General features: G+C 70.4%; 47 protein-coding genes and 2 pseudogenes (1 of these 49 cut by a window edge). 23 read left to right on the top strand and 26 right to left on the bottom strand.

Annotated elements, in window-relative coordinates; translation table 11 throughout:
* On the bottom strand, positions 1-2199 hold a 2199-nt coding region (locus tag DN069_RS06210), incomplete at its 3' end, for a GH92 family glycosyl hydrolase (RefSeq protein ID WP_207892063.1).
* Between the two features lie 236 nt (positions 2200-2435).
* Here DN069_RS06210 and DN069_RS06215 point away from each other — a divergent pair.
* Genes DN069_RS06215 through DN069_RS06225 form a run of 3 tightly spaced genes read left to right on the top strand, consistent with a single transcriptional unit; the run spans position 2436 to position 3449 of the window.
* The gene (locus DN069_RS06215) at positions 2436-2837 is read left to right on the top strand and encodes an ArsR/SmtB family transcription factor (protein WP_111499823.1); all 402 of its coding nucleotides are present in this window, start codon (positions 2436-2438) and stop codon (positions 2835-2837) included.
* Between the two features lie 26 nt (positions 2838-2863).
* Positions 2864-3040 carry a DUF6126 family protein gene (locus DN069_RS39855; RefSeq protein ID WP_165845382.1) on the top strand — a complete coding sequence of 59 codons (177 nt, stop codon included), beginning with the start codon at positions 2864-2866 and terminating at the stop codon, positions 3038-3040.
* A gap of 34 nt (positions 3041-3074) precedes the next feature.
* Positions 3075-3449 carry an anti-sigma factor antagonist gene (locus DN069_RS06225; RefSeq protein WP_111499825.1) on the top strand — a complete coding sequence of 125 codons (375 nt, stop codon included), beginning with the start codon at positions 3075-3077 and terminating at the stop codon, positions 3447-3449.
* Positions 3450-3464: 15 nt separating this feature from the next.
* Here DN069_RS06225 and DN069_RS06230 read toward each other — a convergent pair whose 3' ends face one another.
* Positions 3465-4211 (bottom strand): G1 family glutamic endopeptidase, encoded by a 747-nt coding sequence (locus tag DN069_RS06230; protein WP_243638952.1) that lies wholly within the window; start codon positions 4209-4211, stop codon positions 3465-3467.
* A 197-nt stretch (positions 4212-4408) separates the two neighbouring features.
* Here DN069_RS06230 and DN069_RS41355 point away from each other — a divergent pair, with 197 nt between their 5' ends.
* A complete protein-coding gene (locus DN069_RS41355) occupies positions 4409-5647 on the top strand; it encodes a helix-turn-helix domain-containing protein (RefSeq protein ID WP_243638953.1) in 1239 nt (412 codons plus the stop codon).
* 318 nt (positions 5648-5965) lie between these two features.
* Positions 5966-7132 carry a hypothetical protein gene (locus DN069_RS06240; protein WP_207892064.1) on the top strand — a complete coding sequence of 389 codons (1167 nt, stop codon included), beginning with the start codon at positions 5966-5968 and terminating at the stop codon, positions 7130-7132.
* Here the strand turns inward: DN069_RS06240 and DN069_RS06245 are convergent.
* On the bottom strand, positions 7063-7527 hold the full coding sequence (locus DN069_RS06245) for a nuclear transport factor 2 family protein (RefSeq protein ID WP_111499826.1): 465 nt from the start codon (positions 7525-7527) through the stop codon (positions 7063-7065). The genes DN069_RS06240 and DN069_RS06245 overlap by 70 nt on opposite strands.
* Positions 7528-7626: 99 nt before the next feature.
* Between DN069_RS06245 and DN069_RS06250 the strand changes: the two genes are divergently transcribed.
* Positions 7627-9009: a uracil-xanthine permease family protein gene (locus DN069_RS06250; RefSeq protein WP_111499827.1), complete on the top strand. Its 1383-nt coding sequence runs from the start codon at positions 7627-7629 to the stop codon at positions 9007-9009.
* Between the two features lie 75 nt (positions 9010-9084).
* On the opposite strand, the gene DN069_RS06255 is transcribed toward DN069_RS06250, so the two are convergent.
* Positions 9085-9705: a histone deacetylase gene (locus DN069_RS06255; protein ID WP_111499828.1), complete on the bottom strand. Its 621-nt coding sequence runs from the start codon at positions 9703-9705 to the stop codon at positions 9085-9087.
* 330 nt (positions 9706-10035) lie between these two features.
* Between DN069_RS06255 and DN069_RS06260 the strand changes: the two genes are divergently transcribed.
* Positions 10036-10806: a methyltransferase domain-containing protein gene (locus DN069_RS06260; protein WP_111499829.1), complete on the top strand. Its 771-nt coding sequence runs from the start codon at positions 10036-10038 to the stop codon at positions 10804-10806.
* A gap of 77 nt (positions 10807-10883) precedes the next feature.
* Here the strand turns inward: DN069_RS06260 and DN069_RS06265 are convergent, their stop codons facing one another.
* Together DN069_RS06265 and DN069_RS06270 are read right to left on the bottom strand one after the other, a co-directional pair.
* Positions 10884-12836, bottom strand: a complete 1953-nt coding sequence (locus DN069_RS06265) for a potassium transporter Kup (RefSeq protein WP_243638954.1) — start codon at positions 12834-12836, stop codon at positions 10884-10886.
* A gap of 126 nt (positions 12837-12962) precedes the next feature.
* On the bottom strand, positions 12963-13541 hold the full coding sequence (locus DN069_RS06270) for a TetR/AcrR family transcriptional regulator (RefSeq protein ID WP_111499911.1): 579 nt from the start codon (positions 13539-13541) through the stop codon (positions 12963-12965).
* A gap of 98 nt (positions 13542-13639) precedes the next feature.
* Here DN069_RS06270 and DN069_RS06275 point away from each other — a divergent pair, with 98 nt between their 5' ends.
* Positions 13640-14110, top strand: a complete 471-nt coding sequence (locus DN069_RS06275) for a nuclear transport factor 2 family protein (RefSeq protein WP_111499830.1) — start codon at positions 13640-13642, stop codon at positions 14108-14110.
* A gap of 256 nt (positions 14111-14366) precedes the next feature.
* Positions 14367-16181, top strand: a complete 1815-nt coding sequence (locus DN069_RS06280) for a trypsin-like serine peptidase (protein ID WP_111499831.1) — start codon at positions 14367-14369, stop codon at positions 16179-16181.
* A gap of 176 nt (positions 16182-16357) precedes the next feature.
* On the opposite strand, the gene DN069_RS06285 is transcribed toward DN069_RS06280, so the two are convergent.
* The gene (locus DN069_RS06285; RefSeq protein ID WP_111499832.1) at positions 16358-16696 is read right to left on the bottom strand and encodes an RNA polymerase-binding protein RbpA; all 339 of its coding nucleotides are present in this window, start codon (positions 16694-16696) and stop codon (positions 16358-16360) included.
* A 245-nt stretch (positions 16697-16941) separates the two neighbouring features.
* On the opposite strand from DN069_RS06285, the gene DN069_RS06290 reads away from it, so the two are divergent.
* The 3 genes from DN069_RS06290 to DN069_RS06300 all read left to right on the top strand — a co-directional run bounded on the left by DN069_RS06290 (position 16942) and on the right by DN069_RS06300 (position 21167).
* On the top strand, positions 16942-19218 hold the full coding sequence (locus DN069_RS06290) for an MMPL family transporter (protein ID WP_111499833.1): 2277 nt from the start codon (positions 16942-16944) through the stop codon (positions 19216-19218).
* Positions 19219-19299: 81 nt separating this feature from the next.
* Positions 19300-20490, top strand: coding sequence for a sensor histidine kinase (locus DN069_RS06295; protein WP_111499834.1), 1191 nt, complete (start codon positions 19300-19302; stop codon positions 20488-20490).
* The gene (locus DN069_RS06300) at positions 20487-21167 is read left to right on the top strand and encodes a response regulator (protein ID WP_111499835.1); all 681 of its coding nucleotides are present in this window, start codon (positions 20487-20489) and stop codon (positions 21165-21167) included. Before DN069_RS06295 ends, DN069_RS06300 begins: the two co-directional genes overlap by 4 nt.
* Before the next feature lie 39 nt (positions 21168-21206).
* On the opposite strand, the gene DN069_RS06305 is transcribed toward DN069_RS06300, so the two are convergent.
* A complete protein-coding gene (locus DN069_RS06305) occupies positions 21207-22025 on the bottom strand; it encodes a methyltransferase domain-containing protein (protein WP_111499836.1) in 819 nt (272 codons plus the stop codon).
* A gap of 322 nt (positions 22026-22347) precedes the next feature.
* Here DN069_RS06305 and DN069_RS06310 point away from each other — a divergent pair, with 322 nt between their 5' ends.
* Positions 22348-23097: a G1 family glutamic endopeptidase gene (locus DN069_RS06310; protein WP_111499837.1), complete on the top strand. Its 750-nt coding sequence runs from the start codon at positions 22348-22350 to the stop codon at positions 23095-23097.
* Between the two features lie 152 nt (positions 23098-23249).
* Here the strand turns inward: DN069_RS06310 and DN069_RS06315 are convergent, their stop codons facing one another.
* From DN069_RS06315 to DN069_RS06340, 6 genes are all read right to left on the bottom strand, one after another.
* A complete protein-coding gene (locus tag DN069_RS06315; protein WP_133259834.1) occupies positions 23250-23678 on the bottom strand; it encodes a hypothetical protein in 429 nt (142 codons plus the stop codon).
* A gap of 103 nt (positions 23679-23781) precedes the next feature.
* Complete coding sequence (locus tag DN069_RS06320; RefSeq protein ID WP_207892066.1) at positions 23782-24936, bottom strand: hypothetical protein; 1155 nt, start codon at positions 24934-24936, stop codon at positions 23782-23784.
* Positions 24937-25283: 347 nt separating this feature from the next.
* A complete protein-coding gene (locus tag DN069_RS06325) occupies positions 25284-25829 on the bottom strand; it encodes a DinB family protein (RefSeq protein WP_111499839.1) in 546 nt (181 codons plus the stop codon).
* Between the two features lie 80 nt (positions 25830-25909).
* Entirely contained in the window at positions 25910-26437 is a 528-nt protein-coding gene (locus DN069_RS06330) for a class F sortase (protein ID WP_111499840.1), read from the bottom strand.
* Between the two features lie 181 nt (positions 26438-26618).
* Positions 26619-26891, bottom strand: coding sequence for a hypothetical protein (locus DN069_RS06335; protein WP_111499841.1), 273 nt, complete (start codon positions 26889-26891; stop codon positions 26619-26621).
* Between the two features lie 208 nt (positions 26892-27099).
* Positions 27100-27402 (bottom strand): hypothetical protein, encoded by a 303-nt coding sequence (locus DN069_RS06340; protein WP_111499842.1) that lies wholly within the window; start codon positions 27400-27402, stop codon positions 27100-27102.
* 332 nt (positions 27403-27734) lie between these two features.
* Between DN069_RS06340 and DN069_RS06345 the strand changes: the two genes are divergently transcribed.
* The gene (locus DN069_RS06345) at positions 27735-28595 is read left to right on the top strand and encodes a hypothetical protein (RefSeq protein WP_111499843.1); all 861 of its coding nucleotides are present in this window, start codon (positions 27735-27737) and stop codon (positions 28593-28595) included.
* Between the two features lie 36 nt (positions 28596-28631).
* Here DN069_RS06345 and DN069_RS06350 read toward each other — a convergent pair whose 3' ends face one another.
* The 3 genes from DN069_RS06350 to DN069_RS06360 are packed head-to-tail and all read right to left on the bottom strand — an operon-like array spanning position 28632 to position 31169.
* Positions 28632-29327 carry a 2-phosphosulfolactate phosphatase gene (locus tag DN069_RS06350; RefSeq protein ID WP_111499844.1) on the bottom strand — a complete coding sequence of 232 codons (696 nt, stop codon included), beginning with the start codon at positions 29325-29327 and terminating at the stop codon, positions 28632-28634.
* Positions 29328-29340: 13 nt separating this feature from the next.
* Entirely contained in the window at positions 29341-30855 is a 1515-nt protein-coding gene (locus DN069_RS06355) for a serine hydrolase domain-containing protein (protein WP_111499845.1), read from the bottom strand.
* Positions 30856-30914: 59 nt separating this feature from the next.
* On the bottom strand, positions 30915-31169 hold the full coding sequence (locus DN069_RS06360; protein WP_111499846.1) for a hypothetical protein: 255 nt from the start codon (positions 31167-31169) through the stop codon (positions 30915-30917).
* Between the two features lie 236 nt (positions 31170-31405).
* Between DN069_RS06360 and DN069_RS06365 the strand changes: the two genes are divergently transcribed.
* Entirely contained in the window at positions 31406-32593 is a 1188-nt protein-coding gene (locus DN069_RS06365) for a serine hydrolase domain-containing protein (RefSeq protein ID WP_165845385.1), read from the top strand.
* Between the two features lie 80 nt (positions 32594-32673).
* Here DN069_RS06365 and DN069_RS06370 read toward each other — a convergent pair whose 3' ends face one another.
* From DN069_RS06370 to DN069_RS06395, 6 genes are read right to left on the bottom strand one after another with little or no spacing between them, the layout of a single operon-like run.
* Positions 32674-33951: a COG4705 family protein gene (locus tag DN069_RS06370; RefSeq protein ID WP_111499848.1), complete on the bottom strand. Its 1278-nt coding sequence runs from the start codon at positions 33949-33951 to the stop codon at positions 32674-32676.
* A 38-nt stretch (positions 33952-33989) separates the two neighbouring features.
* Positions 33990-35258 carry a sensor histidine kinase gene (locus DN069_RS06375; RefSeq protein WP_111499849.1) on the bottom strand — a complete coding sequence of 423 codons (1269 nt, stop codon included), beginning with the start codon at positions 35256-35258 and terminating at the stop codon, positions 33990-33992.
* Positions 35249-35902 (bottom strand): response regulator transcription factor, encoded by a 654-nt coding sequence (locus tag DN069_RS06380; protein WP_111499850.1) that lies wholly within the window; start codon positions 35900-35902, stop codon positions 35249-35251. The genes DN069_RS06375 and DN069_RS06380 overlap by 10 nt, the downstream gene beginning before the upstream one ends.
* Positions 35903-35948: 46 nt before the next feature.
* A complete protein-coding gene (locus DN069_RS06385) occupies positions 35949-37049 on the bottom strand; it encodes an ABC transporter ATP-binding protein (RefSeq protein WP_111499851.1) in 1101 nt (366 codons plus the stop codon).
* Positions 37046-38662 carry an ABC transporter permease gene (locus DN069_RS06390; protein ID WP_111499852.1) on the bottom strand — a complete coding sequence of 539 codons (1617 nt, stop codon included), beginning with the start codon at positions 38660-38662 and terminating at the stop codon, positions 37046-37048. Before DN069_RS06390 ends, DN069_RS06385 begins: the two co-directional genes overlap by 4 nt.
* Entirely contained in the window at positions 38659-39627 is a 969-nt protein-coding gene (locus tag DN069_RS06395; RefSeq protein ID WP_207892067.1) for an iron ABC transporter substrate-binding protein, read from the bottom strand. Before DN069_RS06395 ends, DN069_RS06390 begins: the two co-directional genes overlap by 4 nt.
* Positions 39628-40447: 820 nt before the next feature.
* On the opposite strand from DN069_RS06395, the gene DN069_RS06400 reads away from it, so the two are divergent.
* From DN069_RS06400 to DN069_RS06415, 3 genes are all read left to right on the top strand, one after another.
* Positions 40448-41683 carry a serine/threonine protein kinase gene (locus DN069_RS06400; RefSeq protein ID WP_111499853.1) on the top strand — a complete coding sequence of 412 codons (1236 nt, stop codon included), beginning with the start codon at positions 40448-40450 and terminating at the stop codon, positions 41681-41683.
* Between the two features lie 788 nt (positions 41684-42471).
* Positions 42472-43995: an alpha/beta fold hydrolase gene (locus DN069_RS06410; RefSeq protein ID WP_111499855.1), complete on the top strand. Its 1524-nt coding sequence runs from the start codon at positions 42472-42474 to the stop codon at positions 43993-43995.
* Between the two features lie 11 nt (positions 43996-44006).
* Positions 44007-45566 carry a serine hydrolase domain-containing protein gene (locus tag DN069_RS06415; RefSeq protein WP_111499856.1) on the top strand — a complete coding sequence of 520 codons (1560 nt, stop codon included), beginning with the start codon at positions 44007-44009 and terminating at the stop codon, positions 45564-45566.
* Between the two features lie 66 nt (positions 45567-45632).
* Here DN069_RS06415 and DN069_RS06420 read toward each other — a convergent pair.
* Together DN069_RS06420 and DN069_RS06425 are read right to left on the bottom strand one after the other, a co-directional pair.
* Positions 45633-45866 (bottom strand): annotated as a pseudogene (locus DN069_RS06420) (transposase); the annotation flags it as partial.
* Between the two features lie 213 nt (positions 45867-46079).
* Complete coding sequence (locus DN069_RS06425; protein ID WP_243638955.1) at positions 46080-48077, bottom strand: spermine/spermidine synthase domain-containing protein; 1998 nt, start codon at positions 48075-48077, stop codon at positions 46080-46082.
* Positions 48078-48663: 586 nt separating this feature from the next.
* Here DN069_RS06425 and DN069_RS06435 point away from each other — a divergent pair.
* The 4 genes and pseudogenes from DN069_RS06435 to DN069_RS06450 all read left to right on the top strand — a co-directional run bounded on the left by DN069_RS06435 (position 48664) and on the right by DN069_RS06450 (position 55302).
* Positions 48664-50613 carry a phosphatase PAP2 family protein gene (locus tag DN069_RS06435; protein ID WP_111499858.1) on the top strand — a complete coding sequence of 650 codons (1950 nt, stop codon included), beginning with the start codon at positions 48664-48666 and terminating at the stop codon, positions 50611-50613.
* 26 nt (positions 50614-50639) lie between these two features.
* On the top strand, positions 50640-51992 hold the full coding sequence (locus tag DN069_RS06440) for a jacalin-like lectin (protein WP_207892068.1): 1353 nt from the start codon (positions 50640-50642) through the stop codon (positions 51990-51992).
* Positions 51993-52410: 418 nt separating this feature from the next.
* A pseudogene (locus DN069_RS06445) lies at positions 52411-53628 on the top strand (glycoside hydrolase family 10-like protein); the annotation flags it as partial.
* 978 nt (positions 53629-54606) lie between these two features.
* Complete coding sequence (locus DN069_RS06450; RefSeq protein WP_111499859.1) at positions 54607-55302, top strand: hypothetical protein; 696 nt, start codon at positions 54607-54609, stop codon at positions 55300-55302.
* A 325-nt stretch (positions 55303-55627) separates the two neighbouring features.
* On the opposite strand, the gene DN069_RS06455 is transcribed toward DN069_RS06450, so the two are convergent.
* Complete coding sequence (locus DN069_RS06455; RefSeq protein WP_111499860.1) at positions 55628-56509, bottom strand: lytic transglycosylase domain-containing protein; 882 nt, start codon at positions 56507-56509, stop codon at positions 55628-55630.
* Positions 56510-56877: 368 nt separating this feature from the next.
* Here DN069_RS06455 and DN069_RS06460 point away from each other — a divergent pair, with 368 nt between their 5' ends.
* Positions 56878-57136, top strand: partial view of a YbaK/EbsC family protein gene (locus DN069_RS06460; RefSeq protein WP_111499861.1) — the start only. Its footprint extends 305 nt past the window's final position; the window shows 259 of its 564 coding nt (coding positions 1-259); its start codon is at positions 56878-56880; its stop codon lies beyond the right edge, outside the window.

The following is a 57136-nucleotide window of genomic DNA, read 5'->3' on the forward strand; positions in this document are numbered from 1 at the left end:
CCGCTCTTCCCCCACGCCGTCGCCCTGTGTGGTGACGGTGAGGTCCGGGCGGCCCGGGCGGTGGACGACGGCGTGGGGGAAGAGCGGGGTGGACAGCGCGAGCGTCGTGGTGCCGGGCGTCTCGGGGTAGAGGCCGAGGGCGGCCCAGACGTACCAGGAGCTCATCGCGCCGAGGTCGTCGTTGCCGGGTTCGCCGCCTGGGGTGTCGCCGTAGAGCTGGTCGGTGATCGCCCGCACCACGCTCTGGGTGCGGTCGGGCCGGCCGGTGCTGTCGTAGAGCCAGGGGGTGCCGAACCCGGGCTCGTTGCCCTGCCAGTCGTAGGGCCGTCCCGGGCCGGCGTTGAGCTGGGTGAAGAACGTGTCGAGCCGGTCGGTGACCGCGCTCGGGCCGCCGAGGGTGTCGACGAGGGCGGGGATGTCCTGCGGCACCATCCACAGGTACTGCGCGGCGTTGCCCTCCTGGAAGCCGTCCTGGGCGCGGCCGTCCTGCAGGTCGAGCGGCGGCCCCGGCGGGAACGCCCCGGCCGCGTCGCGCGGGCGCAGGTAGCCGGTGGCAGGGTCGTAGAGGTGGTGCCAGTTGCGGGAGCGGACGCGGAACCGGGCGGCGGTGTCGTCGTCGCCGAGGGCGGCGGCCAGCCGGGAGACGGCGAAGTCCGCGACGGCGTACTCCAGGGTGCTGGAGGCTCCGTTGTGCACGTGGGAGGTGGAGTCCTGTGAGTCGTTGGGCACGTAGCCGAGTTGCAGGTAGCGGTCCTCCCCGGGGCGTTCCACGTACCAGCCCTGGCCGGGCGGGCCGTCGAGGTCCTCGGCGCCGTGGACCATCAGCCGCAGCGCGTGGGCGGCGTCGAAGCCCTGGTCGCCGAAGGCGTGGATCCCGGCGAGGATCGCGTCGGCCGCGTCGCCGTTCATGACGCCGGTGTAGCCGTCGGCGTAGGGCCACTTGGGCAGCCAGCCGCCCTGGTCGGCGTCGGCGAGCAGGGAGTCGGCGAGGTCGTCGGCCCGCCCGGGGAAGAGCAGCGCGAGCAGCGGGACCTGACAGCGGTAGATGTCCCATCCGGAGATGTCCGCGTACTGCACGTGGCCCGGGGCGACGCTGTGGACCTGGCCGTCGAAGCCGCGGTAGCGGCCGTCGGCGTCGCTGAAGGTGTCCGGGTGCAGCAGGGAGTGGTAGAGCGCGGTGTAGAAGACGGTGCGCCGGGCGCGGGTCCCACCCGAGACCCGGATCGCTCCCAGCGCGTCGCGCCAGGACTCCCGCGCCTGCTCGGCGACCTCGTGGACGTCCCAGTTGCCGCCCTCGGCGTCCAGGTTGGCGCGGGCCCCGTCCGTGCCGACGTAGGAGACGCCGGCCTGCAGGTGGACGAACGGGTCGAGGCTCGTGTCGAAGGCCAGGGTCGCGCCGGGCGCGGGGCCGCGCGCGGAGGCGGGCCAGATGGTGGCCTGGAAGGGCCGGTCGAAGCGGAGGTCGAAGGAGAGCCGGGTGGCGTGCGGGGCGCCGCAGAAGTGACCGGAGGTCACCTGCCCGACCAGCTCGCGGTCGCCGACCACCCGCACCGTCGCGCCGGAGGTGCGCGTCGCCCCGCCCCCGGCGTTGACCAGCAGCACGGCGGAGCCGGTGCGCGGGTAGGTGAACCGGGCCGCGCCGGTCCGCGTGGTGACGCTGAGCTCGGTGCGGACGCCGCCGGCGGTCACCGCGTAGTAGCCGGGGCGGGCCGTCTCCTGGCCGTGGTCCAGCGGCACGGTGGCCGTCTGCGGCTGCGCCGGGGCGGGTCCGGCCAGCGGCAGCACCGGCAGGTCCCCCTGGGCGGGGCAGCCGGGCCCGGACAGGTGCGTCAGGCTGAAGCCCGTGATGGCGTTGTCGCCGTAGGCGTATCCGCCGCCGTCGGGGCGGGACGGGGTGTCCGGGCTCCACTGCACCATCCCGAACGGCACCGAGGCCCCGGGGAAGGTGTCGATCCGCCCCACCCAGCGCCCGCCCACGCCGGTGCCGACGAACGGGTCGACGGCCGTTGTCGGATCCTCGTCCGCCGTCGGATCACCGTCCCTCGTCGGACCACCATCCTCCGTCGGACCACCATCCGCCGTCGGACTCTTCGCAGCGGATCCCGAGGGCCGCGCCGCGCCCTGCGCCGGGGCGGCGGCCGAGGCGAGGGCGAGTGCGACCGCCACGATCCCGGACACGGCGATGCGACCGATCCGCACGCGGATCCCTCCCTCTCCCCTGCACACGCGAGGTCACGGCCTGGAGGATGCAGGCTAGACCGGGCGCCCGCCCGCACCCCGGGCGACACCGCCGCGTCGGCTCCGCCTCCCTCGAACGTGTCGGCCCGTTGGCCTGACCGGGCGCAGTGCCGAATTGAAGATTTCTTCAATTGCTGCGATGCTGCGCTCTGTGCCGACGTCCGTCGGACACGTCCGTGCGGGAGGAGACGAGACCGGTGCCGGTCCCGCTGTACCAGGCCAAGGCGGAGTTCTTCCGCATGCTGGGCCACCCCGTACGGATCCGGGTGCTGGAGCTGCTGCAGGACGGGCCGATGCCGGTGCGCGACCTGCTGACCAACATCGAGGTCGAGCGGTCGAACCTGTCGCAGCAGCTGGCCGTGCTGCGGCGCTCCGGGATCGTGACCTCGGTCCGCGAGGCGGACACCGTCGTGTACTCGCTGGCCGGTCCGGACGTGGCGGAGCTGCTGGGCGCCGCCCGGCGGATCCTGACCGAGCTGATCACCGGGCAGCAGGACCTGCTCGACGAGCTGCGCGCGGCCCAGCCGGCCGACACCCTGTCCCGCGCTGATCTCTCCCGAGCCGGCCTCTCCCGAGCCGGCCTGTCCGGCACCCGATGACCGCCCTGCCCGAGGAGAGCACCCCGATGTCCGCCGACTCCCAGCCCGCCGGCGCCCCCGATCCCGAGGAGCTCGACACCGAGGGCAGCGGGCGCCGCGCGAACAAGGGCGTCTGGATCCGCGCGTTCATCTACGTCATCGGCTTCCACGTTTTCGCGGGGTTTGTGATGCTCCTGTTCTACTTCGGTTCGCACCGCCACTGAGCCGCACCGCACCACCCCGAGAGAAGGAGCCGAGATGACCATCCAGTGGCACCTCACCACCCGACAGGAAGCCGACGTGCTGCAGATCACCGGCTACCTCGGCGACGACGCGGTGCACCGGTTCAGCGGCGCGGTGGGCTGGGCCCTGGCCCGCGGCCAGGGCCCCCTGCTGCTCGACCTCTCCCGCCTCAAGGGCTGGTCGGCGGGCGGCCGCGACGCCGTCGCGGACGCGGCGGCCCAGCTCGCCGAGCAGGGCCGGCGCCTGGAGCTGGTCGCCGGCCCCGGCGATCCGGACCTGCCGCCGCCCGCGGACCTCACCGTCCACGCGGACCTCGCCTCGGCGCTGACCGCCCACGCCGGCCCGACTGTCGACGGTTCCGTCTGGCACAGCAGCCACTGGCGCGACTGAAGGACTGACGGTTCGTCAGTAGTGGATGGCGCTAGGCCGCGTGCCCTTGGCGTGCGTGGCCGCCGCGCCGCCGCCACCGGAGGCCGGGACGATGGCGAAGGAGCCGCCGTTCAGCGCCGTCTCGGTGTACTGGCCGCTGTCGATCGCCTGCGGCGAGAACGAGTCGAAGCTCTGACCGTTGACGGTGACGCCGCTGAAGTCGAGCTCGTTGAAGGACGGGTAGCTGCCGCTGGGCGACTCGATGACCGCCTCCGCGCTCACGTCCTGGGCGTCGAGCTGCTGTTGGGTGTTCTCGGTCCAGCCGGCGGTGTTGTCGGTCAGCGTGAGCGTGTACGTGCCCGAGCCGTCGGTGGTCACCGAGCCCGTCATGGAGTCCCCCGCCGAGACGGCGTCGTTCCAGTAGACGGGCGCGGCCGGGTACATCTCGTACCAGGGGGAGAGCACCGGCGAACCGCTGGAGCAGTCGACCTGGACGCCGGTCTGCTCCACCGTCTGCGAGCCGTAGCCGTCGATGCCGACCCAGGGCGCGAACAGGTCGTTGCTGCTGTTGCAGGTGACCTGCGGCATGGTCCAGGAGCCGGAGATGCTCTGGAAGCCGCTGCCCTGGGCGACATAGCCGCCCCAGACGCCACCGGCGAAGGAGGTGCTGTGGTGGTGGCGGCTGACCTGGGCGGCGTCGGCCGTGGCGGGGAGGGCCAGCACCACGGCTCCGGTGGACGCGCAGATCACGGCGGCGAGACGGGGAAGGCGCGATCGGTTCACAGAAGTCTCCTCATTGGATCGCTTGCTGACGACCCGACAGGTGGCGGGACGACACCCCCCACCAGTGGGGGTGGCGTGGGGCCAAGGGTGTGGTGAGGTGAGTGCGTGAGGTAAGGCGCAGGACGGTTCCGGAACCCGAAATGGCGGGAACATGCCAAGCAGGCCGAGTTCGGGCACGGAGGACGGAGGGTTCGGCGATGGGGACGGCGGCGCTGCTCGACTGCGTGGGACTGACCAGGCCGGAGGAGGCGCTCTACCTACGGCTGTTGGCCGAGCCGGGCACCACCGCGACGGAACTCGGCGAGGGCCTGGGCGTGCCGACCTCGCTGGTCCGCGCACGGCTGGCGGCCCTGGCCGCCCTCGGCCTCGCCACGCAGGTGCGGGAGCACGCGCGCGAGCAGGACCGCGAACTCGCCCGCGGCCGGCACCCGCACCACCGCGAGCGTGACGCCCGGGACGTCCACCTCGGAGGGGACCCGGGCGGCGTCGACGGTGCGCGCGGCACCCACGACGTGCCCGACCTGCACGAGACGCACGACCCCGAGGGCGCGATCTGGCGGGCGACCGCGCCCGACATCGCGCTGGAGGCGCTGGTGCGCGGCCGCGAGGCGGAGCTGATCCGGCTGCGCGGCCGCGTCGAGGAGCTGATGCGCGGCTACCGGCACGGCCAAAGGGCCTCTCGGCCAGAGGAGTTGATCGAGGTCGTCAGCGGCAGGGAAGCCATCGCCGCGTGCTGGCGGTCCCTGCAGTCGGGCGCGCGAGACTCGCTGCGGATCCTGGACAAGGCCCCGCACATCCAGGTGGCGACCCCGAAGGACGAGGCGGCGATGCTGCGACGCGGCGTGCGCGTCGAGGTCATCTACGAGCACGAGGCGGTACACGACCCGCAGGCGCTGGCCGCGATCCGGGAGTGCATGGCGATCGGCGAGCAGGCCCGGATGCTGCCCACGCTGCCGTTCAAACTCGCCCTGGTGGACGACCGTTGGGCGCTGCTTCCGGTCAGCACCGGCTCGGCGTTGGACAGCGCGCTGGTGGTGCGGCGGTGTTCGCTGCTGGACGCGCTGTCGCGGTTGTTCACGCTGTGCTGGTCACAGGCGATGCGGATTCCGCGCAGTCTGCCGGACGGCGCGGAGCCGCCACGGGGTGCCGGCACGGACGCCCTCACCGGTCCTCCCGGCGGCCTTCCCTCCGGTCCCGCCGCCCATCCCGGCGCCCGCGCCACGGTCGGCGCCGCGCCCGACCTCACCGACCCCCTGCACCGGCGGCGGGAGCTGCTCACGCTCCTCGCCGCCGGGCTGACCGACGACAGCATCGCCCGCAAACTGGGCGTCTCCACCCGAACCGTGCAGCGGCTGGTCCGCGAGTTCATGGACAGCTGCGGTGCCCGGACCCGTTTTCAGGCCGGCGTCCAGGCCGCACGCGAGGAGCTGATCTGAGCTGCGGCCAAACGCCGGACTCCGGGCCGTCCGGTCCTGACCCGGCGGATTCTCGACGTGTTTCCGGGCGGTTCCGAGGCCGTTAAGAACACCTCGATTTCGCACCAAGCATTGACCACGCACGAACAACTCTGCTTCAGTACACCACGGCCAGTGGTGCAACTACTCGGCCGATCCGCCAGCAGTCCCTCAAGCACGTTTCAACACCGGCGGGTTGGCCATTCTGGTCCGTGGAACCCCAGGGACCGGAGCCATCCCGCAGGCAGTGCGCCGCCTCCGACCGGAGGCGGCGTGGAGCGCAGAGAGGATCTTCCTTCCATGGGTCACCCCCACTCGCGTGGCGCGAGCCACAAGGTTCTGACCGGACTCGCCTCGCTGACCCTGGTCACCGGCGCCGCCCTCGTCGCGGCCCAGGCTCCGACGGCCGTGGCGGCCAGCCCGGCCCACACCGCCTCCCAGGCCGACCCGTACAGCCCGCAGTACCAGCACGCCTACCGCCACGGCGCGATACCGACGCGCGGGCAGAACGCGAAGATGAAGGCCTGGGCGTCCTCCCACGCCGCGGCGGCGACCGGCCCGGAGACGCTGTCCTACGGCGGCGGCATCGACGGCATCGGTGTGCAGAGCGGCCACAGCAAGGTCTACCTGGTCTTCTACGGCACCCAGTGGGGAACCAAGACCACCGACTCGCACGGCAACGCGGCCTTCAGCAAGGACCCCGACCACGCGGCCTCGGCGGCACAGCAGATGTTCAAGGGCATCGGCACCAACAGCGAGAAGTGGTCCGCCGACCTGACCCAGTGGTGCGACGGCCCCAACGTCTCGGCCGGCGCCACCAGCTGCCCGAGCAACGCCAACTTCATCCCTTACCAGACCGGCGGCGTGCTGTCCGGCGTCTGGTACGACAACTCCAAGGCCTCGCCGGCCAAGGCCTCGGGCCACCAGCTGGGCGTGGAGGCCCTCGCCGCCGCCAAGCACTTCGGCAACACCACGGCCGCGGCCAACCGTGACGCCTACTACGTCATCCTCTCGCCCCACGGCGTGAACCCGGACGACTACCAGAACCCGACCACGGGCTACTGCGCCTGGCACGACTGGAACGGCGACACCACGCTCACCGGCGGCGCGGTCTCCTCGACCGTCGGCGACATCGCCTTCTCCAACCAGCCCTACAACATGGACCTGGGCGCCAGCTGCGGCGTCGGCTTCGTCAACTCCCCCGGCACGCTCGACGGTTACACCATGACGCTGGGCCACGAGTGGCACGAGATGATGTCGGACCAGAACCCGGCGGGCGGCTGGACCAACAACACCGGCAGCTCCTACAACGGCCAGGAGAACTCCGACGAGTGCGCCTGGCTCTCCCCCGGCACCGCCGGCGGCGCCGCGAACATCTCCTTCGGCAGCTTCGGCACCTACGCCGAGCAGGCCAGCTGGTCCAACGACACCAACAGCTGCGCCATCTCGCACGCGATCCTGCACTGATCCACTGCTGACGCCGGCGTCACATGCGCGGCGACGACCCGCCACCCGCCCTCCACGGTGTGCACCCAGGTGCGGGTGTAGCGCACACGTGCGGTGAACTCCTGCCCGCCGAGCGTCCCGGCGACGGTTCCGAGGAACCACGTGACGCCGGTCGTGCCGACCACCAGCAGGGCCAACTCCTCCTCGTCGACCCGACCCAGACGCTGCTGACCACTGCGCTGGATCTCCAGGTCCTCCTTCTTCCCGTACAACTGCCCGTCGGGCCCGGTGAAGACCAATCGGTCGTCCAGCAGGAGTTCCAGGGCATCGGCGTCACCCGCAAGCTGCGCGGCTTGGAGTCGGCGCTCCGCAGAGCGCAGTTCCTCAGTCGATCGACCGTTCTCGTCAGCACTCATGCACGGCACGCTACCGCCAGGAAGCGTTCCGCGATGTGAAATGATCCGCTTTGCGCGCGTTCACGCACGCAACAGCAGTTCGAGAACGGAGAACAGACGATGGGCGGCCTCGGCGTCGGGTGGAAGCTGCACAATGAGGGCCGCCCGCCCGCCCCGGGCGCGGTCGTCGCACCGGACGAACGGCTCAGCTGGGGCCGCACCATCGGACTCGGCGCACAGCACGTCGTCGCCATGTTCGGTGCTTCTTTTGTCGCACCGGTGCTGATGGGTCTGAACCCGAACCTGGCCATCATGATGTCCGGGTTCGCGACGATGCTGTTCCTGCTCTGGACCCGCGGAACCATCCCCTCCTACCTCGGCAACAGCCTCTCCTTCGTCGGCGCGGCCGCGACCATCAGGGCGCAGGGCGGCGGCATCGCCGAGGTCACCGGCGCGCTGCTGGTAACGGGCGCGGTGCTCGCCGGCTGCGGACTGCTCGTCAGGACGCTCGGCGCCCGCGTCGTCCACGCCGTGCTGCCACCCGCCGTCACCGGCGCCGTGGTGATGCTGATCGGCTTCAACCTCGCGCCCGTCACCGCCGGGACGTACTGGCCGCAGGACCAGTGGGTGGCCCTCGCCACCATGGCCGCCACCGGCTTCGCCCTCGTCGCACTGCGCGGTTTCTGGTCGCGCATCGCCATCTTCCTCGGCCTCGTCTTCGGCTATGCCCTGTCCTGGATCCTCGACCGCACCGCCGGCAAGATCCACTCCGCGGACGGCAGCGGCCAGGTCACCGACCACTGGCGCCTCGATCTCTCCGCCGTCTCCCACGCCCCCTGGATCGGCCTCCCCCACTTCCACGCCCCCGCGTTCGACGCCTCCGCGATCCTGGTCGCCCTCCCCGTCGTCATCGCCCTCATCGCCGAGAACACCGGCCACGTCAAAGCCGTCAGCGAGATGACCGGCGCCGACCTCGACGACCGCATGGGCGACGCCATCGCGGCCGACGGCGTCGCCACCGTCCTGTCCACCGCGGTGGGCGGCGGAGCCACCACCACCTACGCCGAGAACATCGGCGTCATGGCCGCCACCCGTGTCTACTCCACCGCCGCCTACTGGGCCGCCGCCTGCTTCGCCCTGCTGTTCGGCCTCTGCCCCAAGTTCGGCGCCATCGTCGCCGCCATCCCCGGCGGCGTCCTCGGCGGCATCACCGTCGTCCTCTACGGCATGATCGGCCTGCTGGGCGCCCAGATCTGGATCCACAACAAGGTCGACCTCACCAACCCCGTCAACCTCATCCCCTGCGCCTGCGGCATCATCATCGGCGCCGGCGGCGTCACCATGCACATCACCAAGAACTTCGAGCTCGGCGGCATCGCCCTGGGCACCATCGTCACCCTCACCGGCTACCACGCCCTACGCGTCCTCGCCCCCGCCCACCTGCGCGAGACCGCCGGACACGACCCCGGCGCCCAGGAATCCCCGCAACCCCAAGACCTCTGAGCGTGCTCAAGATCGTGATCACCGGGCGTCACACCTAGGGAGCTCCAACGCGAGGGCCGAGTCGGCAGCGAGCGCTCACCCGGGCGCCGCCTCCCCCGGCCGGGAGCCGCCTTGTGAGGCACGCTCAAGGGCGTCCAGGACGGTCTCGGCGGTCCAGTGTCCGGCTGCTCCGGGGCGGGTGGCGAGGTAGCGGGCGCAGCGGTCCAGGGGCCAGCCGTGGCCTTCGGTGAGGCCGGTGGCGAGGTTGGCCAGGTAGGCGGCGGCAGGAGCGTTGAGCTCGGCGTCGGCGACGTTCCGGGGCGCGGTGAAGGTGCAGACGGGGATGTCGTCGATCGCTCCGGGGCAGACCAGGGTTTCGTAGCGGCCGGGGCCGTACTGGTCGCGGCCGGCGGTGAGTACCCCGGTGAGGTCGAGGTCGGTGCCGGGTTCCCGGTGCATCTCCTGGGCGGCGATGTCGGAGAACTGCTGCTCGGTCACGAGGTAGGCGCGGGCGGGCATCTCGCCGTCCCGGGCGGGGTCGTAGAAACCGATGCCGCCGGTCCACACGAGCGAGTGCAGCGCGAAGTAGAGCTGACCGGGCAGCAGGACCGCGACCCGCTGCCGCGGGGGCCGGCGGTCCCGGCAGCCCGGGTAGGTCCGGGCGCTGCCGGGCGGGCGTCCGCCGGCGATGTAGTACGCCAGCCGGTCGGCGTGCATGTTCGACCCGTACGCCGCGTACCAGACCAGTCCCTCCGCGCCCGAACCGCCGGACCGGGGCTCCGCCCGGCGGGCACGGAGGACAGCAGAGGTAGCACCACGCCTGGGTCCATTACTGACAACCCGTCGGATCTCGTCCATGACGTACGACGGTATCCGCAGACAGGCCCGATCCGATCGCCGGGAGCCAGCCCCGCCGTGGTCGAGGCGACGGACAGGGCGATGCTCAGCGAGGTCGCCGCCCTGGCGAATTCGCGGTCCTGCTGCGGGACTTGCTCCGCGTTCCTATCCTTACGCCAAGGGCTGGAGACGACCTGGGGGGCAGGCCGCATGGGAGCAGCGAGCAGCACAACGTCGGTGTTGAAGTCGGGGGCCAGGCAGCTCCTGGGGCGTTTCGGATTCGACATCGTGCGCAGCACCAACAACCGGGGAGGCGTCGACGACTTCATCCCGTTCGAGGCGACGTTACGGGCCGCACAGTCGGCCGGCCTGTCGGTCGGCGACTACATCGACGAGGTCGTGAACGGGACGCCCGGCGCGACCCGGGCCACCATCGACGAACTGCGTGCCCTCGGCGTCTTCTCGGCCGGTCTGAGGACGGTGCTGGAGATCGGCCCCGGGTCAGGGCGGTATCTGGAGAAGACCCTGAAGGAGGCTTCACCGGAGCGCTACGAGATCTACGAGACGGCGGCGCCCTGGGCCACCTACCTGGTGGACACCTTCGGCGTGGTCGCCCAGCCGACCACGGGAAGGAGCCTGGCGCCGACGCCGGACGACAGCGTCGACCTCGTGCAGGCGCACAAGGTCTTCAGCGGCGTGACCTTCCTCAGCTCGTCCCGCTACTTCTTCGAGATGGCCCGGGTCACCCGACCCGGCGGTCGGATCGTCTTCGACGTGATGACCGAGACCTGCCTGGACCCGGCCTCAGTTCGGGCGTGGGTGACGAAGGGCGGAGCCGGCCACGACTCCTACCCCGCCGCCATGCCTCGCTCGACGTGTGTGGACCTCTTCGCCTCCCTCGGCTGCAGCTTGGAGGCCGGCTTCCTGGTACCCATGGGCATCGCCTCGACGGAGGTGCTCGTCTTCCGTAAGGACGCCTGACCCGGGCGCGCCGACGGTCCACGTCTCGGGCCGCCTTGAAGAGACCCTGCGTGGCCGTCCCGGAATCCCGGTACCGCCTAGACCTCCACGTTCGAGCCCATGATCACCGTGCGGTCCTGCGGCAGCTGGAAGTACGTGGCGGCGGCTGAGGTGATGTGGGAGGTCGCGATGAACAGGCGCTTCTGCCACTTCGGCATCGTCCGCTCCGGGCCGGGCGTCAGCTCGATCTTGGAGAGGAAGTAGGTGCAGGTGTCCACGTCGATACGGCCCTCGGTCTGTTCCTCGGTCAGAAGGGCCAGCGCGGCCGGGACGTTCGGGGTCTCGATGTAGCCGAACCTCGCGGTGACCTGGATGATCCCGTCCCCGCCGCTGCCGAGGCTGTCGACGACCATCCGGTCCTCCTGGCGGATCCGGGGAACGGGCTCGGTGCGGATCGCCACGACCGCGAGGTGCTCGTGGCGCACGTGGTTGTGCTCGACATTGGCCCGTAGCGCCAGTGGCACCGTCGTGGACGAGCGGTTGAGGAAGATCGCCGTGCCGGGCACGACCCGTACGACCTTGTCGGCCTGCAGCTTGTCGACGAAGGGCCGCAGTGGGCCCTCCAGCCGTTCGCGGCTCGCGGTGACGATGTCGCGGCCGCGGCGCCAGGTGGTCATGATCGTGAAGGCGATCAGGCCGATCAGCAGTGGCAGCCACGCACCGTGAATGATCTTGGTCAGGTTGGCGGCGAGGAACATCAGGTCCCCCGAAAGGAGCACGGCGCCGCCGACGATGATCCAGGGCAGGGGGATCTTCCAGCGCTGCCAGGCGACGTAGAGGAAGAGCACAGTGGAGATGGTGATCGTCGCGGTCACCGCCATCCCGTAAGCGAAGGTGAGCCGCGCCGAGGACTGGAAGCCGAAGATCAGGCCGAGCACGGAGACCATCAGCAGCCAGTTGATCCAGGGGACGTAGATCTGTCCGATCGTCTTCTCGGACGTGTGGGCGATCCGCAGGCGCGGCAGGTAGCCGAGCTGTGCGGCCTGGGATGCGACGGAGAAGGCGCCACTGATGACGGACTGCGAGGCGATGACGGTCGCGACGGTGGACAGGACGACGAGCCCGACCCGGGCCCAGCCGGGGGCCAGCAGGAAGAACGGACCGCTGATGTTCGCCGGGTCCTTGAGGACGAGGGCAGCCTGGCCGAAGTAGCTCAGCGTCAGCATCGGGAGCACCAGGAAGGTCCAGGACCGGCTGATCGAGCGGCGGCCGAAGTGGCCCATGTCCGCGTAGAGCGCCTCCGCGCCGGTGAAGGAGAGGACGACCGCCGCAAGGGCGAAGAACGCGATGTTGAAATGATGGAACACGAAGCCGAGTGCATACGTGGGAGACAGCGCGCGCAGGACGGCCGGCTCGTCCGCGATGCCGCTGACGCCGAGCGCGCCGATGGCAAGGAACCAGAGGACCATGATCGGCCCGAACAGCTTGCCCACGGCCTCGGTGCCGCGCTTCTGACCCAGGAACAGCAGCACGGCGATGACGGTCGTGATCGGGATGACCAGGTCGTGCAGGCTCGGATCGACGATCTTGAGGCCCTCGACCGCGGACAGCATCGACATGGCCGGTGTGATCATGCTGTCGCCCAGGAACAGCGCGGCCCCGAAGATGCCGAGCGCGGACAGCCACACCGCGGTGCGCTTGCCCCGCTTGGACAGTTTCTGCTGCAGCAGCGTGATCAGGGCCATGATGCCGCCCTCACCCTCGTTGTCGGCGCGCATCGCGAGGGACACGTAGGTGACCGAGACGACCATGATGATCGACCAGAAGACCAGCGAGACGACGCCGTAGACGTTGGCGGTGTTCACCGGCACCGGGTGCGGATCGGTAGGGTCGAACACCGTCGCCATCGTGTAGATGGGGCTCGTACCGATGTCGCCGAAGACGACACCGAGGGCGCCGACCATCAGCCCCAGCCGCACCGTGTCGCGCGCGGCGCCCGCGCCGGCGTGCGTGCTCTGTTCGGCGCCGTTCTCAGCGTTGATCGCTCTCACCTGGACCCGTCACAGTTCGGTGGCCCGGAGACCGGATGACAACAACTGTGTCCATATAAGCAGCTCGAACGGCAACTGGCCGACATCGACTCCAGCACTCCGGTTCGGGGGGACCAGGGTTGCTGCTCATACCCCGGTTGGGTGGCCTGTCTCGAGGGTGAGGAGGAGCCGCGCCGCCTTCTTGGCCTGGCGGGCTGGTGCGGGCGTGCCCGAGATCGCGGCGGTGGTCATGGCTCCCTCGGCCAGCAGGGCGATCTGCGCGCCGACGTCTGCTGCCGCCCCTGCGGCCGTTGTGAGTTCCTGCAGGTAAGCGTGGAACGCGTCCTTGTGGTGACGGGCGGCGGCCACGACCTGTGGCGAGGTGCCGCCCAGCTCTCCGAAGGAGTTGACGAAGGCGCACCCGTGGTAGTCGGGTTGGGTGAACCAGTCTTCCAGCCAGTCGAAGACTGCGAGCACCCGCTCCTGCGGGGTTCGCGCGGATGCGTCGACGTGGGTCGTGACGCTGTGGAGCCAACGGGTGTCCCTGCGGGCCAGGTAGGCCCCGAGGAGATCCCCCTTGGAGGGGAACAGCTGGTAGAGGCGCCGCAGCGTCACGCCCGCGGCGTCACGGATCACGTCCATGCCGACGGCCTGGATCCCTTGGGCGTAGAAGAGGTCCTCGGCCGCGTCCAGGATCCGCTCGCGTGCCAGATCAGTGTCCACGATCCTTCCGCCCCCCTTTCGCGAGAACCATCGTTCTCCTAGTCTAGGAAGCACATCACGAGAACGCTCGTTCTCACCAGTGCCGGCCAGAGGAGTGCCACATGTCAGACCAGCGCCCCCCATTCCCGCCGTTCACGCGGGAAACGGCAATCGCCAAGGTCCGCCAGGCCGAAGACGGCTGGAACACACGCGACCCCGAGAAGGTTGCCCTCGCCTACACGCCCGGCTCGCGCTGGCGCAACCGCGCGGAGTTCGTCACCGGCCGCGACGAGATCGCGAGGTTCCTGTCCCGCAAGTGGAACCAGGAACTGGACTACCGCCTCATCAAGGAACTGTGGGCGTTCGACGGGAACCGCATCGCGGTGCGGTTCGCCTACGAGTACCACGACGACTCCGGCCAGTGGTACCGCGCCTACGGCAACGAGAACTGGGAGTTCGACGACAACGGCCTCATGCGCGCCCGCCACGCCAGCATCAACAACCTCCCTATCGCCGAGGAGGACCGCACGTACCACTGGCCGCTGGGGCGCCGACCCGACCACCACCCCGGCCTGACCGAGCTCGGACTGTAACGCCCGGCGGGACAGCGCAGCGATGCCAGGCGACCGCTGACCCCACGACAGCGGAGCCCACGCTCACCCACCCCCAAAGCCCGTCAGGCCCCGGCACACGCGGGGTGGGCCGAAGCGGCGAAGTGTCCGGAGAACGTCCGGCCAACGTCGTTCCCCGGCTTGGCCGTTCAGGGTCAGTCTGAGGTCAGGACGAACCACGGGGGGACGTCCGCGCGGCTCCACGCGGGCCGCCACCACATTCAGGGGGAGCACACCCATGCGCAAACCCGGCAACATCCGGGGCGCCATCGCCATGACCGCGGCTGCCGCCGCGATCGCCACCGGTATCACGACGGCGGGCGCCGCCAGCGCTGCCGCCGCAGCTCCGGCCGCTCCGGCCGGCACGTTCACGGTCGCCTTCCAGGCCAACACCAACTACCTGTGGGAGTCGCCCGGAACGGCGTCCGGCTCGTTCAGCACGGGCCTGGGCATGATGCGCGGCACCAGCCCCAGCACCGCGCGCGGAGGGTGCAACGGGAGCAGCGGCGAGACCGCGTTCCAGGCCAACACCACCGACCTGCTGCTCAGTCGTGACGAGCACAACACCGACACGCATCTGGGCATGATGCACGGCACCAGCCCCAGCATCGGCAGCGTCTGCGAGGGGGAGACCAGCGTCTTCTGGACCGCGTTCCAGGCCAACACCACCGATCTGTGGGTGACCGGGAACGGGCGCAGCATCGACACGCATCTGGGCATGATGCGCGGTACCAGTCCCAGCATCGTCGCCCACTACGACAGCGCGAACCACATCGAGTACGACGTCGCCTTCCAGGCCAACAACGGTGAGCTGTACCGGTACAACTCGGAAACCGGACTGGGCACCGACCTGCACCTCGGCATGAAGGCCGGAACGAGCCCCAGCATCGCGTCCACCGGCGGGCCCGACGTCGAGATCGCGTTCCAGGCCAACTCCGGGGACCTGTGGACCACACCGGGGACCACCGTCGGCACCGACCTGCACCTGGGCATGATGGCCGGCACCAGCCCCAGCATCACCAGGAACTACAACAACAGCAGCCACTTCGGGATCGCGTTCCAGGCCAACACCGGGGACCTGTGGGTCGCGCCCGGGACCAGCGTCGGCACCGACCTGCACCTGGGCATGATGCACGGCACGAGCCCGAGCTACACCGTCAGCGGCTCGGGGGTCCCCGAGATCGCGTTCCAGGCCAACACCGGATATCTCTGGGTCACCTCGGACAAGAGGGCGACCGGCGAGAACCTGGGGCTGGGCATGGCTCCCGGGACCAGCCCCGGCATCATGGAGGGAAGCCTTCCGCCCGGTGGCGGGACGACCTACAGCACCTCGGGCGAGAAGACCGTCGGCAAGCTGTACTACCACATCCCCGGCATCGCGAGCTGGAACTGCACCGGCACGGTGATCGGCCGGGACATCGTCGCGACCGCCGGCCACTGCATCTTCAACGACTACAAGAAGGCCCTCGGTCTGCCGTGGTGGACGCCTCTTCCGTCCGGGTGGTTCAACGGCCCCAGCCCCGACAAGTTCGTACCGAACGACAACTCCCAAGGAGGTCACGTCGCCTGGTCGGTGCAGCATACCGCCTACGTCGACGAGCACTGGCACGGTGATCACGCCCCCGATGCCGATTTCGGGATCTACGTGATCGCGCCGCGCAACGGCGTGCACATCGGGGATGTGACCGGGACCCACCCGTGGAAGGTCTCGAACGGTGTGAACGCGGCCTCGACGCCCACTCACACCATCGGCTACCCGCACGACTTCCAGGACCCCCGCGCGTGCGACTCGCCGGCGGTCCGGTTCAACGGCGACAACAGCCAGGTGAGGATCGACTGCGTCTACGCCGACGGAGGATCCGGCGGCCCGCTCAGCAGCGGCGGCATCGCGTACGCCAACATCGGCGGATTCCAGCAGGGTGGCTCCAACGCGTACCCCTCCTACGGGGTCGTGTGGAACAGCGCATTCGGAGGCCTGGTCAGCTGGTTGAACGGCGGCCCCGCCGGGCGCGGCTCCGCTGCCCCGGTGCCGGTGACCTCGCTCCCGTTCTGAGCGTCAGCGACGCGGTCGAGGCACCGACAACCGCCCGGGAACAGGCCGAGTCGGACAGCGAGTGACCGAGTAGAGACACAGGCCCCGGCGCCCGTAGTGGCGCCGGGGCCTCCCAGCGGTGCCGCCCACTGGGCACGCATCCGCGCCCGCAGCGATGACTGCGGGCGAACGGCTGATCAGATGGTCCCGCGCAGCCTGGCCAATGCCTCGTTGAGCAGGATCTCGCCCTCCTCCTGGCTGCGGCGCTGGCGCACGTAGCCCATGTGGGTCATGTAGGGGGCGTGGCCCTCCGCCACCGGTGCATCGTCGCGGTCGCGGCCCGCAGGCAGGCCGCATTTGGGGCAGTCCCACGAGTGCGGGATCTCGGCCTCGATCGCAAAGCTGAGCTGCGAGTGGTGGCCCTTGCCGCACCAGAACGACACCCGCGTGCGCGGCGCGAGGTCACCCCGTTCCGGCTCCCCCAGCGGCCCAGACCCGACCCGCGCACCCCTGATGCCAGAACTTCGCTGCGCCACGCTTTTCCTCCTCGGTCATGATCACCACGCCTCGGATACGCATGGAGAAGGCACAGCCTACGGCCACCGCGACCGGGCATCCCCCAGCCCTCCCGACCGCCGATGCCGCACTCCCCCCGTACGAGGCTTGAGCGAGGCCCTACTGCGATTTCAGTAGGCGGGTTCACTGCAGCGGAACGACGACACGAAAGCGCTGGTCAGGGAGGGTAGGCGGGAATTGGTTCTGGATCGGAAGGCCCCCTGCCATGGCTACATTCCTCTACCGTCTCGGCCGGCTGGCCGTTCGATGGCGCTGGTTCGTCTCGCTGCTGTGGGTGGGCGTGCTGGCGGCCGTGGGAGCCGGTGCGGCGCTCGCTCCGGCTGCCCCTGACACCGGCTTCACCATGCCCGGGACCGAGTCGCAGCAGGCTTCGGACCTGATGCAGCAGCGGTTTGCCGGCGCGCACGGAGCGAACGGCGCGAGCGGCGCTACCGCGAAGATCGTCTTTGTCGCCCCGTCGGGCCAGAAGGTGACGGCGGTGGCGAACGAGAAGGCGATCGAGCGGGCGGTCACCGAGGTCGCCGGCGGAGCCCAGGTGTCGAGCGCCGTCGACCCGTTCCAGGTGAACGCGGTCAGCAAGGACGGCTCGACCGCCTACACCACCGTCTCCTACAAGGTGGCGGCCAAGGACCTGACCGACACCAGCAAGGCGCAGTTGAAGGACGCCGCACAGCAGGTTCGCGACGCAGGCCTGACCGTCGAGATCGGTGGGACCGCGCTGGAGTCGCAGCCGTCCGCCGGTGGGGCCACCGAGGCGATCGGCGTCCTCATCGCGGCGGTGGTCCTGCTGGTGACCTTCGGCTCCATGGCCGCGGCGGGTGTGCCGCTGCTGACGGCGCTCATGAGCGTCGGCATCGGGGCGGCGGCGATCATGGCGCTCGGGAGCACGCTCGGCCTGTCGTCGAGCACGTCCACGCTGGCGACCATGCTCGGGCTGGCCGTCGGCATCGACTACGCCGTGCTGATCATCTCTCGCTACCGCGAGGAGCGAGCGAACGGCCACGAGCCGCAGGAAGCCGTTGGACGGGCTCTCGGCACAGCAGGCTCCTCCGTCGTCTTCGCCGGCATGACCGTCGTCATCGGACTGGCCGGGCTTTCCGTCGTCGGTATCCCCATGCTGACCAAGATGGGGCTGGCAGCCGCCGGTACGGTCGGCGTCGCCGTCCTGGTCGCGCTCACGCTGGTTCCCGCGCTGCTGGGCTTCTGGCGAAAGGCGGTGCTGCCCCGGAAGGCGCGCAAGGCGGGCCGTGGGAAGCGCGCCGAAAGCAGGGACAAGCCCAACGGCGGGACGCGTTGGGCACGGTTCGTGCTGCGCCGTCCGCTGCCCGTTCTGCTGCTCGGTGTCGTCGGCCTCGGTGTGATCGCCTCGCCGGTCACGAAGTTGCATCTGGGCACGACCGGGGACGAGTCCAAGCCCACCTCCACGACAGAGCGACGGGCCTACGACGACCTGTCTCAGGCCTTCGGCCCCGGCTTCAACGGCCCGCTCACCATCGTCGTCGACGCGTCGAAGTCCCAGGACGCCAAGGGCGCCGTGGGCACGATCGAGGAGAAGGTGAAGCAGACCTCGGGAGTGGTCTCGGTCTCCCCGGCCCGCTTCAACCCCGCAGGCGACACGGCCGTCTTCACCGCGACCCCGGCGACCAGTCCGACGGACACGAAGACCGCGGACCTCGTCAACGCCCTGCGTGACGAGCGGCCCGCGGTGACGGCCGGGACCGATGCCACCTACCAGGTCACGGGAACGACGGCGGTCAACATCGACAGCGCCGCCAAGGTCCAGGGCGCACTCGTGCCCTACCTGCTGCTGGTCGTCGGGCTCGCGTTCCTGCTGCTGATGGTGGTCTTCCGGTCGCTGCTGGTGCCGCTGAAGGCGGCGCTCGGCTTCGTGCTGTCGGTTCTGGCCGCGCTGGGCGCGGTGGTGGCGGTCTTCCAGTGGGGCTGGGGCGCCTCGCTGCTGGGGGTCCACACGACCGGGCCGATCATGAGCCTGATGCCGATCTTCATGGTGGGCATCGTCTTCGGCCTGGCCATGGACTACGAGGTCTTCCTCGTCTCCCGGATCCGCGAGGCCCACGTCCACGGCGAGAAGTCCGCCGACTCGATCGTGACCGGGCTGCGGGCCAGCTCTCGCGTGGTGGTCGCGGCGGCACTCATCATGATGTCGGTCTTCTCCGGCTTCGTCGGGGCGAGCGACTCGATGATCAAGATGATCGGCTTCGGCATGGCCGTCGCGGTCCTCTTCGACGCGTTCGTCGTCCGGATGGCGATCGTGCCCGCCGCACTCGCCCTGCTCGGCCGCCGGGCGTGGTGGCTCCCCCGCTGGCTGGACCGTCTGCTGCCGCGCATCGACGTGGAGGGCGAGGCCTTGAGCCGAGGTCCCGCCGCCGAGCGGAACGGCGGAGCAACGGACGACTCGCACGACGAGAGCGGGGAGCCGGACGACTCGGCCAGCAGTCGGCGCGCGCTCACCCGCGGCTGACGAGGAATGCGGCCTGATGGACCGATGATGGAATCCCGCCGGGCTGCTGCTCCGGCCCGAACCACAGGTTGGCCCTCCGCTATGATCCGCCGCTGGCAGCTCTATCTGCGCCGCCACCCACGCGCCGCAGACCTGTGGCTGGCCGTGCTGCTCTTCGTGGCCACCGGGCCCGGGGCGGCCATCCCGACCGGCGCGTCGAAACCGGGCGCATGGTGGCCGCCCTCCGTCGTGGGGGTGGTCGCCTGCGGAGCGATCATGTGGCGACGCAGCCACCCCCGGGCGGTGGTCGTGGTGACGGCCGCCTGCGCGACGACCGTCAGCGCCCTCGGCTATCTGCCGTCGGCGCTGTTGCTGGGGCCCCTGATGGTGGCTCTCTACTCGCTCGTGGTGCGGGCGACGACGCGGACCACCGTGATCTACGCAAGCGCCGCCATCGCGGCTGTCCTCGTCGCGACGCTGCTGGGCCGGTCGACTCAGGGGGCCTGGCTGGTCAAGACCGTTGTCCCCACCTCGGCTCTGCTCCTGCCACTCGCGATCGGCCAGGCCGTCCGGCTGCACCGCGCCTGGCTCGGGGCTGAGCGCGCTCGCGCCGAGTACGCGGAGCGCACGAGGGAGGAGGAGGCCCGGCAACGCGTGGTGGAGGAGAGGCTGCGCATCGCCCGTGAACTGCACGACGTCGTCGCGCACCATCTGGCGCTCGCGAACGCACAGGCCGGTGCGGTCTCCCGGCTGATCGCCCGCGATCCGGCGCGCGCCCAGGAGTTCGTCGACCAGCTCACGGACACCACCTCGGCGGCCCTGCGCGAGCTCAAGGCCACCGTCGGCCTCATGCGCCAGGGCGAAGACGCCGACGCGCCGCTCGAGCCGGCACCGGGTCTCGCCCAGCTGCCGCAACTGACCGACTCCTTGGCGGGCACGGGGCTCCATGTCGCCGTCGTGATCGACGGAGAGCCCCGCCCGCTGTCCCCCGGAACGGACCTGACGGCATTCCGCATCATCCAGGAGGCGCTGACCAACGTCACCAAACACGCTGCCACCGACCACGCGCAGGTGCGCCTGAGCTACACCCGCAACCGGCTGACCATCACCGTCACGGACGAAGGACCCGGCACCGACGCACCTTCCGCCGTTCCCGGCTACGGCGTGCTCGGCATGCGCGAGCGCGCCCAGTCGCTCGGCGGCCGCCTCGACGCCGGACGCCGGGCCGCCGGCGGATTCGAGGTCACCGCCGAACTGCCCCTCGACCACCGCCTCAAGGAGCACGACACATGACCGTCCGCGTCCTGCTGGTCGACGACCAGGCGCTGCTGCGCACCACCTTCCGTGTCGTCATCGACTCCGCTGAAGACCTGGAGGTCGTCGGCGAGGCGGCGGACGGCGCCCAGGCCGTGGCACTCGCCGTACAGCACCGGCCCGACGTGGTGCTCATGGACATCCGCATGCCGGGGATGGACGGCCTGGCCGCTACGGCGGCGATCTGCGATCGTCCGGAGCTGGCCGGCACCCACGTGCTCATCCTGACGACGTTCGAGACCGACGAGCACGTGGCCACGGCCCTGCGGGCGGGCGCCGCCGGGTTCCTGGGCAAGGACGTGCAGGCCGACCAACTCCTGGACGCCATTCGCACCGTCGCGGAGGGGGAAGCGCTGCTGTCTCCGACGGCGACCCGCTCCTTGATCACCCGCTTCCTGGCCACGCCGCAGGCGCTCGAGGCGGCCTCCGGGCCGGATCCGTTGGGCGATCTGACGGCACGCGAGCGGGAGATCATGTCGCTGGTCGCGGAAGGCATGACCAATCAGCAGATCGCCGCGAAGCTGCATGTCAGTCACCTCACTGTGCGCACGCACGTCCATCACGCCATGCAGAAGCTGGACGCCCGCGACCGTGCGCAACTCGTGGTGATCGCCTACCAGACCGGCTTGGTGCAGCCGGGAGCACCGTCCGACTGAGGGGCGAAGACGGCGGTCGGTGCAGCGTAGCCGAGCCCGTCAGCCGGGCCGGTGTGCGATGACCGCGAACATGGTGACCGACAAGTGGAAGGCACTGCGTTCGGCGGCGGCCGTGAGGTCGGCGTAGAGCCGGTCCCGCTGCTCCTCGGTGATCAGACCCCGCTGGAGCGCGGCCGCGCCCAGCCCTCGGACGAGCGGCCAGGTGACGGTCCGTGGATCGTGGAGCAGGACGTCGGATCCGAGGTCGTCCACGATCAGGCCTGCCTCGGCGAGCCAGCCCGCCAGGTGGCGTCCGGCCTCCGGGGTGGCGGCGGCTGCCCGGGTGACGGAGGCCAGCCCGGCGCGGATCTCCGGGGCGGCCGGGTGGAGGATGAACGTGGCCCAGTCGCTGTCGAGCAGGGCGACCCGGCCGCCCGGGCGCAGCACCCGGGCGATCTCGGCCACGGCTCGGGCCGGATCGGCCAGATGCTGCAGGACCCGCTCGCATCGGACGACATCGACACTCGCGTCGGCGAGCGGGAGTGCGAGCGCGTCACCGTCCACGAACCGCGCTGGGCTGTCGACGTCGGCCGCGCGCCGCTCGGCGAGCGCGCGCAGGCCCGGGTGGGGTTCCAGGCCGAGCGCGACACCGTCCGGACCGACCGCCGCGGCGAGTACCTGGGTCTCCGACCCGGTGCCTGACCCGATGTCCAGTGCCCTCTCCCCCGGACGCACGCCGAGGCGGGCGTGCGCCCATGCCCGCAGCCGGCGCACGCCGTCGTAGACGGCCTGCGCGTCCAGCGCGGTGACCAGCCGGTCGGTGACCGCAGGGTCGGCATTGGCCGCATGGAAGGCCGAGGTGGGGCGCGGTTCGCTCACGCACTCACTATAGGCAGGCCTGACGACCGTTCAGCGGCTTGGGCCGCCGGCCCCCTGGTCCTTCTGACGGATCCCATGGAACAGGCGGGGTACAGACGTTCGTCCTGCGCCCTGAGTTTCGCCCGTGTCAACGGAACTTCTCATTCTCGTAAGAACCATTGACCGCAAACCATCAAGTCTGGTTCTCTACACCACGGCCAGTGGTGCACCGCTTGTCCGATCAGCCGATCTACCGTCATGCACGTTTTCCTGCACGTCAGTTGGTGATCCGCGCGCGCTTGTCCCCGCGCGGGTCGCCCTGGCGTCCCGCTCAAGGAGAAGCATGCGCAGGTTCCTGACAGGCACCGCCGCCCTCGCCGCCGTCGCGACGTCCCTCGCCGGCCTCGTCGTTCCGGTCAGCGCGGCAGCGGCCTCCGGGCTGCCGTTCCGGCCCATCAGCCACAACGTCACCACCGGCCAGCACCACAAGGGCTACAACATCAACGGCTACAACTGGGGCGGCTACGCCGCCACGGGCAGCGGCTTCACGTCCGTCTCGGCGTCGTGGACCGAGCCGCGGGCGACGTGCAACTCCACCAACGACCTGTACGCCCCCTGGGTCGGCATCGACGGCTACGGGTCGAGCACGGTGGAGCAGACCGGGGTGGCGACGGACTGCTCGAGCGGCAGCCCGGTGAACCAGGCCTGGTACGAGATGTACCCGGCCAACCCGGTCTACCTCAGCCTCAGCTCCTACCCGGTGTCGGCGGGCGACTCCATCCACGCCTCGGTGACCTACGCCGGCAGCAACCGGTACACGCTGAAGCTGTCGGACTCCACCAAGGGGTGGACGTACACCACCACCAAGAGCCTCTCGGCGTCGCGGGCCAGCGCCGAGGTCATCATCGAGTCGCCGACCGGGGCCTACCCCAACTTCGGGACGCTGAACTTCAGCTCGGCGACGGTCAACGGCGCCTCGCTCGGTTCGTCCGGCCCGACGGCGTTGGACCCCAGCTCGGGCGGCGTCTACGAGGCGCACACGAGCGCCCTCTCCGGCGGGACCAGCTTCTCTGAGCAGTACCTGCACGAGTAGGAGCAGGCGCCGGCGGCGCGGTGGGAATCCCCCGTCCCGTCAGGTCGCCACCGCACCGCCCGACCGCCGGCCCTCGGCGGCCGGGCGGTGCGCGCCGTCTGACGGCCTGTCGGCACTCCGCGGGGTTCAGCGCCACCCGCTCGCCACGCCGGTCATTCCGGGGAGCTTGGCGGGGGCTGCAGGTACATCAGCGAAGTGGTGGGGAGACGAACCCGGCTGACGGCGAGTCGGCAGCGGTGCGGGTCGAGCCAGGTGCTGCGCCAGCCCGGTGGGTCGGCCGCCTCCCATCGGGTGCGGGCGATGCCGGTGGCGGGGGTGTGCTGTTCGGGGAGGAAGAGTTGGACCCAGCCGGCCGCACGTTGGGGTTCGACGCGGTGGGGGATGCCGGCGGTGGCCAGGGCCGCGACGAGGTCGACCGCGTGGGGCGGCCAGCCTTGTGCGACGGCGGCGTGGATGAGTTCGGCCGGACCGCGGCCGCTGGGGGCGGCGCTGTCGGCGGCCGACGTCGGGGCGGGGTGGTGGTGGTCGGGTTGCACGATGGCGTACCTGGTGTCGCGGGTCGTGTGGGTCTGAGCGGACACTGCTTGGCGTGATGGGCGGACGCCCCGGGGTGGGTGCGGACGCGACGGGCCCGCACCCACCCCGGGTGTCCACCGCTCGTGCGGTCGGACGACCGGCGGCCGGTCAGTGCAGAGTGGCGTGGGAGAGGTCGCACTCGTTGGTGTCGTTGGACCAGGTGGCCTGCTCGGCGAAGCTGCCGGTGCCCATGCTGACCATGCCGGCGCCGCCCGCGGTGCCAGGGGAGAGCCAGGCGCACTCGTCGGCGTTCTCCTGGCCGTTGTAGGAGCTGCCGGACTGCTGGTTGGTCCAACCGCCCGCCGGGAACTGGTCCGACATCATCTCCTGCCACTCGTGGCCGAGCGTCATCGTCCAGCCGTCGAGCGTTCCGGGCGAGTTGACGAAGCCGACGCCGCAGCCCGAGCCGGAGTCCATGTTGTAGGGCTGGTTGGAGAAGGCCAGGTCGCCGTAGGGCGAGTTGACGGCACCGCCGGTGAGCGAGGAGTCGCCGGTGTAGTCGTGCCAGGCGCAGTACTGGCCCTGGTAGTTGTCGGGGTTGGTGCCGGTCGGCGACAGGATCACGTAGTAGGTGTCACGGTTGGACGCGGCCGTGGTGTTGCCGAAGTGGGCGGCCGCGTTGACGGCCTCGGTGCCCAGCTGGTTGCCGGAGGCGGCGGCCGGGGAGGCACCGGAGTCGTCGTACCAGACGCCGGAGAGGACGCCGCCGGTCTGGTAGGGGATGAAGCTCGCGTTGCTGGGGCAACTCGTCGCCCCGGCGCTCACGTTGGAGCCGTCGCACCACTGGGTGAGCACCGAGGACCACTGCTCGCCGCCGGTGCCGATGCCCTTGAACATCTCCTGCGCGGCCGGCGCGCCGCCGTCCGCGTCGCCGGAGAAGTTCAGGTCGCCGTTGCCGTTGGTCGACTGCGTGCCCCACTGGTTTCCGTAGAAGACCAGGTAGACCTTGGCGTGGCTGTCCAGGACGCCGACGCCGTTGATGCCGCCGCCGTAGGACAGGGTCTCGGGGCCGGTCGCTGCGGTGGTGGCGTGGGTCTTGGCCCAGGCCCGCATCTTCGCGCCCTGGGCGCGGGTGGGGATGGCCCCGTGGCGGTAGGGGTGCTGGTACTGGGGGTTGAAGGGGTTGGCCTGCGGCGCGGCGTGCGTGGCAGGTGCCGCGAGGGCCGCCGGCGCCTGGGTCGCGACAAGCGTCGCTGCGGTGAGCAGAGTCAGCGAGGCGAGTCCGGTCAGGACCTTGCGGCCGTGCTGGTGGGGGTGACCCATCGGGAGAGATCCTCTCTGCGCTTCGGACGCCACCACCGATGCAGAGGCGACGCCTGACGTGCCGTCGACGGCCGCAGACACGGTATGACCGGGCCGCGTGCCGTCAACTGGCCAGTGGGGGTGGGTGCTTGAGGACGTGCTCGTCGAGCGGGCCAGTTGTGCACCACTGGCCGTGGTGAACACAAGCAGAGTTGTCCGGGTCAGGTCAATGACGTGTGCGAAGTCCCCTCCACTGTTCGCACACCCCCCACCACTCCCCCGCCAAAACTCCATGCCCGCGGCGCCAGCGCACCCGACTCCCCGCCGACGATCACTGTGGACACGGATCAGCACGGCATGACAGGTTGTCAGTCGTCCTGCCAGCGGTAGAGGTCACGCAGCAGGGAAATCTCGGCGCCGTGATGGATCAGCTCCCTGTTGACGTGCAGGACCCTGTTCTCCATGGGAAACCGCTCGGGACCCACCGTGGGCGGATTCTCCAGGTCAGCATCCGAGAGTTCGCGGACCCCCGCGTTCCATCTCTCATACATCTCATCGAGCTGCTTCAGCGCCTCGCCAGCGGTCCCCGCGTAGGCGAATGTCTGGGCGTCGAAGTCCTGGCCACCGAAGTACCATCCGACCCGATAGCCCAGGCACGAGACGATGATGTGCGCCAGCCGCCAGGCAATCGTGGTCACCGGCGCCGGCACCGGGTCAGGGGACACGAAGTCCATCGTCCACTCTCCCGAACCCGCCGACATCGGTGAGGCCGACGTGCCACGTGGGCGGATGCTCCAGCAGCCGCGCACCGGCTCCCAGAAGTACTCCTCATCCGTAAGACCGTCCAGCTGCGGCCGCAAGTTGTTGCGCCAGTGCCAGTCCAGCTGCTCCGCGAGCCGCTCGCTTCTTGTCATTTCCGCACACTACATACAACGGAGACCTGGCTGCGACCCTGGCCGGGTTGGGTCCGATGACCTAACCCCCCCGCCGTCCGCTACCGCTGCAGCGGGCGGCCTGAGGCGTCGCCGCCGTCTTCGCTGAGCACAGCTCCGGGTGCCGCCGGCTGAGTGCCGGTCAGGTGGGCGTAGACCACGACGTTGCTGGAGTACTCCTGGGTGGCGCGGTCGAAGGTGCCACCGCACGTGATCAGGCGTAGTTCCGCGCGTCCGGTGTTGGCGTAGACCGTGCTCTCGTCGAACTGGTCGCGGGGGATCACCTGGATACGGTCGACGGTGAAGTCGGCGGTCGTGCGATCGGTGCGCTGGACGGCGACCAGGTCCCCGGGCCGGCTGGAGGTCAGCGGGTAGAAGACGGCCGGACCGGTGTGGGTGTCGACGTGACCGACGATGACGGCGGTCCCGTTCTGGCCCGGGGTCACCGAGCCGGTGTACCAGCCGGCGGCGTCGGGGCGGGAGAAGGGTGGCGTGGCCACGGTGCCGTCCTCGGCCTGGGCGACCGCCATGAGCGGGGCATTGACTCCGAGTCGGGTGATCACGATGCGTACCGGGTCGGATCTGCGCATAGGCGCGGCGGGCGCCGTGGATCGTGCCGGGCCGGACCGGGTGGGCGGCGCCACGGGCTTGGACTGTGCCGGCTGAGAGTGCCCCGGGGTGCCGCAGCCGGTGAGCGCTGCGCACACCAGCGCCGCGAAGAGGGTCGCGGTGGCGGCCGAACTCCGTCGGCCGCCACCGCCGGTGCGTGTGTCAGCCACCGATGTGCTGGCTGAGCCTGGCGACCTCGGCGGCCATGGCGCCGCCGCCGGCGTCGACACCGTGCTCGCGGCACTCGCGCTCCCAACGGTCCCCACGGTCGCAACGGCACTCGCGCTCCCAACGGTCCCCACGGTCGCAGTGGCGGTGGTGGTGACCCGTCTGCACCTGCGCGACGGTACGCGGGGCGGCCTGGGCGGCCGGGGCCATCACGCCGATCACGGCCGAGGCGGCCACGGCCGCGAGCACGGTTGAACGCATGAACATCACAATTTCCTCCATTGTTGAAAGGGCGACACTGCCAAGGGTGGTCACCTGATGTGATCTTCCGTCAGAATCCCCGACTCCAGCCCCGGAACCACGCGATGCAACCCAGATACACACCATCGGTTGATCAGATCGAATGCCCACCCGGGATGGTGCGAGGTCAAACAGCCCACTCCGCCCGCGACGCGGCCACCCCGGCTTCGCCCAATCAGTCCTGGAAGGTCCGTTCGTTGAGCAGATCGAGGTTGCGAAACACCGGGGGGCCGTCGCACAGCGCCGCGAGCTGCGCCGCGAACTCCGCCGTCTCCGGGCGGTTGGAGTTGTCCATCGCCTGCTCGTAGGACGGGAACTCCACGATGTTCAGGTACACGTTCTCCTTGTCCCGGTCCCGGACCTGCAAGGCCCGCGACGCCAGACGGTTGCCCGCGTTCTTTTCGACCCAGCTGTCCAGCAGGGCGTTGAATTCGTCGATGCGACTGGTCTTGAACTCGATGATCTGCACGAATCTCATGGCTCGGCTCCTCCTTGACGCAGCGGCTCAGCAGCCGACTGTCTCCGTCAGCGTCCATCAGGCCTGGGCGCTCGGGGCGCCGCCTCGCCGTGCCCGCACCCTGTTGGCTCCGAGTGGGTCGAACTGGTGTCGCTCGGCCTACGGCCGAACGGCTGAACTCGGGGCGCGGGGCGGGCGTCCTACCCGGCGCGCGCGGGCTGCCGTCGGATGCTGGCCACGCTGGCCCCCTTCCCTGCCACTGGGACAGCACGGCCGTGGTCTGGTGACGGCCGTTCGGGGCCACCGCCCACATCAGCTACCGAAGGGCACGTCCGATGCCGTTCACCCCACCCATGACTCTCCGACTGACCGGCGCGTGTCTCACCGCAGGCTGTCTGGCACTGGCCGGGCCGGCCGGCAGCGCTGCCGCGGGGACCGACCACCCGCAACAGGTCGACGTCGTGATGAAGAATTCCGGCTTCGCCTTCCCCCACCACCTCCACGCGGGATGGGTCACCTTCCGCACCACCACCAAGGACGCGCAAGGCCACACCCTCCAGGGGTTCCGGCTCCGCAAGGGCCACACCCTGGCTCAGCTCAGCGCCGACCTCAACAACGCCGTCAGCAACACCCCCGCGACCGCAGCCGCGGGCATCAGCGGAGTCGCCAAGGACGCCCTGCTCGTGGGCGGAACCGCCGTCGAGCCGTCCACCGCCGTCTCGTCCACGATGCCGCTGCGGGCGGGCACGTACTGGTTCTTCGACTTCAACCAGGTCTTCGCCCACCAGCCGTTGACGTTCCACAAGGTCCAGGTCCACGGTGACTTCGAGGACGCGCCGCTGCACTTCGCGGCCGTGGTCAAGCAGGTCGAGACCAAGAACGGCCCCCGGTTCCTGGCGCCCGAGAGCTTCAACACAGACAACAACGTGCTCGTGGAGAACCGCGCCGACGAAATCCACGAACTGTCCTTCCAACGCGTCAAGCCGGGCGTCACGGACAAGGACCTCACCAAGGTCTTCAACGGCACGTCGACGACGAACCCCTTCGCCGAGAACGGGAGCCGCGGCCTGGCCCCGATGTCACCCGGCCGCGTACAGGTGCTCCACTTCGACCCCGTGGGCGGCCGCTACGCCATGCTCTGCTTCATCCCCGACGACAAGTCGGGTATCCCGCATGCCTTCCTGGGCATGCACAGGATCATCCGCCTCCGCTGACCCCCATCGGTCGTCCGGCTCAGCCGGACGACCGCATCAGTTCGCGGCGTCGTCGGCCTGCTGGGGCACGGGACGCAGGACCATGAGCGAGTCTTCCAGGGCTGCCACCATGGCAAAGGGAAACCGGTCGAGTTCAAGACAGAGTGCGACGTCATCGGGATGCACTCCCTGACGCACGCCCTGCGCAAGCTCGGCCGCGGCGCGCGAATCGGCGGCGCGGCGAAGGAACTCGGCCGCATCCGCTCTGGTCTCGGTGGCTCTGCGAGCGATGTACTGAGCACACGCCAGGTCTTCTTCGGCCTGTCCGTCTTCTCCGGTGACCACGAACGTGACGCTGTCGCTCTTGCGTGTCCGCAGGACTCGAGCGGTTGCCTCCGCCACCACGAAGCCGGCGCACAGCACCATCGCCGCATCCTTGACGGCGAGGGCACCGACCGTCCCTGCGGTGGTCTTCTGCACGACGGTGCGCCCGCGAAGGTCGGCAGACCTCAGCAGACCCGGCGAGTTGACCATGTCGAACCCAGGCGCGGGCGGACCGTCCTTGAGTGCCACCCAGTCCGGGTGACGGGCTTTGAACGCCAGGGCGTCATCAAGTGACTCGGAAAGGACGATTCTTTCCGCCCCTTGGGAGAAGGCCCAGGCGGCCACCGTGAAGGCACGCATGACGTCGACCACGACCGCCACGGACGGTGGCTCGACCAGCTCAGCGATACCAACGAAACGAGCGTCCATTCCGATCACGGCGCTAGGCGGACTTGGCCGTCGCGCGAACGCCGAAGTGGACGTACCGGCTGCCGTCGGCGAGGGCGTAGAACACCACGGGTATCCAGGCGTCCTTCTCGTTGCGGCGGCCGGCGAAGACCGTCTTCGTCGGCGTGTGCGAGACCGGGGTCAGCTGCCAGACCAGCGGGTCGAAGGTGCCCGCCAGACCGTCCGCGCCCTCGTACCTCAGCCGCAGCGAGCCCGGACCGCCCTCGTCGACGTCGGCGATGGTCATGAGGAAGCCCTCGCGCTTGTAGCTGCCGAGGAACGGCTCCGTCTCCACGGCCAGGGGTTCGGTGGCAGGCGCGAACCCGGGCATGGTGACCCCGGCGAGTTCGGCGCAGAGCTCGCGGCAGAGCGCCTCGAAGACCTTGGGCGCGGCGCCGCCGCCGTTGGTCAGCAGGGCGATGGCGAGGCCCTTCTCCGGGATGGCGCGCAGGTAGGCGAGTTGGCCGAAGGTGCTGCCGTCGTGGCCGAAGCCGCGCACGCCGTCCCACTCGAACAGACCCCAGCCCAGACCCCAGTGGGCGCCGAGGAACCACTGGTCGGGCATCTCGACCTCGCGGGTCAGCATCGCGTCGACCACGGCGGCCGGCAGCACCCGGGTGCCGTCCGGCGCGGCACCGCCGTCCACGAAGACCTGGGCGAACCGGGCCACGTCGGCGGCGGTCGCGCTGATCCCGCCGTACGGGCCGGCCGAGCGCGGCAGCATGTTCCAGAGCGGGGTGGGGACGGGCGTCTCGCCCGGCTCGCCCATGTGCCCCATGGCCGCGAGGAAGCGCAGCACCTCCTCGGGCAGGGTCATGGTGTGCTCCAGCCCGAGCGGGGCGAGGAGCAGCTCCTTGAGCGCCTCGTCCCAGGTCTGGCCGGTGACCACCTCGACCATCCGGCCGAGGACGTTGTAGGCGGTGCTGGAGTACGACATGGTGGCGCCGGGCGGGTTGGTCAGGCCGACGGTCCCCGTGCCCTCGACGTAGCGGGCCAGGCAGTCGTCGCCCCGGCCGGTGTCGTTGACGTAGTCGCCCTCGATACCGCTGGTGTGGTTGAGCAGCTGACGAGGCGTGATCGTCCGGGTGGCCGCGGCATCGGCGACCGCGAAGTCCGGAAGGACATCCGTGACCGGCGCGTCGAGGTCCAGCTTTCCGGCGTCGGCGAGCAGGACCACGAGCGCCGCGGTGTAGCCCTTGCTGACGGACCCGATCTGGAACACGGAGTCCGGGGTCACCGTGACGCCGGTGCCGGTGTGCAGGACGCCGGCGGCCATTTCGTGGATCGTGCCGTCGGCGAGCACGGCCAGGGCGGCGCCGGGGATGCGGTGGTCGGCGAGGAGCTCGCCGAGCCGGGCCTGCCAGCGGGCGGTGTCGAGCGCGGGGCTGCGCTCGCTCACGCCCAGCGCACGGTTGACCGTACGGGCCACGTCACGGTCGGTCTGTTCCAGGATCTTGGCCACCTCCTGGTCGACGAGCTTCGACACGTCCCGACGCAGGTTTTCCGACATGCTGTCTTCCTCGTGGTCTCGGTGGAACGGCTCGGGTGGGGTGGGGTGCGGCCCGCCGCCTAGTCGGCGCCGCGGGTCCGCCGGCCGACGAGCCCGGTCAGCGAGGCGACGCTCCTGCGCGGCGCCTGCCGGAGGTCGCGGTCCGGGTGCAGGACGGTGCGGAAGGCGGCCCAGGCGAGTGCGCCGAGGGCGAAGCCGTAGGCGCAGACGAGCCCGTGGCCGTTCTCCTGCGCGGTGCCGCCGTGGTCACGATGAACAGCAGGTCGTCCATCGTCACCACCCCCCTCCGAGCCGTGTGCGATCTTGCCGATCATGAGACTAGCGCGACGCGGAGCGTTTTCAAACAGTGTTTGAAAATTGACGCCGCTCGCCCCGCACAAGCCGACCCGGCGGACACCTCTGGGATAGTCCGACCCGTCGCGGGTCATCCTGGAGGCCGAGCACCCCGATCCGGGAGGTTCGCCCACTGTCGTCGCGCCCAGCCCGGCAGGAGCCGCGCTATCTGCTAGGTATGACGCTGAGATCCCGTGTGCCGAGGAAGCGAGCCGTGATGACAGCGTTCGACTGGAACCGGCTGTCGGCGGTCGTGTCCGAGCATGCCGCGGCCGGGGAGGCGCCCGGCGCGGTGATGGCTCTGTCGCACGACGGTGAGACGCAGGTCGCGAGTGTCGGCGCACGCGCCACGGACGGCGCTGTTCCGTTGTCCGGCGACGAGGTGTTCCGGATCTCCTCGATGACCAAGCCAATCGCGGCGGCCTTGACATTGATGCTGGTCGAGGAGGGCGTTCTGGCGCTTGACGCCCCGATCGAGCGGTGGGTTCCCGAACTCGCCGACCGTCGCGTGCTGCGGCGCCTCGACGGGCCGATCGCGGACACCGTTCCGGCGGACCGGCCGATCACGGTGGACGACCTGCTGACGATGCGGATGGGCTTCGGATTCGTCTTCGACACACCGTGCCCGGCCTTCGAGCGCGCTGCCGCAGCCGGCCTCGGTCTGGGCCCACCGGATCCGTCCGTCCCGCTCACACCGGACGCGTGGGTGGCCCGGTTCGCCGAACTTCCGCTGATGCACCAGCCAGGCGCGGACTGGATGTACGAACTCAGCTTCGCCGTCCTCGGCGTGGTCCTGGCCCGCGCGGGCCGGCAACCTCTCGACGACCTGCTCCGAGACCGCTTGCTCGACCCGCTGGGCATGACCGACACCGGGTTCGAGGTTCCCGCCCAGGCACTCCCCCGCCTGGTCCCCTGTTTCACCCCAGGCGAGAACGGCCTGGAGGTCTTCGACAGCGCCGACGCCGCCAGCCGTTGGAACCACCGGCCGAGCTTCCCCGACGCGCGCGGCGGACTCGTCTCCACCGCCTCGGACTACCTGCGGTTCGCCCGCATGCTGCTCGACGGCGGCACGCACGAAGGCACACGGCTCCTGTCCGAGCAGTCGGTCGCGGCCATGATCACCGACCACCTCGGAGCCGATCGAGATCGCTCCACCTCAGCGCAGGCCTTCCTCAGCTCAGGTGCGGGCTGGGGCTACGGCCTCGAGGTCCTCACCACCGGAGTTGCCCCCAACGCCCGCACCACGCGGTACGGATGGGGCGGCGGACTCGGGTCCACCTGGTACTCCTTCCCCGAACTCGACACCGCCGCCGTCCTGTTGACCCAGTGCCTGCCCCCACCGGAGCCCCTGGTCACCGCCTTCTGGTCCGAGCTGATCACCATGCTCGGTCGACGGAGCCGGTGAACGCGGGCACGCACGGTGCGGGGCTCAGGTGGCCGGCCCGTCAAGGCCGGCCACGTGAGGCCCCACGCCCGTCAGTTCTGTCAGCGCAGGTCCGCGAGGAGGGTGTTGAGTTCCGCCTCCTGCTGCGCCGACGACATCGGCGGATTCGGGTGGTCGATGCCGAAGGTCTTCAGGACGTGGTCCATCTGTGCGTCGATGGACGTCCAGCCGGTGTCGTCCAGCGGCTGCAGCGAGGCCTGGTCGGCGTCCCAGAGGTCACGCAGTGACTGGGCGGCGGCGTGGGCTCCGGTCGGGTTGCCCGTCTGGGCGTCCTTGAGCGAGGTCGATGCGAGGGCCCTCAGCGCAGCGACCTTGGCCGGCGGGAAGTTCTTCACGGCCTGGCCGGGGGCGAGTTGGACGGTGGAGGTGGCATCGGTCTCCGGCGCCGGGCCGACGTGGGGTCGGCTGTGAGCCCAGACCAGCAGGACTGCGGTGGCGACCGCCAGGACACCGAAGCCGGCCAGCCCGACGCGCTCCCTGCGAGTGTTGGCGGTGTCCTGCGGGTGGTGCGTGGCCTCGTACGTCTCGGTCACGTCGGAGCGCGTGACGGTCAGGTAGACGACCGTCGCAAGGATCAGTCCGAGGAAGATCAGGCTGGTGGTGAAGGTGCCCAGCGCGAGGCCGGTCGGGTCGCCCGGGTTCTGTGCGACCTTCGGGGAGGCGAGCCAGTCACCGATGTTGGCGCCCAGCGGGCGGGTCAGGATGTAGGCGAGCCAGAAGGACAGCACCGGGTTCGCGCCGAACCTCCACAGCAGGGTGATCGACGCGATGAGGCCGAGCGGCAACAGGACCGAGACCCCCGGGCTCCAGCCGGTGAGCTCGAGGGTCCAGTCGCCGGTCGCGGTGCCGAGCGCGAAGGTGACGAGGACGGTGAGCCAGTAGAACGACTCGCGCGACAGTGTCGTGACCGAGTGGATGGACAGGGTGCGCTCGCGGAACCACCACACACCGAAGACCACCGCGAGCAGGACCGAGAACACCGCGGAACTGATCCACAGCGGCACGTTGAGCTGGTCGGTCAGGATGTCCGTGTACAGCGTGCCCGTAACACTGACCACGACCACGGTGAGCCAGTACGGGAACGGGACGTACCGTTTCAGCCGTAGCTGGACGCCCAGAACCACCACGAAGACCGCGGTGAAGATCCAGGCCGTGTTCACCAGGCCGACGCCGAGCTTCGTGTTGATCCAGTCGGCGAAGCTCTCCCCGACGGTCGTACACAGGATCTTGATCACCCAGAACCAGACGGTGACCTCGGGAACCTTGTTGAGCTGGAGCCGCCCGCGACGCCGCGTGCGTACCGCGCTTGTCGTAGTCATACGTCGAGGTTGGCCGGACAAACCTGCACATAACCTGACTACGTGGTCACCGCCGGCGCAGGGAACGTCACCTCGACCCGACCGTGGCCGTCCGCGATCGCGCGGACGCCGACCCCCGCGGACGTGGCGAGACGTCGCACCACCGCCAGCCCCAACCCGTGTCCGCGGCCGGCGGTGACGCCCGCCTCGAAAACCCGGTCGACCTGCGCGGCGTCGAACCCCGGGCCGTCGTCGAGGACATCGACCGCCACGCCCTGGGGCTGCACCCGCGCCGTGACCCAGACGCGCGAGCTCGCATGCCGCAGGCCGTTTTCCAGCAGGGGCGACAACACGGCCACGACGAGTTCGGCCGCCACGGCGACGTCGATGTCGGCCGGAACGGCGAGCTCGACCGAGCGGCCGGCGATCGCCTGTCGCGCCGCCGCGCGCAGATCGCAGCGGGTGCCGCTGTCTATCCGGGTCCGGGCGGCACGCAGAATCGTCGTGATCGCCGAGTTCAGGCGGTCGACCTCGTTCAGGACGGCCGTCGGTGCCAGATTCTGATCGGAGAGCTGCGCCAACTGAGCCTCACCCCGCAGGACCGTCAAGGGCGTCCGCAACTCGTGGGCGATCTCGTCGGTGAGCCGGCGCTCGTCCGCGAGCGCATTGTCGACGCGGTCGAGCAGACGGTCGAGCGTGCGCCCGAGCTCGCCGAACTCGTCGCGCGGTATTCCGAGGTCGAATCGGCGTCCGGGTTCGTGATCGCCCCAGTCGTCGGCGAGAACGGCCATGTCGTGAACGACCCGCAACGCACGACGCACCACGACGTACGCGACGACGCCGGCCAGCAGGATCGAGAGGCCGCCCAGTATCAGCGACAGCGCCAGACTGCGCTGCTCCGACGTCTCGTACGGCGTCAGATCGACCCTGACGACCACCACGACGTGGTGGCCTTCCACCGGGATCGGCTGGGCGTACAGGAGAGAGTTGTCGACCGTGGCGGTCCGGGCTCGCCCGGTCCCGGTCAGCGCTTGGACGCGGTCAAGGACGTTGCCCGGCACGATCCCGTCGACGAGGTGCCCGTCGGCGTACACCCACGTGACCGTGTCCAGCGCCTCGTTGTCACTCTCGGTCAGCACGACGCGGCCACCACTCACCGTGACATTCGCCGCAGCAGCCTCGGCGCGCGTACGCGCCAGATCTATCGAGTCGGCGTCGGTCACCCGGCTCAGCAACACGTGCGAGAGCGCCACCAGCACCGCGACCACCACTGTCGCGACAAGAACCGTCAGTGCGACGACCCTCCCCCGGAAGCCCGTCACTCCCATCGGTAGCCCACCCCGCGGACCGTCGCCAGACGGTCGGCCGCGCCCAACGCCCCGAGCTTGGTCCGCAGCCGCCGCACGAAGGAGTCCAGGGTGTTGTCGCTGACCTGCGCGCCGTGCGGCCAGCCGGCGGCCACCAGGGCGTGGCGGCGCACCGCGTCCCCCTGCGAGGCGATGAGCCTGCCCAACAACCGGAACTCGGTCGGCGTCAGACTCTCGCTCGTGGAACCGTAGGTGACGACATGTCTGGCCGGGTCGAGGACGACGCCCCTCGGCGCGGCCGCCGCGGTTGACCTGCGCAGCAGGGCACGCACCCGCACCAGCAGCTCCGGGACGTCGAACGGCTTGGTCATGTAGTCGTCGGCGCCGGCCTCGAAGCCGCCCACCTTGTGATGCATGCCGTCCAGGGCGGTGAGCATCAGCACCGGCGCGTCGACGCCTCGGGCCCGCAGCGCCAGGCAGACGTCGCGACCGTTGGCGTCCGGGAGCCCCAGATCCAGGACGACCAGGTCAGGGACCGGCTCGAGGTGCCGCAGCAGGCTGTCCGCGGTGGCGGCGCCTGAGACCGTGTGGCCGTCGTGCTCAAGTGCGCGCCTGAGGACGTCGCGGACGGCCGCGTCGTCTTCGCACACCACGATAAATGCCACATGCCGACCCTAGGGCACTCCAGTAAGAGTTCCCTGTCTGCGCCACTCAGCGGGCCTGATGTCGGGCCAGGTCACCTGTGGGCGCCGTCGTGGCGGCGCCGGCCGCAGGCAGGGCGTGAACGGGACCTGTGGCGACGACGTGCACCGAGGTGCCGACCGGTGGCGGGGCGGTGTCGGTGTAGGCGATCAGGGGGTGGTCGAGTCCGTCTGCGGCGGGCGTGACTTCCACGCGGTGGTCGTGGCCCCGGAACTGTGTGGCCGCCACGGTGGCCCTGAGCGTGTGGGTCCAGCTGTCCGTGTCGGCCCGGGTCAACAGACGCAGTTGCCGTGGCCGCAGCATCACGGTGCCGGCGTCGTCCCTGCCGGTCGGGCGGGCAAGGAGCAGGGTGCCGAGCGGGGTCGTCGCCTCGTCACCGTTGAGAGCCGCGGGGAGGAGGTTGGCTTCTCCGAGTGCCCGGGCCACGTGGGCGTCGGTGGGGCGGTGGAACAGGTCGTCCGGGGTTCCGGACTGGGTGATGCGGCCGTCACGCATGACCGCGACGAGGTCGGCGAAGGCCAGGGCCTCGTCGACGTCATGGGTGACCAGGACCGCGGTCGCGCCGGCGCGGCGCAGGGCGGCGGCGACCTCGGTGCGCAGTTCGGCACGCAGCGCCGCGTCGAGCGCGGAGAAGGGCTCGTCGAGCAGGAGCAGGTCGGGGCGGGGGGCGAGGGCGCGGGCCAGCGCCACGCGTTGCTGCTGTCCGCCGGAGAGCTGGTGCGGGTGGCGGTCGCCGAGGCCGGCGAGGCCGACCAGGTCGAGCAGTTCGGGGACTCGGGCGGCGCGTTCGGCGCGCGGGAGGCCGAAGCCGATGTTGGCGGCGGCGGTCAGATGGGGGAAGAGGGCGCCGTCCTGGGGGACGTAGCCGATGCGGCGCTTCTCGGCGCGCTCGCGCCGCCGGCCGTCGTCGAGGACGCGGTCCCCGACGGTGACGGTGCCGGTGGTGGCGGGGTGGAAGCCGGCGACGATGCGCAGCAGGGTGCTCTTGCCGCAGCCGGACGGGCCGAGCACGCAGGCCAGTTCGCCGTCCTTGACGGTGAGGTCGACGCCGCGCAGCACGTCGTTCCTGCCGTGGTGGGCGTGCAGGTCGGTGACGGTCAGGCCGCTCATCGCCCAGCCTCTCTGGTGGTGTGGGTGCGGGAGTCGCCGAGGGTGCGGCGGGTGAGCAGGAGGACGGCGGGGACGGACAGCGCCGTCATGACGGCGGCATACGGGGCGGCCGCGCCCCAGGCGAGGCCGGTGGTGTAGGTCCAGAACTGGGTGGCCAGGGTGTCCGTGCCCGTGGGGCGGAGCAGCAGAGTGGCCGTCAGTTCCGTACTGGCCGTCAGCCCCACCATCGCGAAGGCGGCGCCGAGTCCGGGCAGGATCAGCGGCACGGTCACCCGGGCCAGGACGGCGAGCGGCCGGGTGCCCAGGGAGCGGGCGACGTCCTCGACCGCGTGCGGGACCTGCGCCAGCGAGGAGCGCACCGCGGTGAGCGCGAGCGGGAAGAACAGAGCCACGTAGCCGGCGACGAGCAACGGCGCCTGCTGGTAGAGCGGCTGCGCGTAGCGGATCGCGAAGAAGACGACGGCCAGGGCCACGGCGATGCCGGGCAGCGCGCGGGTCAGATAAACGGTCTGCTCGACGGCTCGGGCCAGCCGCGTCTCGCGGCGCCACGCGTACAGCGCGACCGGGATCGCGGCGGCGGTCGCGACGGCCGCGGCACCGAGCGCGTAGCCGAGGGTGGTCAAGGTCAGCGACCAGATCGAGGCGGAGGGCAGCGTGGTCGAACTGCCCTTGACCAGCCAGTACCCGAGTGCGTAGACGGGGACGCCCACCGCGGTGCCGACCAGCGCCGTCATCGCGAGCAGTGCGAGCGGCTTGGTCCGGCCGAGCGGGATCGGCGCGGCCGGCCGCCCGGACGTGCGCTCGCGCACGACGCGTCCGCGCTGACGGACCACCCATGCCTGGAGAAGCACGATCAGCAGCGCGAGGGCGATCAGCACGAGCGCGAGCACCGAGGCGGAAGTCATGTCGAAGGCGGTCTCGAACTCGGTGAAGATGGCGGTGGCGAAGGTGGTGTAGCGCAGCATCGCGAACGCGCCGTACTCGCCTAGCAGGTAGAGCGCGACCAGCAGTGCTCCGCCGGCCAGCGCCGGGCGGCACTGCGGCAGCGTGACCCGCCACAGAACGGACAGGCGGCCGTGGCCCAGGCTGCGGGCGACCTCCGCCGCGCCCGCGTCGCTGCGCCGCAACACGGCGGCGACGGGCAGGAAGACCAGCGGGTACAGCGAGGAGACCATCACCAGGGAGGCGCCCCACAGACCCTGCACGGAGGGCATCAGCGAGACCCAGCAGTAGCCGTGGACGAACTCCGGGATGGCCAGCGGCATCGCGGCCAGCACTGTGAAGGTCCGGCGCAGCGGCAGGTCGGTGCGCTCGACCAGCCACGCGGCCCCGAAGCCGAGGACCAGCGAGGCGGCGGTGACGACCGCCGTCAGCGCGGCGGTGTGCCCGAGCAGGGTCAGCACCATGGGGCGGCCCAGGAGTTGGCGGGTCGCATCCCAGCCCGACTGTCCGGCCTCCAGGGCGACGAAACCCAGCGGGCACGCGACCAGCAGCGCCACGACCATGGCCGTCAGCGGAAGCGCCGCAGCGCCCGGCCGCCACCCGCCCAGCCGCGAGGAGCGCGGCGGGCGGGTGGCGAGGGGCGCCGAGGAGGAGGGGGACGTGAGTGTCACGACAGCAGGCCCACGCTCTGCATCAGCTGGAGCGCCTGCTTGCCGTCGCCCAGCTCGGCGGGCGAGGCGATGGGCCCGGACTGGTCCAGCGGGCGGGAGAGTCGGGTGTCCGTCACCCCGGCGAGCAGCGGGTACTCGTAGCTCTCGGAGGTGGCGATGATCTGCTGGGCGGGCTTGCTCACCAGGTAGGCGAGGAACGCCTGCGCGGCCGCCTGGTGCTTGCTGGAGGCCAGCACGCCGGCGCCGGAGACGTCGACCAGCGCACCCGGGTCGCCCTTGGCGAAGTACGACATGGTGCTGTGGACGCCGGACGCGCCCTGCTCGTCGCGCAGGCGGTACCAGTAGTAGTGGTCGATCACACCGCCCGCGACGTCGCCGCGGTTCACGGCGGCGACCAAGTCCTCGTTGGAGCCGTAGACCTTGGCGTTGTCCTTGAGCGCCTGCAGCCACGTCTTGGTGGCGGCGACGCCCTGCTGCTTGATCATCAGCGAGACGACCGGGCTGAAGTCCGTCTCCGAGGGCGCGATCCCGAGCCTGCCCTTCCACGCGGCCGAGGCCAAGTCCTTGATCGCGGTCGGGGCCTGGGCCGCCGTCACCTTGCCGGTGTTGTACACGAACGCGGCCTCACGGGCCGAGAGGCCGACCCAGTCGCCCTGCGCCGAACTGTCCCCGGCGGGGACGGCGGCCAGGGTGGACGCGGTGACCTTCGCGAGCAGGCCCTTGTTCTCCAGCGTGGTCAGCGCCGGCGGGTTCTCGGCGACGTACACGTCGGCGGGCGAGGCCGACCCCTCCACCAGCAGCTGATTGGCCAGCTCCGCCTCATCCCCGGAACGCAGCTGCACCTTGACGCCCGTGCGGGCGGTGAAGTCCTGCACCAGCTTGCCCATCGTCTGCTCGTGCTGACCGCTGTAGACGGTTATGGTCTGGCCTGCGAGGGAGCCGCCGGACCCGCCGGAGGAGGCCACGGAGGTCCCGGAGCTGCCGCACGCGCTCAACGAAAGGGCACACGCTCCAGCCAAGGAGATCGCCGCCATCGAAACCGCAGACCGCTTCATCGACCGCACACCGCCGAACACCGCACAAACCTCCAGCAGAAGACGAACACCCGATCCACCTGTGGTGCGGACCAAGCCACCCCGCGCGAGCGAGGGCGGGCCACAACCCGATCCACCACCAAGCAAGGCAAGGCTTACCTTACTAAGTTCGGGGCGATCTTCGCTCACCACGGTCCCGTGTCATCGGCGAAGCGAGGTTGGAATGTCTGCTCTATACCTGTTTGTCAGGTTGGCTCGGGCAAGCGCGAGACCATTTCGCAACACTGGTTCCACGCCAGTACGAATCGTCGAGGTGGCCCGCCCCCTTGTCCTCGCCGTACTGCGAGCCGTCGGAACCCGGTAGGCGCCGGCCTCGGGCGCGCGTCGCGACCTCGCCTCCTGGCCCGTCGGCGGTGCGAGGAGCCGGTCATAACATCTTGCCCACGGGTCGGCGGGATCATATTGAATGACCGTCAACTCCGGTGCCGATCGGAGCTTCGCGCCGCCCGCCTGGGGCATCATTCATCGCCTCCGGCGCCTGCCGCCCGCATCAAAGCCTCCAGCCTTGCCCGGATGGGCGGTAGCCAGGTCGCCCGCCGCACAACCGTGCGCGCTCCAGGGGGCGCGCGCCGACCTGCAACGCGCCGCCGGTCGTGGCCTGCTCGGGCGCGCTGACACCCCCGCATGCAGCTCCGGCGGCATAGTGGCGACGGCTAACTCATTTGCGTCCGTCCAGATGTGAGGAGCACAGGTGACCACCATTCAGGGCCTGACCTATCTCGAGGTCGCCTTCGACGAGCAGGGCCAACTCACGTCAGGCGGGGACGAACTGCTGGCCGCTGCGGCAGGGGCCAGTGCTGCGGCGGCCCCCGGGGCGTGCAACGTCTTCTTTATGACGCACGGCTGGAACAACAGCGAGGACTCGGCGCGCACCCTCTACCAGAACATGTTCCGGCTGTTGAGCGGAATGCTCGGAACCAACCTGTCGTCCACGATCGCCGTCGGGGTGATCTGGCCGGCGCGGGCACTGTCCGAGGACGACCCCGCAGTGGAGCAGGCCGCAAGCCCCACGGATGACGTCCTCTCCCTGGCAAAGGTGTTTCCCCAGCAGCAGGACGACGTCGCCGCCCTGGGCGCTGCTCTGGGCGCGCCCCAGCCCGCGGTGGCGGGGGCTGCCGGACTGTACGCGCAGGCAAGGGCGCTGGTCACGTCACCGGCTAGCCCGGTGCCCGGCTACGACGAGGACGCCCCGCTGGTCCGCGGCCCGGGGGCGGGGCTGGGTCTGGACCTTGAACGGCTCATCGAGCACGTCTGCGGCAACAGCCTCGACATCGTGCGGGTGTTCACCTACTACGAAATGAAGAACCGGGCAGGTGTCGTCGGCCAACAGGGCCTGGGGCCTTTGGTTCGCGAACTTGGCGCACAGGTGGCCGGAGTTCGAGTGCACCTGATGGGGCACAGTTTCGGCGCGCGACTGGTCGCCCACGCCCTGGTGGGCCTCGGCGACGTAGAGAATCCGCAGGCCAGCCCGGTCAAGTCGGTCCTGTTCCTGCAGGGCGCGTTCTCACACTTCGCGTTCGCTCCCGCCATCACCCAGGCCGCCACCCCAGGCGAGGAGGGGCCGCTGGCGGGACTCACCGCGCGCGTCGACGGGCCGCTGCTATCCACCTTCACGAGCGCCGACAGGGCTCTGGGCGCCTGGTACCCGATGGCAACGATGATCCAGCACGAGGACCTGGCCCTGTTGGACCACCCCGCCAACCGGTGGGGTGCAATGGGCCACGACGGATTCCAGCAAGCGAACGCCGTGACCGCCCTCCTCGCGCCCCAGGGCAGCCCGTACACCTTCACGCCCGGCACCTGCTACCGCCTGGATGCCAACGCCGTGATCAACGCCGACCAGTCCCCGTTCGCCGGCGCCCACAGCGACATCTGTCATCCGGAGGTCCTGTGGGCGGCAGCCAGCGCCGCCCAAACCACTGCCTGACGCAACCCGGCCCAGCAACCGCCGAATCCTCTCACCCGGAAAGTTCCTGCCTTTCGCTCGCACTCGCGCCACGCTGTGGGTGCCGAATCTTGCGTCCGCGCAGGTCGGACGGCACGCCGATACCCGTGCAGCACTCCCCCGAGAGGGTTACGCCGAGGGATGTCCAGGCACTCGATCCGGTCTGGTTCGGGCAGTCCTGGTAGGGCGCCGGATGCGGCCGCGGCCAGGGCCCTTGGGTACAGCGCCGGTTGTCGTGCCGCTCGTAGGTCCGCCGCGCTCGACGCAGGTGGGTCTCGTATCAGACGAGCGTGCGGTCCTGGGCATGCGTCGGGTGCCCGTGTCGGAGTTCTCCTTGGAGCTCTGACGTCCTTCCTTGCGACAACCATGGCTGAACGGGCCAAATTCAGACGGGCCATGGCTACCCGTTGGGACGAACGCAGGCTCGACGCCGCAGCACGACTGGATCTGGGGGCCCATACGCCGTCGACTGTCGACGACCTCGCAGGACGGCCATCCGACCGGACCATGCCGGTCTCGACAGGGCGCGGCTACCGGTGTGGCTGTGCTGGCTCCCCGCGGCCTACATGTGTCCTGTCGTGTTCGTCTCGCACAGGGGTGTCCGTCTCGGCCTGAGCAGCTCAGAAGGCGTGCCGCCAAAGCCAGTAAGCCGTGTCCTTCCAAATGGTGATCCTCGGTGGGCCGTGCGTGTGACCGGGTACGTGATGGTGCGTCGACCCGCGAGTCGCGCCGGTGACTCCGGGTGTCTGCAGCAGAGGTGAGGTGTCGTGATGAGAGCCGTGGAGCTGGCCGTGCTGGCCGGCCTGCTGGCTACGACTGTGGCGGCGGTGCCAAGCGGAGCCGTGGCCCAGGGGTCCGTGGCGGGGGCGGGTCAGTCGTCGCGGTTCGTACCGGGCCCGTGCCCGCCCACGCTCCCGCACGGCGTAAAGGCCAGCTGCGGATACCTGACGGTGCCGGAGGACCGGACCCGGCCTGGCGGGCGAACGATCCGGCTCGCCGTCGCGATCGTCCCCGCCCGGTCTCCGCGGCACCAGCACGGTGACCCGATCGTATTCCTGCCCGGGGGCCCGGGGCAGGACGCCGTCAGCGACATCCCGGTGCTCACCGAGACCGGCCTGAACCGGGACCGCGATCTCGTCGTCATGTCGCAGCGCGGGACGCTCTCCTCGCCCCCCACTCTGACCTGCCCCGAGATCGACAGGTTCTACCAGCAGCGGATCGGACTGCGCTACGACGCCCCCTCCACTGGCCGCCTGTACGTGCAGGCGGTGTCCGCCTGCCGCGACCGGCTGACCGGCGACGGAGTCGACCTGGCGGCGTACAACTCCTCCGAGAGTGCGGCCGACCTGGCGGACTTGCGGACCGCGCTTGGCATCCGGGAATGGAACGTCTTCTCCCACTCCTACGGAACCGAACTGGCGCTGACGTACATGCGCCGCTACCCGCAGGGCATCCGCTCAGTGACGATCGACGGGGTGGTGCCGCCCTCGGTGGCGACCCCGGGCTGGACCTGGAGCAGCGTCAAGGAGTCGTTCGACAACATGACCGGCGCGTGCGCGGCGCAGCCCGCCTGCCGCAGGCGCTACCCTCAGCTCGCCGCCGTGTTCACCCACCAGGTGAGCCGGCTGGAGGCCCATCCGGAGACCACGCGGGTGACCGTGCCGGGCGTGGCCGGGCTGGTGAAGGTGGTCCTCGATGGCGGGGCCCTGATGAACTGGATGATCCGGGCCAGCCACACTCCCGCCGACTTCCCGATGGCCGTGGACGAGCTGGCCCACGGCAACCCGCGACTCGTTGCCGAGCAGTGGGCGAGCACCCGGCTGCCCGGCCATGAGGGAATCTTCGCCCACGGCCTGTCCCTGAGCGTGTGGTGCAGCGAGTGGGTGCCCTTCGAGACCGCGCGCGAGCAGCTGACCGCCGGCCTGCGGGCCTTCCCGACCCTCCCCATCTCCGTCCTGGCCCAGGCGCCACAGCTGGCGTTCCTGCGCGAGGCATGTCGGGCTTGGGACGTCCCCGGGGCGGACCCGTCCATCCGCGCGGTCACCCACAGCACCATTCCGACCCTCGCCATCTCCGGGAGCTTCGACGCGCAGACGGGCGCGGTCTGGGGGCGCTACGCAGCGCTGACGCTGCAGAACTCGCACGTTGTGACGCTGGCCGGCGTCGCGCACGGCGTGATCTTCAACCCCTGCGGCTCACACGTGATCACCTCCTTCTACGACCGCCCCGACCACCCTGACACCCGGTGCGTGGCCTCGGTGCGCCCCGTGCCGTTCATCATCGGACCGCGGTGAAACCGGCAACCATGAACCAGGCCCACCACGACGCCGCCGAAACCACTGAGCCCTCGACCGCCCACCCGCTCTCGCGCCGCAACCTGCTCGCCATCGCCGCGGGCGGCGCGGCCCTGTCGCTCACACCGGCTCCGGCCCGCGCCGCCACCCGACGATCCACCGGCACCGGGGACACCGCGTTCCAATCTCTGCTGCGGGCACTCGACGCCAGGATCGAAGCGGCCATGCGGGCCCACGCGATCCCGGGGGCGGCGGTGGGCCTGCTGCTGGGCGACCGCGAATACGTCAGGGGATACGGCGTCACCAACGTCGAACACCCCACGCCCGTCGACGCGGACACGCTCTTCCGGGTCGGCTCGACCACGAAGACCTTCACCGGCACCGCGCTGATGCGGCTGGTCGAACGGTCCAGGGTCGACCTCGACGTCCCCGTGCGCCGGTACCTGCCCGAGTTCACCGTGGCCGACCGTGCCGCCTCCCGACAGGTGACGGTCCGACAACTCCTGAACCACAGCTCCGGCTGGCTCGGCGACGACTACCAGGACTTCGGCCGCGGCGACAACGCCGTCGCCCGCTTCGTGGACTCCATGACCCGCCTGCCCCAACTCACTCCGGTCGGCCGGACGTTCGCCTACAACAACGCCGGGCTCTGCGTGGCCGGGCGCATCCTTGAGGTCGCCACCGGCCGCACCTACGAAGCCGCGGTGGGCAGCCTGCTCCTGGACCCGCTGGACCTGCGTCACAGCAGCTTCTTCAGCGACGACATCATCGGCCGCAACATCGCCGCCCCCCACAACGTCGTCAACGGCCGGGCCGTGGTGGAGCCGTCCTTCTGGCCCCAACCACGCAGCCTCGCCCCGACCGGCGGACTGATCTCCAGCGTGCGTGACCAGCTGGCCTGGGCCCGCTTCCACCTCGGCGACGGCACCGCCCCCAACGGCACCAGACTGCTGAGCAAAGCGTCCCTGAGCCAGATGCGCTCACGGCCGGGACCCGGCGGCACCATCGTGGTGGAACTCGACGGCATGGGCATCACCTGGATGCTGCGCCCCACGGCCCAGGGACCCCGGATCGTGCAGCACGGTGGCACCTGGCCGGGTCAGGTCTCCGGCTTCCTGATGGTGCCCGGCCGCGGCTTCGCGCTGACCCTGCTCACCAACTCGGTCAGCGGCTCGCGCCTGCGCGACGAGTTGTTCACCGATGACTGGGCGCTGCGGCGCTTCGCCCAGGTCAGCAACCTCCCCGCCGAACCCCGACGCCTGAGCGCCGCGGAACTGGCACCGTACGAGGGCCACTACCTGAACCGGCGGATCACCGAAGCCGGCACCTGGGAGGAGACCCACGTCGAGTTCCGCGCCCACCGCGGCCGCCTCCAGGGGACGACGACCACCCAGGGCGAGACCAGCGAGCTCGGCGTCGTCTTCTACCGCCCCGACTTCGCACTCGACCTCGACCCCACCGGTCGGCCGACCCGCACCCGCAGCGACTTCCTGCGCGGACCCGACGGACACGTCGTGTGGTGGCGCAACCACGGACGACTCCACCGCCACACCGACCAGCCGACCCCCTGACCCGGGATCACCGGTCACGTCCGCTGGCGTGGTGTATCGACGGCCAGTCGGTGATCTCTTTGCAGGTTAGGCGGTGAGGGCGGTCGGGTTGGTGTCGTCGGTGGGTTCTCCCTCGATCGGGTGGAGGCGGCAGCGGCCGAGGATCTCGGAGCCGATGTAGCGCCGTTGCGCGGCCCATTCGTCGCTCTGCTCTGCCAGGACCGCACCGACCAGGCGGATGACGGATGCCCGGTCGGGGAAGATCCCGACGACGTCGGTGCGGCGGCGCATCTCCTTGTTCAGCGGCTCCTGCGCGTTGGATATGAGACCGAAGGTCGGCGTGTAGGAGCCCCACTCGTAGTTGTCGAGGGCGCTCCAGTGCAGGTAGCCGCGAACGTCGATATCCTCGCGCCATCAAGTCCCGCCAGGAGCGGCCCCCTGCGTGCGCCCAGCCGCCGCACCAACGTCAACACGGTGGTCGTCGGGACCGCGAGACACGCCGGATCACTGAACCCCGCAGCCTGGTCCGCGGCGTCAGTCACGGGTGCCGGAATCCGCCGTCACTCTCGGCGCCGACGGCCGCGCGGCCGATCGGCGCCGGGCGGCCCGCATGGCGGTGAACGCGCCCAGGTAGAGCAGAGCCGCCACCAGCAGCAGCGCCTGATAGCCCGTCACGAGTGCCAGGTATTCGAGCGCGCCACCGGTCAGCGCGCCGAGCAGGTTCGCGCCGAACGCGGAGGTCGGGTCCGCGGCGAGCGCGAGGCGGTCCGAGAAGATGAGGTTGGCGCAGAAGATGGGAGCGAAGGCCAGGGCGATCGCGGCGGCGAGCCGCGCGGGGAACGGCAAGGAGAGCACGGCGTGCACCGGGACGATCCAGGCCACCGCGAGGGTGCCGAAGAGCAGGAGCTGCAGGAGCAGCTGGTTGACCCGTCGCAGTCGGCGCCGGACCTCGACGCCGGCAAGGACGGCGAGCAGGACGCCGATGAAGACCAGGGCGTTGACCAGCCAGGTCGTGCCGAAGTAGAGCGCGAAACCGATCACGTTCTTCGTTTCGAGCAGCATGAAGGCCGCCCCCAACAGGAACATGTCGGTGTACCGGACCATGCTGCGGATCCGGACTCCGGTCAGGCGCACCGCGAGCAGCGTCACCAGCAGGATCGCGGCCAGCGCGCCCAGGTAGAGGGTGGGGATGCTCCGATGGAGCAGGTAGGGGAACGGGCGGTCGTCGGTCGCGGCCGCCGGAACCGGGCCGCTGGGCTTCCAGACGCGCGCGCACGTCTGGTCGGCCGTGGTCATCCCGGCCACCAGCACGGCAGCGTTCCGGGCGAAGGTCGTCATGCAGGGGGCGTGGCCGTAGACGGCGTCGAGGGAGCCGGCGAAGCGGTCGACGAGCCAGCTCTGGCGGTAGTAGTTGTACATGGCGAACGCGCCGTGCGGTGCGACGTGGTCGCGCGCGGCCTGGAACGCCTGCTGGGTGAACAGGTAGCTCTCCAGACGCAGGTTGCTGTCGCCGGCCACCAGCGTCAGTGAGTCGGGCAGCGCCAGGACGACGAGGTCGTACTTCGTGTTCGCCCGCTCCAGGAAGGCCCGTCCGTCGTCGATGTGGAGGCGCACCCTCGGGTCGGCGTACGGCCGCGAGGGGTGCAGTTGCGTGCCGATCTGCGCCAGCCGGGGATCGATCTCGACCGCGTCCACACGCTCGGCGCCGCGCGCCAGCGCGACCGCGACGTCATTGCCGTTGCCGGCCCCGATGACCAGGACGCTCCGGTGCGGGTTGCGGGGCGTCTCGTCGTACGCCTGCCGGTAGGGCGAGTTCTTCTGCATGAGGACGGGCAACGGTGCGATGTTCTGGTGCGGCACGCCGTTGGCGGAGATCTGGTACTCCGGTGGGTGGGTCGACAGGGTGGTCAGCTGGATCTTGTAGTAGGGCGACCAGGAGATGCCGGTGGTCGTCGTCTCCACCAGCAGCGCGGCGACCATCGCGGTGAGGGGGACGGCGTACCGCCAGATGTTGCGTCGCCCGCCGAGCGCCAGCAGGGCCGCGGCGACGATGACGCCCCAGACCACCGAGGGTGCGCGCAGCCAGGACACAAGGGCGAAGGAGACCGAGCCCGTGAGGCTGCCGATCAGGTCGTAGCGGTAGGCGTCGAGCGAGGGAAGCTGCCGGAACAGGTCGGCGGTGATCTTCCCGATGGCGGCCATGATCACCGCGGTGAGCAGGAAGATCGCCGGCAGCGTCACCCAGGCGGGCAGGCCGCTGGTCCTCACGGAGGTGAAGTAGAGGACCTGGCCGCTGCTCTGACTCACCTGCACCGGATAGACGCGGACCAGGACGACGAGCAGGGCGAGTGGGACCGGCGCCCAGCGCTTGATCCACCGTCCGCGCTCGGCGGGGATCAGGAACCCGATGCCGATGCCCAGGAATGACCCGAGCAGGATGAAGTTCGAGAAGTAGCTGAGATGGACGACGTTGGCGCCTGTCCATCTGATCAGCGCCAGCTCGACGAAGAGCATGGTGGCGCTGGAGAGCATCAGCCGCCAGCGCAACGTGGGTCTCGTTTGTCTGCTTTGAGTCACATTCATATACACGCACGGTGCCATCGTCGACGCGGCGAAGTGGCTTGCATCGTCGGCGGGCGTGTCGTCAGACGGGGGCGAGCGCGTATCGTCACGCGTACCGGCGACGGGCGAGAAACCGGTCGCACGAGGTCCCGGGGGCCTGCTTCAGCGTGCCTGGCTCTTCGAGCAGGTGGCCCGCTCCCGGGATCACCGCGAGGCGGTGCGGCGCGGTCAGGTTGTGGCCCAGAGCCCAGTCCGCGCAGGTCAAGCGATGTTCCGGCGCCCCTGGAGGGCTTCGCCGAGGCGGTCGCGTCGGCCTACCTTCACCTGGCGTACCCGTCGCGCCCACCCGCCGCCCGCCCGCACGGCATTCCGGTATGGCTCGGCCCAGGTCGCGACACCGCTGCCGGGCTCCGCGAAAACCTCCCTGGACGCAAGGCCCAGTACCTGAGCCCTGGTCATGTGTGAACGTTAACAATATGGTTGGGTTGCGTTCGCCCCGCCGTGTTCCGCGCTCCCTAGGTTCCTCGCCAGTAGCCCCGAGCGAGCAGGAGGGTCCATGACCACAGTCCAGGCCATCGGAATTTCGGGGCGAAAGATCGGCAGACGCGACGTCCTGCGCGGAGCCGTCGGAGTGGTCCTCGCCGGCGGCTCGGCCACCGCACTGCAAGGGCTGTCGATCGGGCCCGCCTCGGCCGCGCCGCGGACCCCCACTGCTCCGGACCCGCTGCTCCCCTTCGTCTCCCACTACACGAGCAACATCGCCGCCGACCTCACGCCCGACACCAACGCTGCCGTCGACATCCTCTCGGGCATGGCCCGGCTGTGGCGGACCGGCGTCTCCTGGAACGACGGCACGGTTCTCGACCGTGAGGTGCTGCGCGCCAACATGCGCCACAGCGCCGAGGTCACCGCCCGACGCACCGCCGCAGAGGCAAAGCAGGCGTTCCTGCACGATCGTCAGGACCAGAGCTACGGCATGATCGACGGCCTCGGCCCGCTGGCACCGCTCTACAAGGCGGGAGCGCTGGCGGTGACCAGCGTCACCGACGCGCCCGACGGCACGCCGCCCGGCCCGGTCAACGACAGCGTGCCGCCCGGCTCCCCCGCCGGGTCCGCGACCGGTGCCGGCTCGCCGACCTCCGCGCTCGGCGCCGTGGTGACGCTGGTCCAGACGCTGCGCGGGTCGTACTCCTCCAGCAACCCGAGCAAGGCCGCGTACGCGTACCCGCGCCCATGGCGGATGACCCTGGACAGCGGGGTCGTCGACACCGGCACACTCGATCCGTTCGGTTACCCCGTCTACGACTCCCCCGTCCAGGTGGCCCCGCAACTGCTGCGGCAGCGCAGCACCACACCGGCCACGGACGGCGGCTTCCCGAGCGGCCACACCAACGCCTTCTTCCTCGCCGGACTCGCCTACGCGTACGCCGTACCCGAGCGCTTCCAGGAACTGGTCACCCGCGCCTACGACCTCGCCGACAGCCGCATCGTCGCCGGGATGCACTCGGCCGTAGACGTCATCGGCGGCCGCGTGCTGGGCACCGCCCTCGCCGCCGCGACCCTCGCGGACCCAGCGAACAGCACGGTCAAAGCAGCCGCCCGCGCGCAAGCCCTGGCGTGCTTCACCGCGGCGACCGGCACCGACGCGGACGGTCTGTTCGCCGCCGCCCACACCGGCAGCGACGATCAGTACGCCGACCGCGAGGCCAACGCGGAGGCCGTCGCCCGCCGCCGCACCTACGGCCTGCCCCGCCGCGGGCCGTGCACCGTCCCGATGAGCGTGCCGCAGGGCGCCGAGGTGCTGCTGGAGACCCGCCTGCCCTACCTTTCCGCCGAGCAGCGCCGCGAGGTGCTGCGTACGACGGCACTGCCCTCCGGCCACCCGGTCCTGGATGGCCCCGAACTCTGGGGCCGACTGGACCTGTTCACCGCGGCCGACGGCTACGGCGCGTTCGACGACGACGTGAACGTCGTCCTGGATGCCACCCTGCACGGCTTCCACGCGGCGGACCGCTGGCGCAACGACATCGACGGCCCTGGCGGCCTCACCAAGGGCGGCTCTGGCACGCTCACCCTCGCCGGCCGCAACCGCTATCGGGGCGGCACGCGAGTCCGCGAGGGCGTCCTGGTCGCGGAAGCGCCACACGCCCTCGGTACCGGTGACGTCGAACTGACCAGCGGCACACTGCGGTTCACGGCCGGCGCCGCGCCGCGGCACCTCGGCGGCCGGTACACCCAACGCGGCGGAACGCTCGACCTCACGGTCTCCCCCGCCTGCGACACGACGCTCCTCGATATCGAAGGCTCCGCGGCACTCAGCGAGGGCGCGGCCCTCACCCTGCGACTTGCGGCGCATCCTCGCCTCGGCACGCTGACCGTGCTGCGAGCCCGGCGCCTGACCGGCACCTTCGCCTCCATCGACGCGGTCGGCCACGACGGGTTCGTCTACGTCGTCGAGCCCCGCTACGACGCCACCAGCCTCACTGTCCGACTGCACCGCTCCTGAACTACCTCATCCCGAGAGGAATCGCCATGAGGTCGTCCCGCATCTCCCTGGCAGCAGCCCTGTTAGCGCTCTCATCGGTTGGCCTGACCCTGACCGGCCAGGCCGTGCCCGCAGCTGCCGCCACCATCGCCTCCCCGAGCGGATCGTTCACGCTGCTCAACTACAACGTCGCCGGTCTGCCTGTGGTCCACGAGCCGCCGACCACGCTGTCGATGGAGAACGCAGCCACGCAGATCGGCCTACGGCTGCCTCCGTACGACGTGGTCAACGTGCAGGAGGACTTCGACTACCACGCCTATATCTACGCCGGCGACAACCACCTGTACCGCACCGCCACCAGCGGCCCGGCCGGAGTCGGCGACGGCCTCAACCAGCTGTCGAACTACCCGTACGACGACTTCCAGCGCACCGCATGGAGCAGCTGCTACCCCGACAACGGCGACTGCTTCACGCCGAAGGGCTTCTCCTTCTCCCGGCTGCGCCTGGCCGAGGGCGTGTACGTCGACTACTACAACCTGCACACCAACGCCGGTACCAGCAGCGGCGACGAGACCGCCCGCGAGAACGAGTGGCAGCAGCTGACGTCCTTCATCGCCGCCAACTCGGCCGGGAACGCGGTCGTCATCGCCGGTGACACCAACAGCCGCTACACGCGCGGCGCGGACCAGCTGCAGGGCTTCGTCGCCGCCAACGGCCTCACCGACGCCTGGGTCCAGCTGGAGCAGGGAGGCGTCGCGCCGGCGGCCGGTGCGCCGAACCTCATGTGCGACGAGGCGGCGATCACCAACACCTGCGAGATCACCAACAAGACCTTCTACCGCAGCAGTCCGCTGGTCACGCTGAACGCCACGGGCTACAACAACGAGCACGCCAAGTTCCTGGACACAGGCGGCCTGATGCTCTCCGACATGGACCCGATCCTGACGAACTTCTCCTGGGCGGAGAGCCCCGACTACCGCCAGAGCGACACCTTCGGCGGCCCGCACGGAAGCTTCTACACCGACCTGGCCAGCGTGCCCGCCCATGCCCAGGCCACCACGCTGACGCTGCGCAGCGGCAACCGGGTCGACGCCGTCGGCCTCACCCTCGCCGACGGCACCACCCTCACCCACGGCGGCACCGGCGGCACGCCCTCCACGCTGACGCTGGGCGCGGGCGAGTACGTGACGCAGGCCCAGCTGTGCGAAGGCCAGTACAACGGCGACACCCGCGTCTTCTACGCCAAGTTCACGACCAACCTCGGCCGTTCCCTGGCGGGCGGCACAACCACCTCGGACTGCGTCACCGACACGGCACCGGCCGGCTGGCAGCTCGCCGGCTTCTACGGCCGCGACGGCGCCGAGGTCGACAAGCTGGGCCTGATCTACACCCAGCGCTGAGTCTCCTGACTTCGGCAGAACGATGGACGCGGGGCTGATCTTTCCTGGCGCCGTTCCGGCTCTGGTGATCCGAGGTCGTAAGCCGCCGTCTTGATCAGCCCACCTCGGCCCCGCCTCAGCAATAGCTGGTCACGCGGCCTCGCGGCGGGGCGGCGGCATCCTGCTTCGCGGCTGGCGTTGTAAACGCGGCACGAAGGCGGCGGCTGTCGGCGCTGGGGTTACGAGCCCACGCGGCCCGGGTCCAAACGAAACGTCGCGGCTAGCACCGACGCGGCGGTCCCGGGCCGCGCGGTGTGGGCTGGTCGGTGGACGGTGGTCATGACTGGACCCGTCAAGTGGTAGCCATCACTCGCCACACCCATGGGCCGCCCCGGGAGCACCTGTGTCGAACCAGCAGCAGACCACCACCGCGTCGCTCCTGCCATCCCGCCGTGCGCTGCTCAGAACCGCCGCGGCTGCGGCAACGGGCGCCCTGGTCGGCGTCGGCGTCCCCCGGGCGACGGCCGGCATCCCCATGCGATCGCCCACCCTGCGGACGGGCCGGCAGCTGCGCGGCGAGTGGATCGCATCGGTCAGTAACAGCAACTGGCCGTCCCGGCCCGGACTCCCGGCCGCGGAGCAGCGCGGGGAACTGACCGCTCTGTTCGACCGGGCCGCCGCGCTGGGCCTCAATGCGGTGTTCGTGCAGGTCCGTCCAACCGCTGACTCGTTCTGGCCGTCACCGTTCGAGCCCTGGTCGCAGTACCTGACCGGCGTTCAGGGAAAGGACCCCGGCTACGACCCCTTGGGCTTCATGGTCGACGCAGCGCATCGGCGGGGTCTGGCCCTGCACGCCTGGTTCAACCCCTATCGCATCTCGCGCCACAGCGACATGCAGGCACTGGCTCCCGGTCATCCCGCCCGACGCCACCCGGACTGGGTGGTCCGCTACGGCGGCGCCCTCTACTACAACCCAGGCGTCCCGGCGGCGCGACTCTTCGTCGAGAACGCGATCATGGACGCGGTCGAGCGCTACGAGATCGACGGGGTCCACTTCGACGACTACTTCTATCCGTATCCGGTAGGCAGCGCGCCCTTCCCCGACGACGACGCGTTCGCGACCTATGGCAGGGGCTGGACCGACCGTGCCGCCTGGCGTCGACACAACGTGGACCTGCTGGTCAGTCAGATGCTGGCCCGGGTACGCGCGGTGCGTCCCGAGGCGGCCTTCGGCATCAGCCCGTTCGGCATCTGGCGCAACGCCTCGACTGATCCGAAAGGGTCGGCCACGAGCGGACTGCAGTCCTACGACGCGCTCAGCGCGGACACGCTCGGCTGGGTGCGCAAGGGCTGGCTCGACTACGTCGCCCCGCAGCTGTACTGGAGCATCGGGTCGACGGTCTCCGACTACGCGGTCCTGGCCCGCTGGTGGGCGAACGCCGTCGACGGCACGGACGTCCAGCTGTGGATCGGCCAGGCGGTCTCCAGGGTGGGCATCGCCGGCCAGCCCGCCGCCTGGCAAGAACCCGGTGAGCTCACCCGGCATCTCACCCTGGACGCGGGACTGCCGCAGATCAGCGGTGAGCTTCTCTACAGCAGCTCGGACGTGATCGCCGACCGGATCGGCGGGGTGAGCCGGATGGCCGCCGACCACTGGCAGTACCCCGCCCTGCCTCCAGTCCTCGCACGACTCGCGGGCGGTGCGCCCCCGCTTCCACCGCACGTCTCGGCAGCGTCAGGGCCCCGCGGAACGGTGTCCGTGACCCTGTCGGCGCGCACCGACCACGCACCGAGCCGCTATGCGATCCACCTCCACACCAACCGCTCCCCCGCCACCACGGGCAATACGACGCTGATCGCCGTCCTCCCAGGGGCGCCCTCCACGACGTGGACCGGACCCGCCGCCCCCGAAGGCTGCACCTACCTCGCGACCTCGGTCGACCGCGCCAACCGCGAGAGCGCGGCCGTCACGGTCACGTACTGAGGCTCTCGCGGGAGGGTGACGGCAGGACGTTCGTGGCCCCGGTGGGGAGCGCCGGGAGCTGCGGCACAGGGCCCCCGATGCAGAGTGCTGACGGGGCTTCAGATTCTGAATGTAGTGCTGACGTCGGTCTTCCCGGAGCAGACACCCTGGGGACACCGCCGTGATCCCCTATGGACGCCCGGCGGAAGTCAACAGCTGGGGGCTCCGGCTGTGGGGTGGAGCATCGGCCGCCCGGCCGATCCGGCGGTGCCGCGCACGCTCTGGCCGGACCGCGGGTTGGGTGCCCTTCCGTTGGCGGTGTTTTGCTTCGAGCCGCGCGGGATGCCGGCGGGGGCTCCTCCGGACCCACCCCCGCCGGCTCTGGCTCCGGGGCGTTGCCTGTGAACAGTTGCCGCCGTTCGCGGGGTGTGGATCGTCGAGGGGCCCGGGGCGTCGGCTGAGGTTGGGCGTGTTGGGGCAGGTGTTCACGCCGGGGCTGGAGGACGCGGTGACAGCGGCTCTTCAGCGACCGGCCCCAATTGGCGGTGTTTTGCTTTCAATGACACGCTTATGAGGCCTTTATCACAGAAAAACCGACACCGCACCCCGTCACCGCGGCGACGATCTTCGCCCCAAGGCGACGGCCTGCGGCAGCATCGAAAGGAGGTCGCCATGAGCAACGAACGCATGGCGCGCTGGATGGGTCCGCTCGCGCTCGCGTTCCTGGTCTCCATCGTTCTGGGTTTCTTCGTCCTCGCCCCCAGCGCGCCGAACCAGAACGCCTCTGCCGCCTCGGTCATCGCCTACTACCAGGCCCACGGAACCGCAGCGCTCGCCGGGATCTACGTCATCGGCGTCGGGTTGGTCCTGCTGGCCTTCTTCGTCGGCGCGCTGCGGATCGCCCTCAGCAAGGCCGACGGTGGCCACGACTGGATGCCCACCACCGCCTTCGCGGGCGGCATCCTGTTCATCGGCGCTTTCGCCGTCAACGGGGTCCTGCACTTCGCCCTGATCCAGGCGGCTCACAACGGCCGCGTCGACATGGTGCGAACCTTGAACTTCATCGACAACAACTCTCAGGTCGCGGTCCTCCTGGGCGTCTCCGTGCTGGCACTCGCCACGGGAGCGGCCATCCTGGCCGAAGCATCCCTGCCCGCCTGGCTCGGATGGCTCTCGATCGTGATCGGCGTGCTCCCCGTCATCGGCGGGCTCGGCTTCATCGCGCTCCTGGCCCTGCCGATCTTGCTGACCATCCTCGGATTCGTGATCGGGAACCGGACAACGGCGACGGCCGCAGAAGGCACCGGGGCCTCAACGCCCCGAAGGACGACGCGCGCCCCTCACCGGCTCACCCTGCGCCACCACTGATGCGACAGACGTCGGGGAGTCGAGCATCGTGACGGGTGATCTCCCAGGGTTGGCGAGAGCCGAGCAAGCCGCATCCGGCGCTCTTCCTGGAAGCGGCGGGGTGGATTCTCCCCCGTCGTCGCGGTCGACCGTGGCGCGGGCCGCTCGAACCTCGTCGCCGTCGGCGCGGACGCCGTAGTCGACGAGCTCACTGAATTGCTGCCGCTGCTGAATCCCTGACCCGGGCTGCCGCCCGGCCGAACGATGCGTTCTGCTTCGCAACGTTGCGTGCCCGCCGGCGTCGGGACGCCGGCGGGCACGTGCGCGTGGGACGCGGTGACCGGGATCAGTAGCCGGACTTGGTGTAGGCGATGTTCTCGAAGGCGCCGTAGGTGGCGTTCGCGTAGCGCACGGCGGCGACGATGTTGTCGACCGGGTTCCAGATGTCGGTGTGGCCCGGCAGCGCGTAGGTGGCGAACGTCGAGTCGATGGTCTGCATCAGACCCTTCGACGGGGTACCGGCGGCAGCGTTGGAGTCCCAGTTGTTGATGGCGTTCGGGTTGCCCGAGGACTCGGTCATGGCGCGCGCGGTGATCGCGTCGGCGGAGGGCACGTGGTCGCCGTCGGCGGCGAGGATGGCCTGGGCCTGGGCGATCCAGCCGCTCAGATCGTTACTGTAGGTCGGCGTGGCAGCCGCGGTGGCGGCCTTGGCGGCAGCGGCGGCGTCGGCCTGGGCCTTCGCCGCGGCGGCGGCCTTCGCCTGAGCCGCGGCAGCGGCTTGGGCCTTGGCCTGGGCGGCGGCAGCGGCCTGGGCCTTCGCCTGAGCTTGCGCCTTGGCCTGGGCAGCAGCAGCGGCCTGGGCCTTCGCTGCGGCAGCAGCCCGGGCCTGCGCCTGGGCAGCGGCAGCGGCAGATGCCTTCGCCTGGGCGTCGGCCTTCGCCTTCGCGGCCGCCGCAGCCTGGGCCGCGTCGGCGGACTGGGTGGCCAACGGCGCACGCTGCTCGGAGCGGTTCGCGGTGTCGGTGCTGGGGCGCGCGATGGCCTGGGCGGCGGCCACGGCGGCGGTGCGCGGCGCGGAGCCGTTGCCGGTGAGGGCGACAGCGGTTCCGGTCGCGGCGCCGGTGATCAGCAGCGCGGCACCGACACCGGCGGTGAGGCGCTTGTTCGTGCGCACCGCGGAGAGGCGCTTGGGGAGACGGACGAGAGAAGACTGCTTGCGGTGGCGCATGGCACTCCAATGTCGACGGAGACTGCCCGGGACGGACCGAGGGCGCACTCGTCTCCGCGCGCGCCAAGTCGACGTCGCAGCACTGGGTTTCGCACACCCTTGGGCTCGCGGGTACTGACCCGACCGAGCAGGGGAGCGGTTCGGCGTGTTGACAGGTCGGCGCTGTGTGCGCCGGTCGCCGGGCTCCCGACAGGCTGACTGCCCGCCTGCCTCGTGCACGGTCACACGGCCTTCACAAGCGGAGCAAGGATTACCATCGGTAACGTGCGCTACGCCACAGGCGGGGGCGCAACCCACAGGTCAGGTCCGGGATCGCGGTGGCAAAAGGACCGAATACGAACGGTCGGCAGCGCGCTAGAGTGCGTGCCATGAGCGAGCACGTGCGCCCCCCGTTCGGCAACTTCACCACGGCTCGCAAGGCGCTCGACGTCCTCGATCTGCTGGCCGACCCCGTGGTCACGGCCCTGAAGAACTGGGGCGCCGAGGAGCACGCCGACTCGGTGCTGTACGTGGACACCGATCCCGACAAGGCGGACACGACCGTCTTCTGCGAGACCTACCAGGTGCCGCCGGAGCTCTCCGCCAACTGCGTCGTGGTCGCCGCGAAGCGCGGCGGCGAGGTCACCC

This window comes from Streptacidiphilus pinicola (genome assembly GCF_003258295.1).
GTDB lineage: Bacteria > Actinomycetota > Actinomycetes > Streptomycetales > Streptomycetaceae > Streptacidiphilus > Streptacidiphilus pinicola.

What these genes read in the sequence shown, in the direction of transcription:
- DN069_RS06240 (WP_207892064.1), top strand. Translation starts at nt 5,966, where the DNA reads ATGGGTCACCCCCACTCGCGTGGCGCGAGCCACAAGGTTCTGACCGGA.
- DN069_RS39855 (WP_165845382.1), top strand. Translation starts at nt 2,864, where the DNA reads ATGTCCGCCGACTCCCAGCCCGCCGGCGCCCCCGATCCCGAGGAGCTC.
- DN069_RS06425 (WP_243638955.1), bottom strand. Translation starts at nt 48,077, where the DNA reads ATGCTCTCCAGCGCCACCATGCTCTTCGTCGAGCTGGCGCTGATCAGA.
- DN069_RS06350 (WP_111499844.1), bottom strand. Translation starts at nt 29,327, where the DNA reads ATGGACGCTCGTTTCGTTGGTATCGCTGAGCTGGTCGAGCCACCGTCC.
- DN069_RS41355 (WP_243638953.1), top strand. Translation starts at nt 4,409, where the DNA reads ATGGGGACGGCGGCGCTGCTCGACTGCGTGGGACTGACCAGGCCGGAG.
- DN069_RS06250 (WP_111499827.1), top strand. Translation starts at nt 7,627, where the DNA reads ATGGGCGGCCTCGGCGTCGGGTGGAAGCTGCACAATGAGGGCCGCCCG.
- DN069_RS06385 (WP_111499851.1), bottom strand. Translation starts at nt 37,049, where the DNA reads ATGAGCGGCCTGACCGTCACCGACCTGCACGCCCACCACGGCAGGAAC.
- DN069_RS06325 (WP_111499839.1), bottom strand. Translation starts at nt 25,829, where the DNA reads ATGACAAGAAGCGAGCGGCTCGCGGAGCAGCTGGACTGGCACTGGCGC.
- DN069_RS06365 (WP_165845385.1), top strand. Translation starts at nt 31,406, where the DNA reads ATGACAGCGTTCGACTGGAACCGGCTGTCGGCGGTCGTGTCCGAGCAT.
- DN069_RS06435 (WP_111499858.1), top strand. Translation starts at nt 48,664, where the DNA reads ATGACCACAGTCCAGGCCATCGGAATTTCGGGGCGAAAGATCGGCAGA.
- DN069_RS06340 (WP_111499842.1), bottom strand. Translation starts at nt 27,402, where the DNA reads ATGAGATTCGTGCAGATCATCGAGTTCAAGACCAGTCGCATCGACGAA.
- DN069_RS06415 (WP_111499856.1), top strand. Translation starts at nt 44,007, where the DNA reads ATGAACCAGGCCCACCACGACGCCGCCGAAACCACTGAGCCCTCGACC.
- DN069_RS06275 (WP_111499830.1), top strand. Translation starts at nt 13,640, where the DNA reads ATGTCAGACCAGCGCCCCCCATTCCCGCCGTTCACGCGGGAAACGGCA.
- DN069_RS06440 (WP_207892068.1), top strand. Translation starts at nt 50,640, where the DNA reads ATGAGGTCGTCCCGCATCTCCCTGGCAGCAGCCCTGTTAGCGCTCTCA.
- DN069_RS06225 (WP_111499825.1), top strand. Translation starts at nt 3,075, where the DNA reads ATGACCATCCAGTGGCACCTCACCACCCGACAGGAAGCCGACGTGCTG.
- DN069_RS06450 (WP_111499859.1), top strand. Translation starts at nt 54,607, where the DNA reads ATGAGCAACGAACGCATGGCGCGCTGGATGGGTCCGCTCGCGCTCGCG.
- DN069_RS06260 (WP_111499829.1), top strand. Translation starts at nt 10,036, where the DNA reads ATGGGAGCAGCGAGCAGCACAACGTCGGTGTTGAAGTCGGGGGCCAGG.
- DN069_RS06355 (WP_111499845.1), bottom strand. Translation starts at nt 30,855, where the DNA reads ATGTCGGAAAACCTGCGTCGGGACGTGTCGAAGCTCGTCGACCAGGAG.
- DN069_RS06295 (WP_111499834.1), top strand. Translation starts at nt 19,300, where the DNA reads ATGATCCGCCGCTGGCAGCTCTATCTGCGCCGCCACCCACGCGCCGCA.
- DN069_RS06360 (WP_111499846.1), bottom strand. Translation starts at nt 31,169, where the DNA reads ATGATCGGCAAGATCGCACACGGCTCGGAGGGGGGTGGTGACGATGGA.
- DN069_RS06290 (WP_111499833.1), top strand. Translation starts at nt 16,942, where the DNA reads ATGGCTACATTCCTCTACCGTCTCGGCCGGCTGGCCGTTCGATGGCGC.
- DN069_RS06410 (WP_111499855.1), top strand. Translation starts at nt 42,472, where the DNA reads ATGAGAGCCGTGGAGCTGGCCGTGCTGGCCGGCCTGCTGGCTACGACT.
- DN069_RS06375 (WP_111499849.1), bottom strand. Translation starts at nt 35,258, where the DNA reads ATGGGAGTGACGGGCTTCCGGGGGAGGGTCGTCGCACTGACGGTTCTT.
- DN069_RS06345 (WP_111499843.1), top strand. Translation starts at nt 27,735, where the DNA reads ATGACTCTCCGACTGACCGGCGCGTGTCTCACCGCAGGCTGTCTGGCA.
- DN069_RS06280 (WP_111499831.1), top strand. Translation starts at nt 14,367, where the DNA reads ATGCGCAAACCCGGCAACATCCGGGGCGCCATCGCCATGACCGCGGCT.
- DN069_RS06455 (WP_111499860.1), bottom strand. Translation starts at nt 56,509, where the DNA reads ATGCGCCACCGCAAGCAGTCTTCTCTCGTCCGTCTCCCCAAGCGCCTC.
- DN069_RS06300 (WP_111499835.1), top strand. Translation starts at nt 20,487, where the DNA reads ATGACCGTCCGCGTCCTGCTGGTCGACGACCAGGCGCTGCTGCGCACC.
- DN069_RS06245 (WP_111499826.1), bottom strand. Translation starts at nt 7,527, where the DNA reads ATGAGTGCTGACGAGAACGGTCGATCGACTGAGGAACTGCGCTCTGCG.
- DN069_RS06330 (WP_111499840.1), bottom strand. Translation starts at nt 26,437, where the DNA reads ATGCGCAGATCCGACCCGGTACGCATCGTGATCACCCGACTCGGAGTC.
- DN069_RS06320 (WP_207892066.1), bottom strand. Translation starts at nt 24,936, where the DNA reads ATGGGTCACCCCCACCAGCACGGCCGCAAGGTCCTGACCGGACTCGCC.
- DN069_RS06335 (WP_111499841.1), bottom strand. Translation starts at nt 26,891, where the DNA reads ATGTTCATGCGTTCAACCGTGCTCGCGGCCGTGGCCGCCTCGGCCGTG.
- DN069_RS06310 (WP_111499837.1), top strand. Translation starts at nt 22,348, where the DNA reads ATGCGCAGGTTCCTGACAGGCACCGCCGCCCTCGCCGCCGTCGCGACG.
- DN069_RS06255 (WP_111499828.1), bottom strand. Translation starts at nt 9,705, where the DNA reads ATGCACGCCGACCGGCTGGCGTACTACATCGCCGGCGGACGCCCGCCC.
- DN069_RS06370 (WP_111499848.1), bottom strand. Translation starts at nt 33,951, where the DNA reads ATGACTACGACAAGCGCGGTACGCACGCGGCGTCGCGGGCGGCTCCAG.